Source organism: Bacillus paralicheniformis (assembly GCF_001042485.2).
GTDB lineage: Bacteria > Bacillota > Bacilli > Bacillales > Bacillaceae > Bacillus > Bacillus paralicheniformis.
The window spans coordinates 285,680-342,237 of sequence record NZ_LBMN02000001.1 but is presented as its reverse complement, the minus strand read 5'-3'; the positions used below and the strand labels follow the sequence as shown (position 1 = coordinate 342,237).

Below are 56,558 nucleotides of genomic sequence, written 5' to 3'. Positions count from 1 at the left end.
CGCTTAAATCGACAGGATATTCTTCGGGCTTGCTGATCCGCTTATACTCTTCCCAAAGCAAACTGAGATTTTCTTGAACATACCGCTTAATTTCCTGAATGCTCGGATTCTCATAAACAAGCTCGCCTTTTTCAAAGATCGGCTGGTGAAGGTCTTTCGCATCAAAATTCGTCACAAACTTGCTGATAAACGTATGAACGGGGTGAAACATCTTCAGCCGCTCCTGTTCATTGACCTTTTCATAGTCCAAAGCGATATAATCGCCTTCTGAATGGTGGTTCAGCTGATTGATGATTCTGTACACCTTTTTCAAGCCTGGAGTCGTCACTTTTTCCGGATTCGAAGAAATTTTAATCGTGTCTGCCATCTTTCCGTCTTCTTCGATGGAAACGAGTTTGTAAACCGCGCCGAGAGCCGGCTGATCATAAGCGGTAATCAGCTTTGTGCCGACGCCCCAGACGTCGATTTTTGCGCCCTGGGCTTTCAGGTTCATAATCGTATACTCATCAAGATCGCTTGAGGCGACGACTTTTGTATCTGTAAAACCGGCTTCATCCAGCATGGCTCTCGCTTTCTTGGACAAATAGGCGAGGTCTCCGCTGTCCAGGCGGATTCCCGAAAATTCAATTTGATCACCGAATTCCTTCGCCACTTTGATTGCATTTGGAATGCCGGAACGCACCGTATCATATGTATCGACCAAAAAGACACATTTTTTATGGGTTTCCGCATATTTTTTAAATGCCGTGTATTCGTCGCGGTAGGCTTGAACAAGCGCATGGGCGTGCGTGCCCGATACCGGAATGTCAAAACGCTTGCCGGCGCGGACATTGCTTGTCGCATCGAACCCGCCGATAATCGCGGCCCTTGCTCCCCACATCGCCGCGTCCATTTCATGCGCGCGCCTTGTTCCAAATTCGAGCGCCGTCTCATCTCCGATCACACTTTTGATTCTCGCGGCTTTTGTCGCGATCAATGTTTGGTAATTCACAATGTTGAGCAGAGCCGTTTCAATCAGCTGCGCTTCGGCCAAAGGCGCTTCGATCCTCATGATCGGTTCGTTTCCAAACACGATTTCGCCTTCCTGCATGGAATAAAGCGAACCGGTGAATCTCATATCTTTTAAAAAGCTGAGAAAGTCATCTTTGAAGCCCAGCTCTTCTTTTAAATAAACTAAATCGCTTTCAGTAAATCTGAAATCCCGCAAAAACTCAATCGCTTTTTCAAGACCGGCAAAAACGGCAAAACCGCTGTCAAAAGGGAGCTTTCTGAAAAACAGTTCAAAAACGGCTTTCTTTTGATCAATGCCGTCGCGCCAATACGTTTCCGCCATATTAATTTGATATAGGTCTGTGTGTAGTGCTAGACTGTCGTCTGTAAAACGGTGTTCCAACCTTCATTTCTCCTTCCTCAATCTGACACTGAGGCTCCCAGGGTGTTTGCAAAATGAGAAAGAGCCCAGTCGTGCCCGTCCGGGTTAAAGCTAGCCACTGCGTTTTGATGAATGACAAGATTAAACCCTTTATTATAAGCGTCTACTGCGGTATGGAGCACGCATATATCTGTGCATACGCCAACGAGGTGCAGTTCTTTAATATCCCTTTCACGAAGCTTCAGCTCGAGGTTTGTCCCGGCAAAAGCAGAGTACCTTGTTTTTTCCATGTAATAGACATTCTGATCATGTTCGTGTTTTCGATAAAGCGCTTCAAGCTTTCCGTATAAATCCTGTCCTGATGTACCTTTTATATTATGTGGAGGAAACAAACGGGTTTCCGGATGATGCGAATCGCCGGCCTCGTGTGAATCGACTGCAAATACGACGTAATCGCCGTTTTGAATAAACGTTTCCGCGAGACGCGTCACGGCGTCTTCGATTTCCCGGCCTGGTTCTCCGCACGTCAGCTTTCCGTCAGCTGCGACAAAGTCATTTGTATAATCTATACATATAAGAGCTTTTTTCATTGCCGCCCTCCCCGCCTTTTGTATGATAGGTAACATTATAACTTATCTAAACGGACAAGTGAATGGCGAATCAAGCGGATATGGCTGCAAAGCCGCGCCAGCAGCGGGTTTTTTCTTTTTCAGAAAAAAACAAAAACCGCGGGTTTTCGCACGCCCTGTGGAAGACGCGTGCGAAAACCCGTGCCTCATCTCTTGTTTAAAACCGACTGCTCAAAGATGTCGTCCTGAACATAAATCGATTCTTTCTCTACAGCCTCACGCGCTGCGAGGACAAGTCCAAGGGGAGTATCCGATTGCTGGTCGGACACGATGGAAAAAGGAACACCTTGTTTATTGGACTCCTTGATGTAAGGAGATAAATGAGAGTAGTCGATTTCACCGTTCAGCAATAATGTCCCATCTGCTTTTGAGCCAAGCGCATCGATGACTTCGCGGTATGCCTGCGGACGCAGCACTTGTCCTTTCGTCAATGCGATGATAACCCGTTCCCTCAGCGAGCCTAAAAACAGTCTGCGTTCATCCGGCTTCGTTTCGCGTGGTCCATACATTCCCTGCTGTAAATATTGATCCATTGATTGGTCGCTCACGTCTTAGACCCTCCAGTTTATCTTGCTGGCAGCTTGTTTTAAGCTGCGTTTTTTTATCAGTATGCCCATGAAAACAGCGGGCATGAGCCCGGGCTACATTTCGGTCACCCATTGTACAATCTTTTTGGACAGCTCCTCGGCCGCATCCGCTTCAGCCACTTTCGACAATGACCGGTCAAGCTTTTCGGCGAGCTCTGCTTTTTCTTCCTCATAAGAAATCAGCTTACTCCACTCCAGTTGCGGCACAGCCACAAGCGTATGAAATTCCTTTTTATTTTCATGGAGGTAAACGTCTGTGATCATCTGATCTTTGTTCAAGATGTTTGCCTTCCTGATTTTCATCTTTGTCACCTGCCTTATCTATCTTTTTTCCCATTATACTATAAAAAAGAAACAGCCTCTTTAAAAGAGGCTGTCACAGGTTCAATGACTTGAAACCGTCGATCACATCCGCATCTGTGAAGGATGTTTTATTGCTATTGTTTTGAATCAAACCGTAGTCCCCTGTTAAAAATGTACCCGCTCCTCCTCCGGAAACATCCGTGCACTTCGGGGAAATGGCAAACACATCTCCAAAGAAGGCTGCGCTGTCATCAACGACTTGCCTGATAAAAATCGGTCCGACGATCGCCGGCATCTTCACACCTCCGCCATTCAATTTATTAGCATCATATGTGAAAATGGGCAAAACGTTCAGACTTCAGCATTTTCCGCCGTTTCTTTTTTATACCTCTGCCTTAAACGGACAAGGCGGACGATATTCAATGTAAAAGCCTTGAGCAGGGCATAAGCCGGAACGGCCAGGATCATGCCGAGAATGCCTCCGAAGCTTCCGGCGCCGATTAATAAAAGGATGATCGTCAGCGGATGCGTATTCAGGCGGCGGCCGATAATCAGCGGCGACAGCAGATTTCCGTCAGTCTGCTGAACGGCAACGACGATGATCAGCGCGATGAATGCTTTCGTCGGCGAGTCGAGAAAAGCGATAATGACAGCCGGTGTCGCTCCAAGAAACGGTCCGACATATGGAATAATATTCGTCACGGCAATAATCACGCCGAGAATCAGCGCGTATTTCACACCGGCGATCCAAAAACCGATGAAGCACGCCGTTCCGACAAACATACAAACGATCAACTGTCCTTGAATGTAAGCCGCCAGCGTCTCATACAAATCCTTAAAAATTTTCCGTCCTTCATTTTTGTACTTGTCAGGCAGAATCTTGACAGCCAAATTCGGGAAACGGTTGCCGTCCTTCAGCATATAAAACAGGATGAACGGCACGGTAACAGCCGTGATCGCAATGTTGGTCACAACACCGAATACAGAAGACAGGCTCCCTGTAATATTCTCAGGCAGGCTCGTCAGATATTCGCCGATTGAGCTTTCGATTTTGGCAACCGATACGAAGTCCTGATTCATCATCCAAGTGAACCACTGCGAATTCGACATTTGCTTAATGAAAATCTGGATCTGTTTCACATAGGACGGGATGCTGTTAAACAGATCGGTCACCTGCTTTGTAAACACAGGACCGACAGCTGACAGCACAAACACGATCAATGCCACAAACGCCAAATAGATCAGCAGAATGGACAGCGTTCTCGGCAGCTTTTTCTCAAGAAACCGCACGATCGGATTGAATATAAAATACAAGATTCCCGCAATTAAAATCGGAGTAAATAAAGTCGATGCAAATACAATGATCGGTTCGAAAAGAAAAGACACTTTTGTCGACACATAAATAATAAGAAGAACCAATAAAATTTGCAGCGTCCAAAAATGGGTTTTTGATTTAAACAAGCTTTGTTTCCTCCCGGCTTTTTTCATTAATCTAAAAACTACTATTCCCACTAACGTCTGTCAACTGTTTTCCTTCCATTCATACGAAAAAGCTTTGACAGGGTTTCATTTCAACACCTTTTTGAGCAAAAAAGATTGACAGCTTCATCCGTTGTAAATACAATAATTACAACGGAAGGGTGATTTGATGAAGATCAGCAGCAGATTTACGATAGCCGTACATATGTTATCCTTGATGCAAGTCCGAAGCGACCATTTGACATCAGAGCAAATCGCAGACAGCGTCAATACCAATCCGGTCATCATCCGCCAAATCAGCAGATTGCTGAAAAAAGCGGGCTTGATTGAAGTAAAGCGCGGCACAGGCGGCGCGCACTTATTACGGGATGCCGGCGCCATTTCTTTGTATGATGTCTATAAAGCCGTCGAAGTTGTCGGTGAAGGCGAACTGTTTCACACTCACGAAAATCCCAATCCTGATTGCTGGGTTGGCGCGAATATCCACCAGGTTCTTGAGCTTATTTTATTAAAAGCGCAAACAGCCATGGAGACTATACTCAAAGAAATTTCTATAAAAGAATTGACTGATCTGATTATCCAAAAAAAGAATGCTTCTCAATGAGGCATGATTTTTTCCACCTTGTTGTAACACCCACGCTTACAATGGGCGTCTTGCATTATATTTTTTCGCCTCGTTGTAATATTTTTAATTACAACGGTGGGTACCATGTGATCAACACAGGCGAATTCGGATTTCCAACACATTAAGGGAGGACTTAACATGACGAATCATATAAAAGAAATCAACTGGGAGCAAAACACCAACTCTTACATTCAGCTCATACCGAATATTGAGTACACAAAAGTGAAAGACACTTCTTTGACATTACATTTGCTGGTGCGCCGCAATCCAATGGATGCGTTATTTAACCGGGAAGGCAATCAAGAAACATACCCGCTGATTATTTATCTGCAAGGGTGCGGATGGGGTTGGACAAAACAGGATACATCCGCCTTTATCCCCCAGCTGGTTCCATTTGTCGAGCAAGGCTATGTCGTGGCAAGCGTTCAATACAGAGGCAGCGGAGAGGCGCTGTTTCCGGCTCAGCTTCATGATGTGAAAACAGCTGTCCGCTTTTTAAAAGCAAATGCCGACCGCTATAACATCGATCCTGATAGAGTGGGAGTCTGGGGGGATTCTTCAGGCGGCCATTTGGCTCTTTTGCTTGGATTGACCGAAGGAATTGAAGAATTTGAAGGCCAGGACGAATACCGTCATGTATCGAGCAAAGTCGATGCGGTTGCGGACTGGTTCGGCCCGGTTGATCTTCTGTCCATGAGCAAGTATCCGTCCATCTTCGACCATGATTCACCCAATTCACCGGAATCCAAGCTGATCGGCGGACCTGTTCAAGAAAACAGAGAACAGGCGAAACAAGCGAGTCCGATAAGCTATGTTCACAGGGACGCGCCCCCCATTCTGATCATGCACGGGGATCAGGACGATGTCGTCCCTTATGAACAAAGCGTCCAATTGTTTGAAGCCTTAATAAAAGAGGGCCATGATGCCCTTATGTATAAAATAAACGGGGCCGGACATAACGGTTTTACCCAGGCTCATACCCTTGACATCGTCAAATCGTTCTTCCGCAAACATTTAAAACATGGAAAAGCATGAACATTGAAGGCCGGATATCCGGCCTTTCAGTGTATATTCCTATCTTTTATGAATATTTTCTAAATTTTTTTCAGTATATCGGTATAAAGTTCACCTTCAGAAAATAAGATGAAAACGCTTACAACAAAACCATGAGGTGAACAACGATGAAAAAACTGGTACTGCTCATGCTTGTTTTGCTGCTCGTGTATCCGCATGTATCGAAAGCGGGAGGATTTAAGGGAGGGGGCGGCGATCCGGGCCACTGGTTCGCGGGAGACCCTGTTGAACATCCTGATCCCGCAAAACCGCCGATTGTATTTGTCCATGGATTAAACGGCTCTTCAAGCGCTTGGTTTGACGAAAATGACATGGCGGAGCAGGCGTGGAAAAACGGATATGATGCGGCTTTTATCGATCTCCACCCCGATAAAGACATGCAGGATAACGGAGCGATGCTGGCCGCGAAACTGCGCGAAATCTACCAGCATTTCGGCCGCAAGGTCATTCTCGTTTCCTACAGCAAAGGCGGAATTGACAGTCAGTCGGCGCTGATTCATCACAACGCATACCATTATGTCGAGCGCTTGATTACGCTCGGAACCCCCCATCACGGTTCGCAGCTGGCAGACCTTGCCTACAGCAGCTGGGCAGGATGGCTCGCCGATATTTTAGGCCAGAAAAATGACGCCGTTTACTCTCTCCAAACAGGGTTTATGAAATCGTTCCGCGATCAGACCGACAATCATCCCAATCGATCGAAAACCAAATATTTCACCTTGGCAGGCAATAAAATCGGCGGGTTCGGCAGCGTTTTATTTTTTGGAGGCGTCTATTTAAACATGTTTGGCGAAAATGACGGAGCCGTCACCGAAAAAAATGCGAGACTCCCTTACGCCACAAACCTGAATACAGGGAAGTGGGATCACTTCTCGATTATTAAAGGAAACCTCACATTTCCTGTATTTTTGCCTTTATTGACGGTTCAGGCATATGCAAATGAAACAGCGGCCATCAAGGAAAACCTATCGTACCCTTTCATCAGAGGAGGGGAAAATCATGGATTGAGAGAAGAGGAATTCGCCGTTGAAAAAGGCGTCAAGGAAATAACCGTTCACTGGCTGAGCAATCATTCCTCGGGAAATATCAAATTGACAGATCCGCACGGCAAGCCGCTCAAAGATTTTTCAAAAGCAAAGACGGCGGATGTTTTTGAAGGGGGATTCGTCCATTCCGCTGCCATTAAAAATCCGGCAGCAGGTACATGGAAGATCGCATCATCTGTCAAACAAAAAGAGGCGTTTTTGTTCATTGTGACGTTCGATTCTCCTCTGAACCAGCAAATTAAAAACGCAGTCACCAGAGAATCGGCAAATCTTGCGAATGTTAAGGCGTCCGTTCGTTCTATCCGCTATGAAAACGGAAAACAGGCCGAGAAAAAGTCGCTGAAACCAGCTTCCATCAATGCGCTGCAAAACAGCCTGTCATTCAAAAAAGCGGGCTTGTATTCGGTGACGATCGACCTTTCAGGAAAAACGGCAGACAACTCGCCGTTTAACAGGACGATCATCCGCTCTATTTATGTAAATGACAAAGGGGAGAAGTTTGAAAACAGCCCTTTGTCCGATTAAACCGTTCTTTTCATGGGAGATAAAGATTCATCGACCATGCGGTCAAGTTTTCTGATCTTTTCAAGCGCCAGCTTATGATCGATTTTGCGGTAATGGTGGTTTCCGCCCGGCTCTTCATCCAGCTCATCCGCTTTTTTGACGATTTCCTGCAGCTTGTTTTTATCGAGGTCCCCTTCTGGCAAATAGGAATCCGTATGAAGCAAAATCGCCAAAGCAATCTCTTTTGCCGCTTTCCGATCTTCGCCGAGGCGGATCAGAAGCTTGTGAGCGCGCTCGGCACCCTTTATCGCGTGAATGTCGTTTTGCTTGTATTTTTCATAATCCCATTCCCCGTCGGTATACCATTCATAATGACCGATATCGTGCAGCAAAGCCGCTTTTGTCGCGATATCAGGGTCTACTCCCGCTCGCACCGCCAGGCGGTATGCGTGGTAAGCGCAGGCTACGGCATGAGCTACACCGGAGCGTGTTAAATATTTTTGTGCGATTGGATGGGTGAATACATCCACTAATGTTACGTTTCTCATGTAAACCCCTCCTTTATATATTTTTAGAATCCTAACATATTTTCATGTAAATCTCAATTGATCTGACACATCATATTTAAAATTCCGCTATATGAGCCTGCGCCATAATAAAATAAAAACAAGCACAATCGATTTGATGTGCTTGTTTTTTTATTTTTCACAAAAACTCTTTAATGTCATACACTCTGCCGTTTTCAAAGTCGGTCTCAAGCAGATCGAGCAGAACGCCGGCGACGTAAGGCGTGCTTCTCAGCTTTCCTTCTGTTTGATAGGTTTTGAATCGTTCAATTTCATGAAAGTCTTTTTTCGATGATGAACGTATTACCTCTTGCATGCCGGTATCCATGATCCCCGGTGAGAAAGAAATCATTTTCACCGGATCAGATTGATCTTCCTGTTCAAAGCCGAATGTTTTCGTGAACATATCGAGCCCCGCTTTTGAACTGCAGTAGGCGCTCCATCCTTTATAAGGGTTTTTGGCCGCACCTGATGATATATTGACAATCGATTTTTTGCCTTTGTATGGCTTGAGCCATTTGGTAAACAGCTGGCTGAGAATCACCGGAGCTAACAAATTCAAGTCATAATGCAGCCTCAGCTCTTCCAGTTCAGCTTCACCGGCGCGCTTGATCGGCGTCACCATACCCGCATTGTTGATCAAGGTGATCGAAGTAAAATCGCGGGCTTGGACAGATTCTGTCAATTGCCGAAACCACTTTTCTGTTTCGACGAGCTGTGTCAGATCAGCCTCATGCCGGATCAGCCTCTCATGACTGACTTCAGACTTGGTCCTTGAGACAGCGTGAACAATATGGCCTTTTTGCAAAAGCCCTTCGGCAATCGCGGCGCCAAGCCCTTTTGACGCTCCGGTAACAATGGATAAATGCATACGGCGTCCCTCCTTATCCATTATTGTACTGATTCATCAGCCTGCTTCTCAAGTGCAGCGGTTTTCTGTTCCGGAAGAAACGCGGCGAGCACGTAAAAAACCGCCGTCAGTAAACTGAACCATTCGAACACAATCAGCTGGAGAGCTGCTCCAAAAACAAGCAGACCTTGCGTCCATGAACCGCATTTCCCTTTTAAAATGCGAATCAAAGCAAAGATCATGATGGCGAGTGCCACACCCGAGCCTAGCAAGCCATAACCGTAGTGGACAAAGTCCGCCATTGCCTGATCGTGTCCCTCCCTCATCGATGGGTATATCAGTAAAATGATGCCTAATGTGCAGATGACCACAATGTAATAGAAAATGGATTCTAACATGAGCAGCCCGTGTACTGCCACAAGCATTAATAACCAAATCGACGCCAATGCAAAAGCTAACCATGCAGATAGCACCTTATAGAACCTCGGATTTTTCATTGTTGAGCGCTCCTATTTTTTCTGCTGCCCGCTGACTTTCGGAATCAAAAAGAACAGACCTGCGATGCATAAGAGGATCAGCAGACCGTATAAGATGGGCAGGAAGATGGATTGCCGGCTTTCCGCAGCGTCATCTTCCCGTCCCGATAAGGACGGATTTGCCGAGAATGACAGGTCAAGCTGCTTCAGCTTTGACGCCACGGAATTGCTTTCATTCGTGAAGCTTCCGGACAGGCTTTTCAGCTTTTCGATGGCATCTTCTTTTTTCGAATCTGTAAATGAGAATTCCTTCAGTTCTTCTGGAATTGATATTTCTTCCTTGTATTCCGTCTCTTCTTCCTGAAGATAGTCCGTCTCGATTTTAATATCCTGCTTTTCATACTCGTTTGGCTTTACATCGACTTTATCGGTTTCCTCCGCCTTCACGAACGGAGTGAAAAGAAAGAAGGAGAGCATGACTGCCATGATCCCCTTCTTTCCCCATTTCGCATTAAGCATCATGGTCAGTCTCGCTTTCTTCTGTTCTTGATTTTGCAAAATCGATAATAAAAGGAACAGCAATCGCGATGATCGTGATTAAAATTAATGCACCGATTCCGAGTGCAAACTGGCTTCCAGTTCCGTACTGAATCGACATATATACGGTTGATACCGGATTGTTAAAGCTGAAGTTCGGCATCGCCAAGTCAAGCAGCGGCGCTACATAGAACAGCACCATAGCGGCTGTTGCGATTCCGCCTGCGATCGATCCCAGCATAAACGCCGTCCGGATGATGGCTGAACTTGCGACCAGCAGCAAGATCGTAAAGACCGACCACATGACGGCCTGATCGTCTGCGAGTGAGTAAATGTTCAAACCGAACAGACTGATCATCAGTCCGACAATAATATTCAAAATGCCAAACAGCGCGCCTCTGACTAAGAGCGGAGCATTTTGATAATGGTGGCTGAAATATCCGATCAGCAAGCTGGAAAGCATCACAATCACGAGAATGACGACCGGCGGTACGTTTTGCGCTTTCGACTCTGGAACATCCCCGCTGATTTTCACCGGACTTGCCAGATGATCGTATACATATCCGTCGTTTCCTCCGAACGCATTGCCGAGAATGCCGTACACGTCTCCGCGGATCAGCTTTGTCGTCGCGACATTTTGGCCCCAGTTTGAATTCAGGGTATCCGCTTTTTTCTGAACATCGTTCACACTTTCCTGAATATTGCCCGTGTACTCGATGACGCCTGATTGCGTTTCCGACAAGGAACCGAGCATGTTAGACAGCTGCAAAATGTCATTTCCGAGCGTATCCTGCATGCTGATGACCATCGTTCCATCTGTCGCGTCTCCCTGCATGACCGCCGTTCCGGCGCCTTCCGGATTGCGCAGCTGTTCAGATACGGCATTTGCTCGTTCTGAAATCGTGCTGAGTTCATTCAGCGTTTCTGTTTGCTTTTCATCAATGAATGCGCCGTAGCTGTCAACAAAATCAGTCATGCCAGTGGTATATGATTCTATATCTTCGTTTGTCGCCAGCATGTTGTTCTTGAGGTTTTCCCATTTTGTGGTTTCGTTTATACCGACTCTGATTACTGTGTCGACATTGTCTTTTTGGGTAGAAATTGCGCTTTGTTTTACTGAATCCACTGGATATTTTGAACCCAAAAGCGTATGTTCATAAACAGAGAGAGAACCATAATATGTTAAAAGCTCCCTGACATTTGTCGTATTTATTTTAGAATCAAAGGCCTCTTTTAATTTATCTTGTCTCGGATCCCCATCCAAAAACTTCAATATTTTATTTTCTTCATTATCTATCCGTTCATAAATCGTATCAAATTTACTTTCAAACTCTGTGATTCTATTGTTTAACGTTTCTATGTCACCTTTTAATCCGTCAATTGTTTCATTTAAATCGTTAATTTTTTCTCCAAACTTATCAAGCTGTTTTTGAACCTCATCGTTGTGAGTTTCCTGTTTTGCACGAAGATCTTCTTCCACCTTCTCAATACGAGCGGCAGCATTGTTTAACTGTTCTTTTAATTTAGTAATTTCATCATCTTGCTGATCTGCAGGAGTTTCGCCTCCAGGTTGCTCGGATTGTCCATTTTCGGATGGTTCCGAAGGTGTCTGATTTTCATCCGTTGTTTGATTAGCATCTTGATCCTCAGTTTGACCGTTATCTGGATCGGCGCCCTGATTCTGGGTTGGATCAGGTTCGTTCGAAGAATTATCATCCCCTGGATTTTCACTTCCGCTATCCGGAGATTCTTTAAGACCTTCTGATATTTCTTTCAGGTCAGCCGCGACGCTTTTTAATTCGTCTTGTTGTTCTTGAAGGTCAATCTTTAAATCCTTCGGCTGTTCTTCATCATCGTTATTCTTATCATCATCGTTATTCTTATTATCATCGCTATTGTCTTCACTTGGATCGTTGCCCGGAGAATCTTCTACAGTCAAGGCCGACCGAGCAGCAATCAAATTACGTTGAGCCTCATCCAAATCAAATTCTCTCTTTTGCTCATGATAGACCTTAATTAGCTCATTTTCTAACGTGCTGATTCCATCAAACTGCTTCTTGGGTACCTGTGTATACCTATAATCTTGCAAATCCTTATTTGAAGTTACGGCCCTACTAAATTGATTTTGTAAATTTCCAAACGACGTTGCCATGCCGTTCATTTGTTCGCTGAAGCGGCTTTGGGCGCTGGCTTGCTTTTCTTTGATAGATGTTAGGCCGTCTTGAATTTGCTTTTCACTGTCCGCTTGTGCAGCTTGAAGCAGTTCCGACTGCTTTTCTTGATATTGTTTGTACTGATTGACGTTGTCGACGAAGCTGTCCAATTGTTTTTTGGATTCTTCTACGCCTGCGTTGCGCTCTTTTGATGTGCCTTCTGTTTCATTGATCGATTCTTTTAGCCTGTCGATCATCTCTTTTTGTCTTTCTACTTCGCCCGCTAAATTGTTGGAGCTCGGCTTGTAAAAATTGTACATCGCGTTTTGGAACTCTGATTCTTTGTTTACGATGCTGTCAAACTCTTTTCTGACCTTTTTGACTCCCTGTTTGACAAAGCGCCAATACAGGGAAGACATTTTTTTGCTCACCGTTTTTTGCGCGTCTTGAAGTTCGCGCTGGACTTTTTCCTTGTTGACGGCGTCAAGCTGGTCCTGAATTTTAAATTCCAGCTCCGCTTTTTGTGGACGCTCATGGTTGTAGCTTAAAATGTTTTGCGAAAAGTCCGACGGAATGTAGACAATCGCATCGTATTGCTTCTCCGAAAGTCCGCTTTCTGCTGCGCTCCGGTTGACGACCGTCCATTTATAGTCCGGACGGTCAACCAGGGAAGCCGAGATTTCGTTCCCCAGCAGCGCATCTTCATCAACGGTTCCGTCATCTTTCAAAATGCCGGTATCTTCATTGACGACAGCGATTTCCCTTGTCGCGTTCGATACCTTTTTCGTCGGGTTCTCACCGATGAAATGAAAGAACAAGACGGGCAGCAAGATGATCGTGACGAAGGCGCTGATAATTTTCAGCGTGCTTTTTTGTTGTTCCGTCATTTCGTTTTCTTCCTTTCTACGGCACATAAAGGAATTTGAATTTTCCTCTCTTTGCCGTTTTCAACGATATAGCCAAAGCCCGGGAGAATTTCCGGCTCCTGGCGTTCATATGGGAGCTGAATCAAATTCTGCTCGGATTTTTTCATCAATAGCATGGCGTGTCTGACCTGCTTGACTTCGCTTGTCAGCGAATCATAGCCTTTTGTGAACTCGCTGTGATTTCCGGCAGGTATAAAGTGGAAGCCTAAATGGGCGTATGACTTCATAAACATCGCCATTTTATCCTGAATAGATGCGTCGATCGTCTGCTGGAACCGTGAAAGTCCGTCGACGATAAAGACCATCGGTGAAAAATCAAGGTTGGCGATTTCGCCTTGTTTAACGGCTTCCAAATACATCGCTTCTCTTGTCCGGCAAATTTCTTCCGTCTCAGCCAGCCAGAGCATAATGTCGTCTTTTGTTTCAAGATAGCTGATTTGATCCTCTGTCGCATATTGAGAAAGCCCTCTGTCTATCGAATCAAACACGGCAATTTTTTTCGTGTCATGGTCAAGCAGGTGCTCGAGCATGATCTTGATGACGTTTGTTTTTCCGCGCTGCGTCTGACCCATGATGAGGCAGTGCTTATTTTTCTCAAGGTTAAAGTATACCGGTTCGACAGATTCTTCATCGAGTCCCATTGGAATAAGGCCTCTTTCAGGCTGAAGCGGATAATCTCTCACAAACTGCGTAACGGAAAGCTCCAGCGGCAGCATCGGCACAGGCGCCGGCTTTCTCATGCCTTCCGACCGTTCTGCGATCGCCTGAATGTCGGATTTGATCCGTTCAAACAGCTCGATATCATTGTCCGCTTCCACAGGCATAAACATTTGTGCGAAGTATTGGTTTTCTTTATTGATAATGACGCGTCCAGGGATCGGTTCAAGGCTGAATTCCGGCCTTCCGATGATCGAATATGCTTCAGTCTGATCCATCAGGTAGTGGACAACCCTCGTTTTCAGGTTGTTCAAGAGCGACTGTCTGATCGCATTGACCCTTGTCGCGGTCAGGATTAAATAAATTCCAAGCGACTGGCCGTCGCGTGAAAACTGGATAAATTCGCTTTCAAGTTCATGCATTTCGTCTTTAATGATGTCAAAGTTGTCGACCGTTATGAAAATAAACGGCAGCTTTTCCTCATTCAGCGCATTGTACATCTTGATATGGCTGATTTCTTTTGCGCGGAAAAGATTTTTCCGGTGCTCGATTTCCGCCTTGATCCGGATCATGAATTTCTCGATTTTTCTCGTTTGGTCCATCAAGAAATAATCCGCGGTATGCGGAAGCCTTGCAAGCGGAAGCAGCGTTCCGTTGCCAAAGTCGAAAATGTAGTAATGCAATTCTTCCGGTGTATATTGTTCGGCAAAGCTCATCATGAACGTCGTAGCGGTCAGGGATTTTCCGTAGCCTGACGATCCGACGATGCCGATATTGCCGTCATCCATCATGCGATAGCTGATCGGCTCCTGGCTTTGCTTTTCAGGTTCATCGATATAAGCAAAGTTAAAGGCATCCGCTTCCTCAGACGGGTAGCGTGTTTTAGGTATGCGCTCTTCAAGAGGCGGCAACCAAGGGCTCGGAAGCTTCTCGATTCCCATTTCCTCTTGAATCCGTTCAATTTGTTCGACGACTGCGGAAATTTCCGTTACGGCCTCTTTTTTCGCAGTATGATCGGCGTCAACGTCTGACAAAGGAATTAAACCGGTGTCTGTGACGATCGCCACTTCATCCTCTGTACCGTAGCCGTCCTCCATGTAAGGGGCGCCGCTCCATGCAGACTGGAACAGTTCATACACCTCATTGTTGCCGACTTGCAAATAACCGCGGCCCGTTACCGTGATGGTAGCCGCATCTCCGTTTTTAAGGATTTCTTTACTATCATTCGCATCCTGAACCTTCAAGGCGACCTTGAATCTGGAGTTGCTCCAAATCTGGTCGTCGATGATGCCGCCCGGTTTTTGCGTCGCCAAGATTAAGTGCACCCCGAGACTTCGGCCGATCCTTGCCGCGCTGACAAGCTCGCGGATAAATTCCGGTTCTTCGCTTTTCAGCTCGGCAAATTCGTCTGAAATTAAGAAAAGGTGCGGCATCGCCGTTTTCGCTTTTTTCTGTTTGTAAAGCTTTGTATAGTCATTGATATGGTTGACTTTATACTGATCAAAGAGCCGCTGCCTTTTCTTCAGCTCACTCTTAATGGACGCCAGCGCCCGGTTGCTGAAGTTCTTGCTGCCTTCAATGTTAGTAATCGTTCCGAGCAAATGCGGGATGTTCCGGAACGGCTGCGCCATTCCGCCCCCTTTGTAGTCGATTAACAAAAATGCGACTTCATGCGGGTGGAAGTGAACGGCCAAAGACAAAATATAAGTCTGCAAAAATTCACTTTTACCCGAACCGGTCGTTCCGGCAAGCAGCCCGTGGGGGCCGTGGGCTTTTTCGTGAAGATTTAAATGAACAATGTCGTCTTTTCCTTTATAGCCGATCGGCACGGCCAAAGATTTGGCCGATTCGCTTGTCAACCATTTTTGGCCAATACCGATGTCATCGACTTCCTTCACTTGGAACAGTTCGAGAAACGATACGGTATCAGGAATCGAATTCGTCATGCCCGTCTGGTGGTCAAGCGTTCTCAGCGTCCGGGAAAACAGTTCGTTGTCTTCCCTGTTGTGGTGATCCAGCTGAAACGGGATCTGGACGGCTTTCTTTTGCTTGATCAAAATGTCGCCTTCCTGTTCAGTAATATAACGAACAAGGGTATGAATGTTTTCGGACAGGCTTTCTTTCGTCTCTGCCGCCACGATTGTCGACACTCCGAGGTTTTTCTGCTTGCCTTCCAAATATTCTAAAATGACGTGTTCCGCGATGAGCTGCTGATTTGTGATGATAAACACAAAGTGCGGCTTATACAAAGTATTCTTTTTGTTTTCATCTAAATCCCGTTCTCTCAAAATTTCATATATGCTTGAAAGGAGCTGATCTCTTGTCTGTTCGTTGTAAATAAACCCTTTCGCATAAATATGAGGCATCTGAAAATGCGGAAGCCACTTCATCCATTCCCATTCTTGATACTCGGCTTCGTCAAAAATAAAGACAAAGCGCAAATCATGATAGCTGTGGAAAAATGCGAGCTGGCCGACAAGCTGATGAATTTCATTTTTGACGACAGACAATTTTCCGACGACGCCCATCGGGCCTTCAGCAAGATTCACGGTGATCGGTGCATTTTTCAGTTCTCTGTAGACCTCTTCCATTTTTTGCGATTGTTCAAGGAGATGGTCTGTATCGCGATTGGCCAAATCTCCGCCGTTCAAATTGATTTGGTATGAAGATGCAACATTTCCCGTTCCAAGGCGGATTTGCAGAAAATCGGCGCTTTCAATCGATTTTTCCCAAATCCGTCCGCTGATCTCCTTTGTTAAATATTTCATTCTCTCAAATGTAGGAAAATGGAAATCAAGGACGAACTTTTGCCTTTCTGCAAGTTCGTGCAGCTCTTTCTTTTTGTTTTCAAGGTAAAGGGTGTAGACCCGCTCTCTTTTTTCTTCTCTTTTTTTACGCTGATTTTTGTCGCGGAAGTACTGCACGGTTGACGTAATCAGCGTCATCATAAACATCGCAAGGGAGACGATGATAAAAATTCCCCGCGGCTGAATGAGCGCCACGATCCCCATGACGAGCAACATGACGATCGGAGGCAAAATCATCAGCCATAAGCCTCTGTTGTCTCCGTCGCTTTCCTGTGCCGGGAAGCTGAAGGATATCTTTTCATCCGGCAGATCGTAAATCATTCTCGGCGGCCTGCGGTATTGCGGATATTTATTTTTTGTCTCGGAGCTCGGCTTGAGAATGTTCTCCAAAGACGTATCATATTGCCCGAACCCCTCGATTTCCAAGAGGTCATCTTCAATGATGCGAAGAATATTCAGTCCAAATGCGATTTCGTCTCCATTTTGCACGGAGACCGAAGCGGACACTTCTTCTCCGTTCAAATAAATTTTGGCGCCATTCGGCAGGACATTCCATCGCCCGTCGAGGCGGATGAAGGAGAATGTACCTTTTTCTCCAAAGAATGAATCCGTTTCATTGAAATAAACATCCGCTTCTTGATCGAGGGAAGAAATGACGACTTCCTGTCTCCCTCCTAAATAGTAGGCGGGAACGCTGTCGGATTCTTCGGCTAAAAAAAGTGTCAGCTGTTCAGCGCCGCTTTGGACGGACGCCTTTCCGCCAAGCTTTAAAGAAGAAACAGTCTCCCCTCCCAGCTGCACGTTGAAAGCGTCTGAGTCCTTCTGCTTTTCCAGTACCACCGGGCCTTTTTCAAACGAAAAATGCTTGATCGTGACAGAATGTTTCAAATCCGGCCCGATGGTGAGCGTACGGCTGTTCTGATCATCCAGTTTTATTTTTTGATAGTTTTTATGATAAAAAATCCATAACAGACTCATTTCCCCGCCTCCTGCCAACAACAGGTGTTTTCGCTTTTATTTATCATCTTTTTTCTTTTTGTCTTCCTTTTCTTTATTTTCTTTTTTCGCCTGCTCTTGCTCGGCTTTCTCCTTTTCAGCCTTTGCGGCTTCTACGTCCGCCTGGCTTTGCTCGGTGTTTGCCTGCTGGTTTTCATCAGTATTCTTCTGCTCTTTTTTATTTTGTTCCAATGTCTTATATAATTCGTCAAATTCCTTTTGCAGCGGCTCCAGGAGCTTTTCTCTCTCATCGCTCGACATTTGGTCATCCGCTTTTATTTCACTCATATATTTTGTAATTGCGTAGATAATTTGAAGGTCGTTTTCCAGTTTCCGGCCTGTCTCAAGAGCCCCCTTATTATCCCCCCGTCCGATCTGAATCCAGTAAAGGAAATTATTCGGATCGACTTGGAGCGTCAGGCTTTTTAAAGCATCTTCCTGCCAGTCCAATTCCTTCAATGCGCTCTCAACAAGCACATACGAATAAGCCAGCTGATATTGAACAGAATCAGGCATCTCGCCGGCATCATATTTATCAAGCGTACTGATGACTTTGCTGTACTGTTTATTTAAGAAGTAGCGGTTGCTTTCGATAAACGCCTGCTGTTTCGGTTGTGCAAAGAATAATGAGTAGAAGGAAAATAAAACAGCCGGTATTAAGCATAAAATAAGTCCTAACCCTATGTACCTTTGAATCTTCCATTTCTTCTTCGGAAGATGGACAAGCGTTTTTTCTTCGGCATCCAGTTCATCGATCCTCTTTTGAATGACGGCTTTCAAATCGCCGTACGTCCCGCTTGTGATGATGTCTTTTACCTGGTCTGAAAACTTGATGGTTTCGCTGTATTTTAAATACTCTTCAAAGGTAAACTGCCCGTCGACAGCAAGCGCAGCGGCGGCTTTCACTTCATTGAAAAGTCTTTCTTCGTCGTGTTCATATGGCGGAATGCTTTCTTTCACTCCATAATGTAAAAATTTAGGTGTTAATCCTTTGTCAAAAACAATGTTTTCAGGCGCAGCGATCAGGTGCAGCCTTTTAATTGAATGTTCTTCGACGGCTTTCACGAGCTGGTACGCAAAAAGCCATTTGCTTTTTTTATTTTTTCCTTTTATATAACGAAATTCTTTATATTCGGAAGGAGGCTGAATCAAAATTTGGACTTCATCATCGGTCATGACGGTTTCTTTATTAAAGGAAGGATCGACTTCTTTGATGACGTTTGCTTCCAAGCCGTTCACAAGATTGATCTTTTCTCTTTGAAAACGAAAGATATATGAACCGTCTTCTTTCGTCATGACGGCCTCTAATTGGTCTTCGAGATACGTTTTCTTTTTCTCTGCCATTCACCCAGATCCTTTCATAAAATTTCCAGGCGGTCACCTGTCGTAATTCCGCATTGCGATAATGTATATTCGCCTGAAAAAACGGCATCTTTATTTGTCACCCTTACCCAGTAGCCTTCCCGGGGAGGTACCGGTATGCTTTTGGCTTGCCACGCGATGTCGATTACCTTTTTAACAGAATGGTAATCTGACAGTCTGAGGTCAAAGGCGCTGCCGTCGTAATGTTTTAAATCGATGGTAATGTCAACATACACCAGTTCATCACCTCTCAATAGAAAAAGCGCCGTCATCTTCTTTTGAATTAGGCGCTTCTCTCATTCTTCTAATCTGTAAATTAGCCGCGGATTTGGCTAGCGATGTCTTGGTCAGTGCTTTCAAGAGTGTTAGCAGTCTGATGAAGTTGTTTAGAAACGTCGCTTAGAAGTTCAGCCATTTTAATAAAAGAAGGTCTTAGCTCTTGATATTGCTCTGAGAACGCACGGCTTGATTCACCTTCCCACATATCTTGAAGCTGGTTGATCATTTGATCAAGGCGCTGATTGACCTGTTCAGTCACATCTCCGCTTTCTTTTTGATATCTGTCAGCCATTTGCCGCAATTCAGCCGGCGTAACACGAATGATTCCTGACATATTCCTTATACCTCCTGCGCTATTCGCCCTAGATATGGGCTAAATAACTTATTTTTTTGAACGCTTTTATTATAAAAACAAGATTGAGGCACAGTCAAACAAATCTGTTGTTATTTTACAAAATGAGTCTAAAGGTTTATCATTCCTCTATTTCCACCCAGCAAAAATTATAGAAATCTAGTAAAATTATCTCAATTTTCTTCTCTCGTAACATTTGAATCAAATGGCATGGTTCTGTGTACCCACATGAGTCTGAACCGTTTCCATAGGATAAAGGAAGGATTGCATAAGCGCAAAAAAAGCCCGCCTCTAAGAGAGGCAGGCTTGTCTCGATCAGCCCGCTTTCAAGCCGGCTGATTTTTGTTTTTCCTTATTATAATGGTGCAAAAAGAAATCGTCAGTTTCCGCCCGAATGACTTTCCATAAGAGCACAAGGGCGATTAAGTTCGGGATCATCATTAATGCGTTCGCCATGTCGGCAAAAGCCCATACAGTATTGAGGCTTGCGACTGCACCGTAATATGCAGCGATGACATAAACGACACGGTAAACCGGCACCCATTTTAAACCAACTAAATATTCCAGACATTTTTCTCCATATACATACCAACCGACAATGGTTGAATAGCCGAAGAAAATAACTGAAAACGTCACAATGTATTTACCCGCGGCTCCGAGCGAAGAAGCAAACGCGGCGTTTGTCAGCGCACCGGCGTCAAGCGATGTATCGTGGGCAACACCAGAAAGCAGACCGCCTGAAGGATCCCAAAATCCCGTAATAATGAGGACGAGCCCGGTCATTGTACATACGATCAATGTGACGATGAATGTTCCCGTCATCGCAACCAAAGCAGCCTTGACGGGGTGATCGGATTTCGCGTTTCCTGCGATCAAAGCAGCGGTACCAAGACCCGCTTCATTTGAAAAGATTCCTTTCGACATGCCGTTTCTGATCGCCTCAGACACGACTACACCTGTAAAGCCCCCAGCGGCTGACACCGGATTGAAGGCGTGATAAAAAATCAGCTGGAACGCCGGAATGATTTGATCATAATGAAGGAAAATAATGATCAGTGAGCCGCCGATATAAAGTATCGCCATGACCGGCACAAAAATGCTCGCAACCGTGCTGACACGCTGAAAACCGCCGAAGATGATCGCAGCCGTCAATACTGCGAGCACAAGGCCGATGATCCAGCCGGGAATCCCGAAGCTGTGTGTAACGACTTCCGAAATCGTGTTGGACTGGACGGAATCCCCGATTCCAAAAGAGGCAAGCACACCTGACAAGGCAAATAAAACGGCAAGCGGCTTCCACTTCTTCCCGAGCCCTTTTTCGACATAGTACATCGGCCCGCCCGAATATTCGCCCCGCTCATTTTTGACGCGGTATTTCGTGGCGAGCAATGCTTCGCTGTATTTCGTAGCCATCCCTAAAAGACCGACGAGCCACATCCAAAACAAAGCCCCCGGACCTCCAACCGTAATCGCCGTGGCTACACCGGCAATATTCCCGTTTCCGATCGTTCCGGCAAGCGTCGTCATCAGCGCCTTGAAATTGCTGACATCACCGTCTGCTCCGGCTGATTCTTTCTCTTTCCCGAATGCAAGCTTGAATGCATATATCAATCTTTTAAATTGAAGCCCCCGCAGGATGAACGTCAGAAATAAACCGGTTCCCACAAGCAGTATGATGCCCGGGACTCCCCATAAAAAGCCGTTGATTTTCTCTAGAATCGCCAATGTTCCTACTCCTCTTATTTCAGAATAATTAAATTTGGTTTAATACATCGCCGTGTTTATGAAAAATAATAAATCATCAGCGACTTTTTTGTTGATTTTAACAAACAACTATATTCATAATAAAAGTAAGATGGGTATATGTCAAAATTTTTTCATGCAAACATAAAAAGTAGGGGTTTTTTATGAACAATCGAAACAATCCTTTTAAATATCAATATGACCGTTTAGAAGATGTGGCAGATCATATCAGCGAGGTGCTGGACTGTCCGATTACGATAGAAGACATCAACCACCGCCTCCTTGCTTACAGCACCCACAGCGACTATACGGACCCGGCGAGAACGTCAACAATCATCGGAAGGCGCGTGCCGGAAAAAGTCATCAACAAGCTTTGGAAGGATGGAACGATTCCCGCCTTGATGAAAACCGACGAACCGATCAGGGTCGAACAAATCGATGAAGTCGGCCTGTCGAGCCGCGTGGCGATTTCAATCTGGAAAAACAGCGAGGTTATCGGTTTTATCTGGGCGCTGGAAAGCCAAAAAACGCTGTCGGAAGACGAGCTTCACCTTTTGAAGCTGGCCGCGGATTCCGTAAAGAACAAGCTGCTGCCTTATCAAGTCCGAAAAAGAAAAAATGAACAGCGCAGCCAGGAATTTTTCTGGAAGCTTTTGACCGGGCACATTTCGGAAGATCAGGAGATCTCCGACGGCTTTCACCAGCTTGGTATCGGAGTTCCTTCAACTTATTCGGTCATCATCATCCGGCTGAAAGACGAAATCGAAGAAAAAACCGAAAAGCAGCTCCATTACTTGCTGGAAACGACGCAGCAGGTGCAAATCCTTCTGGCTACTATCGACTATAATGAGCTGATTGTCCTCGCTTCGCCAAAAACGGGGCAAAAAGGGCAGCCGTTCAATGATTTAAAGCAATTTGCCGCAAATATACAAAAGCAGCTTGAAGAGCGCTATAAACTGAATAACTGCACGATCGCGATCGGCGGAATGTACAGCTTGATCACCCTTGTGCACCAGTCTTATCAGGAAGCGCTCTCGGCGCTGAAGGTCAAGGAGCGTTTTCCCGATGAGACAAGGCAGCTCGTCAGCTTTTCAGAGCTCGGCATCTATCAGTATCTCGACGTGCTCAGCGAAAAACGGAAACATGCAAGCTATCCAAACTATTCTTTAATGCAGCTTGAAGCATATGATAAAGAGCACCACTCCAATCTTGTCGAGACGCTTGAACAGTTCATCGAATGCGACAGCAACGTCAACACCGCCGCAAAAAAGCTGAACATTCACGTCAACACGCTGAATTACAGGCTGAAACGCATCAGCAAAATCGCCGAAATCGATTTAAAGAATATCAATGAAAAATTTACGATTTATCTTGAAATCAAGCTTCGCAACATGCATTTGTGAAATTCCACAAATGCATGTTTTTTTATTTTTCGATTCAAACAAAGAAAATTCCAAAAAGTCAGTATAAACTAAAGCAACAGCATTTTTACAGAAAAAGGAGGAATGATGGAATGATTATCGGCGTACCGAAAGAAATCAAAAATAATGAAAACCGTGTTGCCTTGACTCCCGGTGCTGCTTCTCAACTGATCGCGGCCGGACACCGCGTCATCATGGAAAAAGACGCGGGGACTGGAAGCGGGTTTGAAAATGAGGATTACGTCTCAGTCGGAGCGGAGATCTCCGAACAGGCGAAAGCCGTCTGGGAAGCGGCTGATATGGTGATGAAAGTCAAAGAGCCGCTCCCTGAAGAATACCCGTATTTTAGAGAAGGTCTCATCTTGTTCACCTATCTGCATCTGGCCGCAGAGCCTTCCCTGGCTGAAGCATTAAAGCAAAAAGGCGTGACAGCCATTGCCTATGAAACGGTCAGCGACGGCCGCTCCCTTCCTTTGCTGACGCCGATGTCAGAGGTAGCCGGGCGGATGGCCGCCCAAATCGGCGCGCAGTTCCTCGAAAAGCCGAAAGGCGGAAAAGGCATACTACTGGCCGGTGTACCCGGAGTCGCGCGCGGGAAAGTGACGATCATCGGCGGAGGCGTTGTCGGCACAAATGCGGCAAAAATCGCGGCGGGCCTCGGAGCCGACGTGACGATGATCGATTTAAGCGCGGAACGTCTGCGCCAGCTTGATGATCAATTCGGCAACCAAATCAAAACATTGATGTCCAATCCGGTCAACATCGCCGATGCCGTAGCGGAAGCCGACCTCCTCATCTGCGCGGTTCTGATCCCGGGTGCCAAAGCGCCGACTTTAGTGACGGAAGAGATGGTCAAACAGATGAAACCGGGCTCTGTGATCGTTGACGTCGCAATCGATCAAGGCGGCATCGTCGAGACGGTGGATCACATCACAACCCACGACAATCCGACCTATGTCAAACACGGAATCGTCCATTACGCCGTTGCCAACATGCCGGGCGCCGTTCCGCGGACATCCACAGTCGCACTGACGAATGTAACGGTTCCGTACGCGCTTGAAATCGCAAATAAGGGCGCGGAAAAAGCGATACTTGAAAACCGAGCGCTAAAAGCCGGCGTAAACACAGCAAACGGCCATATCACTTATGAAGCCGTAGCCAGGGACTTAAACTATGATTACGTTCCGGCAGAGCTTGCGATCGAAAATTCGTCGTCAGCTGCCGGCGCCTAGCATCAAAAAGACAGAGCCTCAGGAAATATCTCCGAGACTCTGTCTTTTCCTATTATTCCGTTTTCCGCCGATCCTGAAACAACTTTGCCGCGATTGCAGAAACAGGGATCGCCGCAAACAGAACGATTCCCCACAGCGTCCTGTCTGAGGCATCGCCGGCTGCGGCAAACAGCGGCAAAACCGCCGCAGCTGTCAGCGCTAATAAAACAGCAAAAGCCTTTTTCTTGAATGATGCGATAAAAAGCCAAAAACAGACGGTCAGCATGAAAAATATGAGCAGCTGTACGAAAAACATTTCATTCTCCCCCGCTAATCAAAGCTGTACCTTTCTTCTTTCCAAGGATTTCCCCTCATATGGTAGCCGTTTTTCTCCCAAAAGCCCGGATGGTTTTCCTTTGTAAACTGAATGCCCCTCAGCCATTTGGCGCTTTTCCAAAAATACAGATGCGGCATGACCGCTCTGAGCGGAAAACCGTGCTCCGGCGTGAGCGGGGCGCCGTTGTGGGAATGGGCCAAAAGAGACGAGTCCTTTAAGAAGTCTTCGAGCGGAACATTCGTCGTCCAGCCTTCCTCTGCATGCAAGATGACAAATTTGGCTTCCGGAAGCGGCTTTACTCTTTCAGCGATCTCCCTTGTTTTGATCCCTTCCCAGACATTATCGAGCCTGGACCAGCCTGTTACACAATGAATGTCATTGGACACTTCGCTTTGCGGCATGTCATGCAGATCATTCAAAGTCAGCAGGAGCGGCTGTTCGACAAGTCCGTAAACTTGCAAATTCCATTTTGACAGGTCTTCGTATTCCGGAACATCGCCTGCATGAAGAACAGGAAAAGATGTCGTGACATTTTGGTTTGGAGGCACCCTGTCGGACTTGTGCGCTTTTGTTTTTCCAAAAAACACGAAAGAACCTCCTTTGTTAACTTTGGTTAAAAAGTGGTTGACAAACTATTTTACGATCTCTTACGATAAGGTTGTGGTGAATCACTGAGGAGGAACAAATCTCATGAATAAAAAGAAACTTCGCGCCGCTGATATGGCGCTTGTCGGAATGTTTGCCGCCCTGATGGGGATCGGCGCTAATATCACTTCGTTTGCCCCGTTTCTGCAAATCGGCGGTATTCCGCTTACGATGCAGCCTTTCTTTTGTCTGCTTGCCGGGCTTCTGCTCGGCCGCAAATTAGGTGCGCTGTCCATGATCGTCTATGCGTTAGTCGGCTTTGCAGGCGCTCCTGTATTCGCTTCTTTTTCAGGCGGTATTTCCGTTCTTTTCAAAGGAAGCGCCGGATTTATTCTATCCTACATTCCTGCCGCATATGCCGCGGGCTGGATCACGGACAAAGTATCACAACCGAAAACAGGCCATTTTTTCACAGCTTCATTGATCGGTACACTGATCATTTATCTGATTGGTGTCAATTATACGTATCTCGCGTTTTCAACTTGGCTCAATACACCGTTGTCTTATTCAGCCGTTTGGAAGATGATGGCCTGGTTCTTCGTGAAAGACTTGGCATTCTCCGTTCTGCTCGCCGCGCTCGCCTCAAAGGTTTTCCGGGCCGTTCAAAAAGGCGCAGGCTTCAGAAGAAACCCGACTTATTAATAAAGAGCCGGCGGTGCGGTTCTCTTTTTATTTTAACAAACATAGAAAAAAATTCCCCTCAAAGCGAGGGGAATTTTTTTAAAGAACAATCGCCGCGATCCAGCCAAACAAAATCAGCGGAATATTATAAAAGATGAATGTCGGAACACAAGTGTCCCAAATGTGGTGGTGCTGTCCGTCTGCATTTAAGCCTGATGTCGGGCCAAGCGTGCTGTCGCTCGCAGGTGAACCGGCGTCTCCGAGAGCCGCCGCCGTTCCGATAATGGCGATGGTCGCCATCGGACTGAAGCCAAGCTGCATGCAAAGCGGCACAAATATCGTTGCGATAATCGGAATCGTCGCAAATGATGAACCGATCCCCATTGTAATCAATAAACCGACAATCAGCATCAGCAATGCGCCGATCAATTGATTATTGCTGATGAAACCGGTTGACGCTTCAACAAGAGCTTTGACATCGCCCGTTTTCTCAAGCACATTGGCAAAACCGGCTGCAGCCAGCATCACAAATCCAATAAACGCCATCATGTTCATGCCGTTTGTGATCAATTCGTCCGCTTCGCCGCGCTTCATCGCTCCGCTTAAAAACAAGACTGTCAAACCGCTGAGCGCGCCGAAGATCATTCCGTCGACGTCTAAACTCTGAGACAAATAAAGCTGTACGCTTAGTGATACAGCGATGGCCAAACCGGCAATCGAAAGGCTTTTTTTCGTATAGACCGCCGATTTTTGACCGGCGATTTCCTTCATTTCGTATGTGCGCGGTTTGCGGTACACAAAAACAGCGGCAGCCAAACCGGCAATCATCCCGGCGATCGGGATGATCATGGCGATCGGAATATCAGCCAATGTGACCGAAAGACCGGCGTCTTTCATATTGTCTTTCAAAATCCCCTGGAAAATCTGGCCGAAGCCGACGGGAAGCAAAATATACGGAGCTGTCAGTCCGAATGTCATCGCACATGCAATCAGGCGGCGGTCCACTTGCAGCTCATTCAAAATTTTCAATAACGGCGGAATTAAAACAGGGATAAATGCGATATGAACTGGAACGATATTTTGAGACATACAAGAAATGATTAAAATCACGAAGACGATCAGCGCTTTTGAAAGGGTTTTGCGCCTTGCATCGCCTTCTTTGCCGATCAGCTTGAGAGCAGCTTCAACCATGGCATCAGGAAGACCCGTTTTCGTCAAAGCGACCGCAAATGCGCCGAGAAGCGCGTAACTGACAGCGACGGTTGCGTTCCCTCCGAGTCCTTCCGTGAATACGCTGACCGTCTGGCCGAGGCCGAGACCGCCCGTCAGACCTCCGGCAAGTGCGCCCACAATCAAGGCAAGAACAACATTGACCCGCAGCAGGCTTAATATAAGCATGACAATAACAGCAATCACAACTGCATTCATATTTGAAACCTCCGAACAAACGCTTTAGTTTGCTAATGTAGTAGATAATTAAAGTAATGAACGTATAGTACCACATATTTTATGAATGCGTCAATGAGGCTCCTCTGTATTTTCCATAAAAAAAATCCCCTTCTGTCAAAGGGGATAAAAGCCTACAATTGATCTGAAAACCGCTCGACAAACGTGACAAGCGTCCTTACCATCACGCCTGTTCCGCCTTTCGGTCCAAAGCATGAGCTTTGAGCTGTCGTTGCCGTTCCGGCGATGTCAAGGTGAACCCATGGCGTCCGCTCGGCGAATTCGCCGAGGAACGTTCCGGCCATAATCGCATGGCCTTCCCTGCCCGGTGAATTGTTAAGATCGGCCATTTGGCTGTTTTTCACTCTTTTTTTGTCTTTTTCTGTAATCGGAAGCTGCCAAATCGCTTCTCCCGCTTCTTCAGCCGCCTGTCTCACCTGCTGATAAAGCGGATCATGATTTGTCATCGCGCCCGTCGTTTCCGTTCCCAGAGCTACGACGACACCTCCGGTCAGTGTCGCGACATCGATCAACACGGAAGCTCCGTGGTGCTTCGCATATGTCAGTCCGTCAGCGAGCGCCAGCCTTCCTTCGGCGTCCGTATTCAAGATCTCAATCGTCTTGCCGCTCAAGGAAACGATGACATCGTCCGGCTTCATTGCGCTTCCCGAAATCATGTTATCAGTCGACGGGATCACGGCAAGCACGTTTTGTTCCGGCCTTAATTCTCCGATGGCTTCCATCGCTCCCAAAACGCTGGCGGCTCCGCCCATATCTGACTTCATGCCGACAATGTCGCTCTTCGTCTTAATCGAATAGCCGCCGGTATCAAACGTGATCCCTTTGCCGACTAACCCGATGACATCATCCCATGTTTCTTTTCCCTGATATTTTAAGACGATCATTTTCGGCGGCTCTTCTGATCCTTGGTTGACCGCGAGGAGACCGCCCATCCCGAGCTCTTCCATTTCAGCCTTTTCGAGAATTTCACATTCAAATTCGTATTTTGCTGCCAATTCAGCGGCGTATGACGCGAGATCCGCCGCTGTCAGCATGTTCCCCGGCATGTTCACGAGGGTTCTCGCCGAATTCGTCGCATTTCCGTACACCTGCCCGACGTGCAAACTCGCCTGAATTTCTTTCAGGTCATGGTCTGTCAAAACATAGACGCTTTGCAGGCATTGATCAGGCACATTTGCTCTGTGCTTGTAATCCTGCACTTCATAGCATGACAGCATGCACGATTCAGCCAATGCATGCGCGGCGTCAGCGGCTGGGACCTCTTCAGATACGAAGCTGTCGAGCATGACGGTTAACTCCTGCTTTCGATCTTTGTGAATCTGCTGAACAGCTTCGGCAAAGCACTGCTTCGCATCCTCGAAGGTAAATTCCGCTTCACGGCCCAATCCGACGATATAGATGCGTTTGACTCCCTGAAGGGAAGGGGTAAATATTTTAGACACTTTCGTTTTTTTGGAAGATACATCCCCGTCTTTCAGCAGCTGAGAAAGCTGGCCGTCCAAAAGGCGGTCGATTTCTTCCGCCTTCCCGTACAGCCGGCTTTTTTTAAACAGTCCGATTAAAAGTGTTTCTTTTTTTTCGAAGTCTTTAAAGGCATAAAACATGCGTTCACAGCTCCTTATCAGCAAAGTGAGTAAAATTGAAACAACAATGTTATAATAGGAAAAACATTTTTCCCCGTTGGGGTTTCATATTATATATTTTAGCAAATAACTGCGTGCTTTTTTGAATTCATCTCTATTTTCTTTATAGAAAGGATGTTCTGCAAAATGGAAATCCTCACAAACTTTCCTTTACTGGCGAGCTTTGCCGCGATCTTTTTCGCTCAGTTTATCAAGGTTCCCATTTACTTTGTCGTCTCGAAAAAATGGGATTGGCGGCTCGTCACAAGCACTGGCGGAATGCCGAGCTCACACTCAGCAGCCGTTACGGCGCTTTCAACCGGCGTGGCTCTTGATCACGGGATGAATTCTTCTTTGTTCGCCGTTTCCGCAATATTCGCCGTTATTACGATGTTTGATGCAACCGGAGTGAGAAGACATGCCGGAGAACAAGCAACAGTGATCAACCGGCTTGTCCGCGATTTCAACCGCTTTGTCAACGAAGCGAAAGATTTCCCTAAAAGTCATCAGGAAGAAAAACAGAAGAAGCTGAAGGAACTGCTCGGCCATCAGCCGATTGAAGTGTTTTTCGGCGGTTTGACCGGCATTGCCCTGACGCTGCTTCTCGATTATTTATTGATGTAGAGCAAAAAAACGTTTAAGACGCACAGGTCTTAAACGTTTTTTCTTATTCTTTCGCCATTTTATATTTTTGTCTGAATACTTGCATCGATTTATTTTCATTCAGCTTCAAGAGATCCTCTTCGGTAATGGTGCCGTTTCCTTTTTTAATGACATACACATCAAGTGTTTTTTTGCCCCACTCTTTATAAACATCTTCAACCGTCTCATAGTACAAATCAAGCCGGTTCCCTTTGATGGCTGATCCGGTGTCCGCAACAACGCCATAGCCGTAGTCCGGTATGAACAATATCGTGCCGATCGGAAAGACCGACGGGTCGGCAGCAACGGTTGAATATAAATCTCTTTTAACTTTGACTCCCGAATATGTAATCCCGTAATCTGGATGATGAGGCTGTTTTCCCGTCGATTCCGCCCCTGCTGTATATCCGGTCGCGGTGACTTTTTGCTTCGGATACTTGGTCCAGTCAAAGGCATCTTCAAGCGATTTCGGTTTGTTTTTAATTTGTTCTGCGGCAGACAGAGACGTTTTTTCCGCTTTTTCTTTCGGAAGTGATTTAAAGGTGAGCATCAGCTGTTTCAAGGACAGATCGCGTTCTTTCGCCCAGCTGGATATGTCCTGTGCTTCCACGCCTGAAACGGCAAAGAAGGTCGTCATAAAAGCAAGGACAAACAAAACTGTCATCAAGAAACGCCGGAACATTGTCATCACTTTTCTCAAATCTTCCACTCCTCTCACCATCTAGTTGTTTCCAAGCGGAAACAGAAATATTCAGATGGCGGAAAAGTTTTGAGAAAAGTGAAAAAATTAAATCCAAAAAACCCTCTCCCTTGAAGAAGAAGGCTTAAAACATTTGATATCCCCTTTTTCGCAGCGCTTTAATCGTAACGCCCGACAACAGGGCCCCGGCCATTCCGCTGGCTAAAATGATGATATCGGCAGCAGCCAATGAAGCCACTCTGTCAAAAAGGCCGGAAAATGCCTCTCCCGGCGCCTCTACATAGCGAATAAGCTTTTCTTTATTCACAATGAAAAGGCATACAATTGGATAAATGACAGCCATGATCCATGACATCCTGAGCAGCATATTCAGCAGAAAACCGATACCGAAAAACAGGACGAAAAATAAGACAACTGAAATGATGACAACTGGTAAACTAATCAAAGCCTCCACCCCCAATTCACCTCTTTTAGTGTACATTGGGGAAGGAACTTGAGTCAATCATTGGAAAGCGGCGATCAGCGGTCTTTTCCCGTTCCCTTGCAGTTGCTGCACGTTTCCGAACCGCCAAGCAGAAGCTGAAAATAGCCTTTTCCCGAACAGAAAGTACAGGTTGATTCAAGGCGATGGGTTGACGTCGTCTTCATTAGATACACACCTTTTTTCTTAATTTTCTGATAATATATCATGAACATTGTCAATAATAAAGTCAGAAAATATAACAGATCATTTGATGTAAGCGCTTAAAAACTAAGCTTTCTTCCTTTTTCTTTCGTTTTTGAAGTTTTTAACCCCGAATAAAAAGCCCGCAGCTTCCGCTGCAGGCTTTGATTCTGATTAGAAAAATTTAAACTTTCCTTTTTTCAGAACAAGCCCCGGCCCGCCGATCAGGAACAGCGAGCGGTTGTCGATGATTTTTTTCATCATGGACGCCGTCGTTCCCGTCATCTTTCTCCCGAATGCGACGCCGATTGCATCATGTTCGCCGAGAGAAGCGACAGAGCCTTTATTATCGAATGAGAACGTTTCCGTTTCTTTGCCGTGAATCAGTGCGGCCAGATTGTTTGCGCACGTTTCGCCCTGCTGCATGGAAATCTGCGCAGTCGGCGGATAAGGCCTTTCGGTTTCTTCATTTATGATCAGCGAGCAGTCTCCGATAACAAATATATCATCATGGCCTTCAACACGCAGATCAGGTTTTACCTTCACACGGCCGCGCATGTTTTCAAAGCCTGATTCTTCTATGATCGGGTTGCCGCGGACACCTGCGGCCCATACGACAGTGCCTGCTTTGATTTCTTCGGTCTGATCGTCTTTTCCGCAAATGATTCCGTCAGGCGTGCATTCTTTCACAGCCGTGCCGATTTTGAATTCAACGCCCTTTCCTTCAAGGTAGTTGACCGCATAATCGACAAGCTCCGGATCAAAGCCCGGGAGAACGGACGGCGCGGCTTCCACGCATATTAAACGAACCTGCTGGCGGTCGATATCGTATTCGCAGCACAGCTCAGGAATGCGGTTGCCCAATTCGCCCAAAAATTCAATGCCGGTAAAACCCGCTCCTCCGACAACGATCGTCAGGCGTTCCGGGCGCTTCTCGGCTTCTGTATTATACGTTGCAAACTGATATTCAATGTGCTCGCGAAGCTGCCGGGACGAATTGATGTTTGAAATGGAGAAAGCATACTCTTTCAATCCAGAAATTCCGAAAGTTTCAGGGACGGCCCCCAGCGCCACGACAAGATAGTCGTAACTAAGCTCGCCGGTTTCAAGGACGACTTTCTTTCCTTCTTTATCGATTTTCTTTACCGTATCCTGAACGAAATTGACACGGGATGTATTGATGACATCTTTAATTTGGTAGCGGCATCTGTCATGATGAAGCGTACCTGCGCTCGCTTCGTGCATCCAGGTTGTCTCATAATGATAATTGTGCTTGTTGACAAGCGTAACATCCGCTTCATTGACGCCGATTTTTTTAACAAGTCTCGTCACGGTCATTAATCCACCATAACCTGCACCTAATACTACTACTTTTGGCTTATTCAACGGAATCACATCCACCTTTTCTGTATTTTACTGCTAAGCCGGATTAAAAATAGCCTTTGGGTTATCTTCTGCCGGCTTCAGGCTTTTTATGAAAAAAAGTTTGTGAAACCCTTCACTTTAGTTTGCCGAACAACGGAATGTTTTTCGGCTGTGCGTCGAAAAATATTCACGAATCTTTAACAAATTGTTCACAACTACATCATAGCCGCTCGCTTTTGCTTTTTCAAGGTTAAATATGCTCGGGCGGCAGACTTTAGATCAGACGGTAATATTTTCCGCGCCTAAAAAAACAGACGCGCTCGTATTTATTTTATGTGATATGATATCATTAAGAACAATTTTCATTTAGGGGGCATTATTTTCATGCGTGAAGACTCAAAAGTATATGACATTACAATTATCGGGGGCGGCCCTGTCGGCTTGTTTACCGCATTTTACGGCGGAATGCGGCAAGCGAGCGTCAAAATAATCGAAAGCCTGCCGCAGCTCGGCGGTCAGCTGTCCGCTTTGTATCCCGAAAAATACATATACGATGTAGCCGGGTTCCCTAAAATCCGCGCTCAGGAGCTGGTCGACAATTTAAAAGAGCAAATGGCGAAATTTGATCAGACCGTTTGTCTGGAACAAGCCGTCGAAAGCGTTGAAAAACAAGCAGACGGAATTTTCAAGCTCATCACCAACAAAGAAATCCACTATTCTAAAACGGTGATTATTACAGCCGGAAACGGAGCATTCCAGCCGAGAAAGCTCGAGCTTGAATCTGCGGCTCAATACGAGAATGCAAACCTTCATTACTTTATAGATGATCTGAATCAATTTGCGGGCAAACGCGTTGCGGTGTTGGGCGGCGGCGACTCCGCCGTCGACTGGGCGCTCATGCTGGAACCGATCGCAAAAGAGGTGTCAATTATTCATCGCCGCGATAAATTCCGCGCACATGAACACAGCGTCGAAAACCTGCACAATTCAAAAGTCAATGTGTTGACACCGTTTGTTCCGACCGAACTGATCGGCGCCGAGCGGATTGAACAGATCGTCATCGAGGAAGTGAAAGGCGAGAGAAAAGAAATCATCGATGTCGACGATGTGATCGTCAACTTCGGATTTGTTTCATCTCTCGGACCAATCAAAAACTGGGGGCTTGAAATCGAGAAAAATTCGATCGTCGTCAAGTCCACAATGGAAACGAACATCGAGGGATTCTATGCAGCCGGCGACATCTGCACATACGAAGGAAAAGTCAAGCTGATTGCCAGCGGATTTGGAGAAGCGCCGACCGCTGTCAACAATGCGAAAGCTTACATGGATCCTAAAGCGCGCGTGCAGCCGCTGCACTCTACAAGCATGTTTGAAAACAAATAAAAATGAAAAGGAGCCTGACACCGGCTCCTTTTCATTATATGATATTCAAATATGAGAAGATCGTTCCCAAAATCAGCACAATCGTTAAGATGCCGACCGCTCCCGCCGCAGTCAAGACAATCCGGTCCGTAATTTTCTGTGCTTTTGGAAGCGGTTTTTCGCAGCCGCATGCCTCACAGACTTTTGAATCGTAAGGCGTAAGCCCGCCGCAGTTTCTGCAGTTGATTTTTTCCATGGTTGAACCCCTTTTCTTTACTGGGCTTGGACTTTAAATAAACCTGTCCAGTATAGAATAACAAATTGACGAATAGAATGTCTTAAGATTCACAAAATATTCTTAAATGAACTCCAAAAAACCCTTGTTAGGAAGTGACGATATGTCTTACTACAACAATCGCAATCAAGAGCCTTTGCCAAAGGAAGATATCAGTACGTGGGAATGTACGGCTGAGGACTGCAACGGATGGATGAGAAAAAATTTCACGAGCAGCGATCGCCCTCTATGCCCTCTGTGCAACAAGGAAATGGTAAGCGGAAGCCGCTATATCACCTCAATCACCAACAACACGAGCAATCTCAACCGAATCTTTAACCAGAAATAAACACGATTGTTCCGGAAGCCCCGTTGCAAAAACCTTGCTCAGCACTTGAGCGGGGTGGCTGCATTGCTTCCTTCCGGCATTTCCCGAGCGAAGCGGAAAACAGATTATGTTAAATCTTTTACCAAAAGAATCTCATCCCGAATCGGAATGCCGTTATCAGCGGCAAAGGGAATTTCAGGCTTTACTTTTCTTGCTTCTTCAACTGCGTTTACATACAGCTCGGCCATTGTATAGCCTCTCTTTTGATAAAACATAAACGCCCGCATATTATCGTTCGTCGTGATCAGTTTAATCGATTGACACTGTTTTCGCTTTGCAGCACGTTCCACTTCGTTTAAAAGGAGTGAGCCGATCCCTTTGTTTTCGGCAATACTGTCCAAGGAGACGACTTCACATTCGTTTCCGGCGATGAAGTACGTAATCAGGCCTTTTATATCGCCTTTTTCATCTGTCACAGCGAATCCTTCCAATTCATCGCAGCGGAATGTTCCGTGTGAATTGACCATGTCCGGACTTCCCCAATGCTTATGAAAAAACGCGGTAACGTCCGCTTTTGACAAGCCGAGCGTTGATACGAGTTTCATTTCTTTCCCCCCAGATCATAATAAAACGCCTTTTCGTCACGATGATGCATCGCAATGAAAGGCGTTTTTCTCATTCCATATCGTTGACCTGATGCCAATATGTCAGCACTCTTCAGGCTTCCCTGCATTCACTGCGGTTCTGAATGATGATCCGCAGCCGCATGAAGCGATGGCATTTGGATTATCGATGGTGAAGCCTCCGCCCATCATCGATTGTTTAAAATCAATGACCGTACCGTTCATAATATCCAGGCTTTCTTGATCTACAAGCACTGTGATTCCATGCTGGACGAATTCATTGTCGTCTTCGTTTTTTTCGTGTTCAAAACCCATGCCGTATGACAGACCGCTGCATCCGCCGCCTTTTACTCCGATTCTCAAGAATGCGTTCTCCTCTTCATGCTCTTTCATCATATCCTTGATATGAAGAGCAGCCGCTTCCGTGACCGTAACTGTTTTTTCGCTCATAACATCACACCTCCTAAAAGCTCATGTGTACTTTATTATAAAGTCGCACGTCCGATTTCTCAAACGGACCGACTCATGATATAAAAAACTCGCCTTCACATACCGTTTCAGCGGGTCCTGTCATCATGACACGACCGTCATTTTTCCAATTAATGATCAGATCGCCGCCGGCGAGATGGACGATAATGTCCGTGTCTCGTTTGGAATAGCCGTTGAGTATCGAACTCACTGCGGCTGCGCAGGCGCCCGTTCCGCATGCCTGGGTAATTCCTGAACCCCTTTCCCATACACGGAAATGGAGTTCTTTGTCGTTTTCGACTTCAACAAATTCTACGTTAACCCCTTCCGGAAACCTTTCATCTTTTTCAATGAGCGGTCCCATCGACGTAAGCGGCGCTTTTTCAATATCGTCTAAATAAAAGACGATGTGGGGATTGCCCATGGATACAGCGGTACCTTTCATTTCCCGGCCGCCGAATATCATCTTTTCATTGATCGTCTCCGACCCCTGTTCACCGCGCATTGGCATATCTGATTTGAGAAGACGCGGTTCACCCATATCGACTGTAGCCGATACAACTTTTCCTTCCTTCACTTCAATCTCAGCCTTTACCAAGCCTGAAAGAGTTTCAATTAAAAAGGATGTTTCCTTCACCAGTTTATGTTCATACGCGTATTTTGCAACGCAGCGCAAACCGTTTCCGCAGTTTTTGCCTTCAGATCCGTCGCTGTTGAAAATCCTCATTTTAACCGGCGCTTGATCTGAAGGACAGATGAGTATCATTCCGTCTGAACCGATTCCGGTGTAAACGGAAGACACTTTGACGGCCAAATCTGACAACAGCTCCTCAGGGAGATGTTCTTCAAAGTGATTGACGTATATATAGCTGTTTCCTAAGCCGTGCATTTTAGTAAAACGAAAAGAATTCATAGCCGCCTCCACATTTTTTTACTTTCTTCTAGTATAAAAGCTGAAAGGGATGGATACAATATGGCTATCCCCCGTTTTTCATACATAAAAGCTCCCTGCGTTCATATGCAGGGAGCTTTTATCATGTTATCCGATAAACATACCGGCGATCGCCGCGCTTGTAAGGTTGGCCAATGTTCCGGCAGCAACGGCTTTCAAGCCGAGACGGGCGATATCGGAACGGCGGTTCGGCGCCATTCCTCCCAATCCTCCGAGCAAAATCGCCACAGAAGACAGGTTTGCGAAACCGCACAGCGCAAAGCTGATAATCGAAGCGGTTTTGACGGAAAGCTGATCAAACATCGGAGCAAAATTGGAATAAGCGACAAATTCATTCAGCACGAGCTTTTGACCGATAAAGCTTCCGGCCTGAACTGCTTCATCCCAAGGGACGCCGATGACAAAGGCGAGAGGTGCAAATACATAGCCGAGAATGAATTCAAGCGAAAGGTCTTTAAAACCGAACCATCCACCGATTCCTCCAAGAATTCCGTTTAAAACGGCAATCAAAGCAACAAATGCAAGCAGCATCGCGCCGACATTCAAAGCAAGAGAAAGACCTGTTGATGCCCCTTTTGCAGCGGCATCGATGACATTTGCTGCGTCTTCATCTTCAGCCATTTGAATATCTTTTTCTTCAATTTTCGATTTTTCAGTTTCGGGAATAAGCATTTTTGCCATAATCAAGCCCGCAGGTGCAGCCATAAAGCTCGCTGCAAGCAAATATTCGAGAGGAACCCCAAGAAGGGCGTAACCGAACAAAACAGAACCGGCCACTGATGCGAGTCCGCCTGTCATAACGGCAAACAGCTCCGACTTTGTTAAGTTTGCAATAAACGGCTTAATCACAAGCGGCGCCTCAGTTTGTCCGACAAAGATATTGGCAGCTGCAGAAAGAGATTCCGTTTTGCTTGTTCCGAGCAGTTTTGCCAATCCGCCGCCGATAAAGCGGATGATGACTTGCATGATCCGTAAGTGGTAAAGAACCGCAATCAGCGATGAAAAGAAGATGATAACAGGAAGAACGCTTAAAGCGAAGGCAGCGCTGTCGCCTACTTGCAAGAGAGGCCCGAAGAGAAAGCTGATTCCTTCATTCGCATAATTGACGAGATGCTGAACGGCTTTCGTAAACGAAAGAAACACTTCCCGCCCCATTTCCCATTTGAGAACGATGAATCCGAACAGGAGCTGCATCGCCAAACCGATTAAAATCGTTCTTATGTTAATTTTACTCTTGTGCTCAGAAAGCAGAAAAGCAATCGCGAAAATCGCCAGAATACCAAGAAGTCCCCATAAAATGTTCATGACCACACCTCTTATTATTTTTTAAACTTTTATTAAGATAACAATTAATGATTGGCCTGTCCACAAAAATTTTTAAGAATTTTTTCTCTTTTTATGTAAACCCTTTCAAACAAAGGCTTTGCATGAAAAAACGAGATCACCAAGATGACCCCGTTTTTAAATAAGTTCATTTTCATCAATGAACTTGTATATATTTTCGACCAATTCAGCCGGATTATTCGCTGTCACCATTTCTCCGTTTACAAGAGCATACATGGTCTGCATGCATTGTCCGCAGTAACTCAGGCAGCCGTATTCGACGACGTCCAGATTCGGATCTTTCTCCAATATTTCTTTTGCTTCCTGAGAACCTTGGGCAAGATTGCTGACGCAAAACTCAACGATTGGAAACACTTTATTTCACCTCACATCGCTTTTTTATCGTACCCTATTTACGTTTCAATAGTCAAAGTTTTAGGCTGAGGAATAAAGCTTTTGTAACATATTAATACCTTAAAGGGTTTTACTAATTATCGATTCAAGGCGGATATGTAGGTTATTTTCCCGAGAAATATTGTGATTTTACATCAAATTAGATATAATTCTAGAGGGTATTTACATAGTTTTTTAATTTTGCAATGAAAAAGGTTAGTTTCTTAATCTGAGGGGAAAAGGGGAATTACCAATGAGAAATTTAGTCTTGCTCGGCGGCGGGTACGGAAATATGCGGATCATTCATCGTTTACTGCCTAACCAGCTGCCAGATGATGTGATGATCACTTTAATCGACAGAAACCCTTACCATTGTTTGAAAACGGAGTACTACGCACTGGCTGCGGGGACGATTTCCGATCATCATATCAGAGTGTCCTTCCCGGATCACCCGAAGTTAAAGATTGAATACGGGACGATTTCGTCTGTTGATTTGGAAGGAAAAAAAGTTTTGTTTCATGACAGGGAGCCGATATCTTATGATGACACCGTCATCGGGCTGGGCTGTGAAGATAAATATCACAACGTTCCCGGCGCGCCTGAACATACCTACAGCATTCAGACAATTGATCAATCACGCAGCACTTATCAGGCGCTCAACAACTTAAATGCGGAAGCCACCGTTGCGATCGTCGGGGCAGGACTGAGCGGCGTTGAGCTTGCGAGCGAGCTGAGGGAAAGCCGAAAAGATTTGAACATCGTCCTTTTTGACCGGGGAGAATTAATTTTGTCGAGCTTCCCGAAGCGTTTGAGCAAATATGTTCAAAGCTGGTTTGAAGAGCACGGCGTCAAGATTATTAATTGCGCCAACATCACAAAGGTGGAAGAAGGCATCGTCTACAATCATGACGATCCGATACAAGCTGACGCCATCGTCTGGACAGCGGGGATACAGCCGAACCAAATCGTTCGGGATCTCGATGTGGAAAAAGATCCGCAAGGGCGCGTCGTCCTGACGCCGCACCATAACCTGCCGGGAGACGAACACGTGTATGTTGTCGGCGACTGCGCAAGCCTGCCTCACGCGCCGAGCGCACAGCTGGCCGAAGCTCAGGCGGAACAAATCGTCCAAGTGCTTGAACTGCGCTGGAAAGGCGAACCTCTTCCTGAAGCGATGCCGAAATTCAAGCTGAAAGGCGTGCTCGGTTCACTCGGCAAAAAAGCCGGCTTCGGTTTAGTTGCCGAACGGCCGTTGATCGGCAGAGTGCCTCGCCTGCTGAAATCCGGCTTGCTTTGGATGTATAAGCATCATAACGGATAAGATTACTCGAAACTTTAGCGTTTTTTAATTAGGGCGCTCTCTCGCCTTCAATGAGAGTACGCCCTTATTTTTGCGTTTTTTTATTTCCGCCAAAAAGTTGAACAGTCCGCCTTATCCGCAAGATTAAACTCGATCATTTTTTTAAGTAATGAGAAATCAAGCGGACGATCCCACGGGAAACGGACAAGCTGCTTCGTATGATCATAGCCGGCCTGCACGATTTCTTCAGAAAAACGATCAATTCCCGCGCTTTCAGGGGCAACAGCCAGGTGATGTTTCGCTGTGCTGAAACCGATAATAAAAGTGCCGTGATCGGTAAACATAGGCTGATTCCAGGCGATTTTCGGCGTTAAATTTGGAAATGTCTCCGCTGTCCAATTCAACACTTCCTCCATCCGGGCTCGATGTTCCGGGTGATCAATTCCTTCTAAATATTCTGCAAAAGCTTCCATGTTGCTCCCTTCTAAAATTAAAATGATGCTAGAACTTTGTTTCGCAAATGAACCCTTTGTAATAAGTCTATCCTTGGAACAGCTTCATTCGAATTCCCCCAGATAAGATTCTACTCAAAAAAGCCCCCTTGTCATCGGCGAGCTTTCTTGAATTGAGCGTCATACCTATTATAGCGTTTCCATGCCTGTCCGCTTTTTATAAAGCTATTAAAAACTCCATCATCGTTTCATAAGCAATTTGCGAGGACTGCCGGTTGTATTTTACGGAATACGGGTCGCTAAATCCATGCTCACCCTTCAGCTTCACCGTTTTGACATTCTTTGATTCCAATTGGGATATACACGCGGCAACGTCAAAGGACTGCTCTTTTTCCGGGAAAAAAAGCAGTGCCGGACATGAAGGCGATATGTTCAGATAGTCTCTTATCCGGGAGCCGTAGTATCCGGCGATCCCATTGACACGCTCATCTTCGCTGCAAAGCCAGGCAGCGGTTGCTCCGACGCTGAACCCGAGTAAGATGATCTTGCGATATTGACGATCCAGCTTGGATATGATTGTATTTATTTTGCGCAAAACACCGGGGAAACCGACGTTTTCCATAAAAAAAAGATAAGCCGCTTTTTCTTCAGCGTATTCAAACGGTTGATCCCGATTTAACAAATTGGGGCAAATAACATCAAAGCCCTGCTCAGCTATCAATTGGCAAACATCGTGCATGTGCCGGTTAATCCCGTATATTTCGTGCAGCACGATAACCGCTGTATCGGATTTATTTTGAATATGTATCATGTTCTGACTCCTTGTCTCTCATTGCTGCATAAAAAAAGGGCGCCGCCTTCGGCGCCAGTTTAACAGCTTGTACGGCAACAAATCAGGTTATGCAGTCTTTTGCAAAGCTGCAGGCGCTTTACCATCAAAGCTGTCGAGAAAAATCGCTCTGCCCGCCATCAGCTGGGCCGGCTTATCGTCAAGAAAAATGGCGCGACCGGCAAACTCGGCATTTCCCTTCGGCTGAGACGAAAAACTTAAAACGACAAGGCTGGCAAAGACGGCAGTCAACGCAACGGCAATCATCTTTTTCACTTTAGCTCCTCCGTTCTTTTAAGAATTTGGTCTCTTGCATGATGAGATTCTTCAAAATATTCGGCAGCTTTGTCTGCATCTCCGTTTTCTTTATAGTAAAGTGCGATATCAAATGTTAATTCCGCTACATCCGTCCAGAGATTGATCGTTTTAAGATATTCTAAAGCATGTTCAACCGTAAGTGGATCCTGTTCATCATACAGAGCATGAATAAGTTTAAATTTCGACAAATATTCCCTTTCTCCTGCTTTTTCCGCTCGGAAAAATCCTTTTTCATACAATTTGCGGGCTTCTTTGACAACATTTGATTTGTATAGCACATGTGTCAGTTCAAACATGGAGTGGATGCCGTAAACCGATTCTTCATGCTCTTTGATAAGCAGCGCTTCTTTGAAATGATGTTCGGCCAAGGTGAGGAGATTGCGATTGACATAGCTCAATCCTAAGTTGTGGTGAGCCATGCCGAGGAGAACGTGGTGCTTGATCAGTGCCGCGTCTTTTAGGGCTTGCTTGTAATGCTGTTCGGCTTCATCAAAACGAAATAAATCGAGTTTATTTGCTCCGATCAGCATATCGTTGCTGATCGCTTTTTGAATATAGTCATCATGTGTTTTGAAGGTTTTTAGAGCTGTTTTTGCATGGTTTAAGGAGAGGAAATTCTGTTTGATTTGATAGTAGGCGATAGCCAGTTTGTAATGGAATTCGGCGATTTCGATTTGATCGGGGATTGTTCTGAGCTTTTCTTCGGCTAGTTTATAATAATTGATGGCATTTGTATAATCCTTTTTATGAAATTCGTACATGCCTGCGAAAAAGAAATAATAATATTCGATCATGTCATCTGTGCTTTGCATATCTGCTTTTTGCTCCTGAATATCTTCGAACAATTTGGTGGAAGCAGCAAACTCTTCTGTCAGCAGTTTGTGCCGATAGTCTAAAAGATTAAAATAAAGAAGCAGATCTTGATTTTCTTCCATATTCGGCAGCCGGTGCTCAATGTCGTATTTAATCGAGACCGCTTGTGCCACTTCATGGCGCTTGATCATGACATACCATTGATTAAGCATTCCCGCGACTTCCTCATAAGCAATTTTTGTCTTCAATCGTTTATCCTTCCTTTCCTCCCATGTCTCTTCCTTTTTATGGGTTGTTTTTCATTTTACAGAATCGCTTATTTTTTGACAATCACTTTTCTAAATATTGGCTTAATTTCCTAAAATAACTCAAAATTCTGACATCAATCGTAACCATTTTCTGTATTGTTGCAAATCTCTCAGAAAGTATTTTCGTTTGACATTGTTTTTGATGACATTTTATAATTATATATGTAAATATCAACATGTTCGATTTTACAATAAACAAATAAGGAGCGGTTCATATGAATCAAGATGTCAAAGAGTTTGTCGGAAGCCATATGATCTATACGTATGAAAACGGATGGGAATATGAAATCTACATTAAAAATGACCATACCATTGATTACCGCATTCACAGCGGAATGGTCGGGGGACGCTGGGTTCGCGATCAAAAAGCCGATATCGTCAAGCTGACTGAAGGCGTCTATAAAGTATCATGGACAGAACCGACAGGGACTGACGTTTCCTTGAATTTCATGCCCAATGAAAAGCGGATGCACGGCATCATCTTCTTCCCTAAATGGGTTCATGAACGCCCTGATATCACAGTCTGCTATCAAAATGACCACATCGACTTAATGGAAGAATCGCGCGAAAAATATGAGACGTATCCAAAATATGTCGTACCGGAATTCGCCGATATCACATTCATTGAAAATGCCGGAATCGATAATGAAGATCTGATTTCAAAAGCCCCTTATCCCGGAATGACGGATGACATCAGAGCCGGAAAACGAGTATAAATGGGAAAAGGGCTTTTCATTAATGATATAATGACTGGACTTTTGTTAAGTCATGCAGCAAGGCTTTAATATCATCTTGCGATAAAGGGACAAGCATTTGATCGTAGAGGGTGATGATCTGTCCTCCCTCGTCATGCTCATGCTGCCTTAAATACTGCTGCAAAGCCCTGAGCTGGTTTTCTTTCAAGCTGGTCTGCGTTTGAAACTGCTTGATTTTCTTTAACGAAAAAACATTCATTTCGTCATCAAAATCGCCTGACATGATTTGACCTTCAATGCTGGACATGCTGGCTATCCCTCCTTATTGACGATTCGGCTGGTAGTTAGTCTGTCCGCTTTAAGAAAAGTACAATCATAAAAAATAAAACAGCAAGGGACATATCTGTCCCTTGCTGTTTATCATGCAGGCTTATAACCTTGCTTTTCCATTTCTTTATACACGTCTTTCAGCTTCGGATTTCCTTCGCCGACCACTTGATCACCGACCATGACGAGCGGATAAAAATATTCGTCGTTCAGGATTTTTTCGGAGATTTCCTGTTTTTCAGGATCGTTTTCCGGCGGCTGATGGATATCAATGTACGTGATCGAGAAAGGCTGATCGGGATATTTTCTTTTCAGGGCGGCTTCGAGCCACTCATACGTTTCTTTTGATGACGGAAGGTTGACACAGCTTGGACAAAGAACGTCGGCACCGTAAACAAAAAGCTCGGCTTGTTTTTTCATCAGCGGCAGCTCCTTTCTCTTTGTCTTTTATTTTATTCTATTTTGTCCTTTCGCTCCATATTGAAATGAAAATCGCTTTTTGTCTTTGCCGGCAAATATGATATAATATGTGGGAAAACGATTGAAACCAAACAATAGCTTTTTATTGTTCGACTGAATATAATGGTTGTATGATTTGAAAGGAGCGATACGAATGACGACAGAGGTCGAAATGAAAGAACAAGTACAGGAAGTGCTGGACAAACTTCGTCCATTTCTACTCCGCGACGGCGGTGACTGTGAACTCGTCGATGTTGAAGACGGCATCGTCAAGCTTCGCCTGCTCGGCGCATGCGGAAGCTGCCCAAGTTCTACGATCACCCTTAAAGCTGGAATTGAGCGCGCCCTTTTAGAAGAAGTTCCGGGCGTCATTGAAGTTGAACAAGTATTTTAATTTGAGGCGGCTGCCGTTCATTACGGTCAGCCGCCGATTGTTGACAAAATCCCAAAACGACTTTTAGTTTTGGGATTTTGTCATCCTTTCAGCGTGATTGAAAACCCTTGCAGTCTAGGAAGGCCGAGCATCGGAGCAGACTTTCACAGGAGGTGATGACGGCGGCGTTCAGGCAGGACGCCTGGGCGGTTAGCCGCCGATCCTTCCTCTATTCGTGAGCACCGACGCGCAGGCCTGACAACGAATGCGAGGGTTTGTCGACACGCTGAGGCTGCCGTTCATTACGGCAGCCTTTTCTTTTTTTATAGATAATCTTCAAACCAGCCGGCAATATACTCAAGCCGTCTGATCCGCTGCTTCGGATGCCCGCTTCTTGATAAATCGTGCGACGCATTCGGGAATCTGACGAATTTCACTTCTTTCCCCATTTTTTTCAATGCCGTAAACAGCTGCTCCGCCTGTTCAATCGGGCACCTGTCGTCCCGTTCGCCATGGAGGATGAGAAGAGGAGTCTCCACCTTGTCCGCATATTTGAGCGGCGAATGCTCCCACAGTTTGCCGGGATTTTCAAAAAGGTCCGCTCCGATCTGCCAGTCTGTGAAAAAATAGCCGATGTCGCTTACCCCGTAAAAACTGATCCAATTGGAAATGGACCTCTGCGTCACCGCGGCCTTAAAGCGATTCGTGTGGCCGACAGCCCAGTTTGTCATAAAGCCGCCGTAGCTTCCTCCTGTGATTCCGAGCCTTTCTTGATCGATGAAATCATATTGTCCCAGCGCGTGGTCAACAGCTGCCATTACATCTTTAAAATCTCCCCCGCCGTAGTCGCCTCTCACCCGGTTGACAAAATCCTGTCCGTAGCCGTGGCTTCCCCGCGGATTGACATATACAACGGCGCTTCCCTTTGCGGCCAGCACTTGAAATTCGTGAAAATAAGCATTCGCATACATGGCGTGAGGACCGCCGTGCACTTCCAGAATGAGCGGATACGTGTTTCCTTTTTCATATTGAGCAGGCTTTATCAGCCAACCGTGAATTGTCAAACCGTCCGCTGTCTGAAATTGAAGCTCCTCCGGTTCCGATATGATATGCTCTTCCGTAAACGCTTGGTTGGCATCTGTTAATCGCTCCGCTGTTTCTTCACCCAATGGGAGATGGTAAAGTTCGCTCGGCCGGACAGGCAGGGCTATCGATGCCGCAAAACTTTTTTCATCCGGATGCAGGCTGAATCCGTTCAGATGCTCTTTTTCCAACCGGACCGGATAAGCAAGACCTTCGATTGATATGTAGTAAATGCCTGTCGAACCTTGGTCAGATCCAATGACATAAAAGCCGTTTCCGTCTTTGGTCCAGACCGGTTTCGGAAGAACGCCTCCGACAAGGCTGTCCCCTGCTACTGCATCGCTGAGATGGACATCAAGCATTTCCGTCAGACACGTTAGTTTTCCTGTTTCGATATTATACAGCCATGCTTTATCAAGCGTGGCGTTTTGAAATTCCTTTTCGTTTCCGATGAATGCAAGGTGTTTGCCGTCAGGAGAAAACGATAGTGAAGAAAAAACGCCGTTTTGACCTGTCAGGCGCTTCAAATCACCTGTCGAAAGGTTCATCAAATAGACATCGTTCACACGCATATCCGTCTGATTGGCACAAAATGCAATCCTGCCTCCGCACGGTGAAAATGCGTAGCTGAAATGGTCGCGTTCTAGATCGGTCAGCTGTTTTATCTCCCCGGTTTCCACTTGAACGAGGACAAGCTGCGTATACTTTCCCCTTTTAAACCCTTGGCCGTCTAATTTATAAGACAAAGAATCGACTTCCAGCGGTTCGTGATCTTCAATCTCCGTTTTTTTCTCATCGTCGACGCTTTCCTCTTTCGTCAGCCTCACTGAACAAAGCAATGACTTGCCGTCAGGCGACCATTCAGGCTGTGATACATCATAAGGAATATCGGTCACTTTTCTCGCTTCTCCTCCGGCGGCGCTTATCACGTAAAGTTGTGTGGTTTCCTCGCGATTAGACGTAAATGCAAGGGATTTGCCGTCGGGCGACCAGCGCGGATGCTGGTTTCTTCCTTTTCCAAACGTCCATTGTACTGACGCTTGTTGTTTGCGGTCGTAGACCATGATATGCGAATCATAAGAGTCCTGTTTTTCGTTTACTTTTGTTTGTACGTAGGCGATTTTTGCACCGTCAGGCGAGTACTGCGGGTCGGTAATGGATACAAGCTTGATGAGGTCTTTTTCGGTTATCAGCTGCTTCATGTTCGTTTCTCCTCCTCTATATGTTTGTCATACTATTTCGACTTTCTAAATAAAAATCCTTGTTTTGAAGGCAAACAAAAAAAGAGCCGAAAAAGCTCTTTTTTCGTTAAACACTGTTTACTGATTTTCTTTCAACGATAATGCCTGTATCCGGGACATGAAGGCAGTCCACTTCACAATGCGGAAACTTAGAAGCAAGCTGATCTCTCAGCGCGTCTCCCTTTCCTTTTTCAATAAAGGAAAGGATCGTCGGTCCTGCTCCGCTTAAAGCGGTCCCAAACGCGCCGTTTTTGCCTGCTTCATGCTCCACTTTAGAAAGCTCAGGGACGAGCGCCCTTCGGTAAGGCTGATGAAAGAGGTCTTTTTGCATCATGCGGCCGACAAGCTTCCAATCTTTCGCCATCAGTCCGGCGACGAGCATATTGCTGACCGCGCTTGCTTCCACCGCTTTCGGATAAGAGAGGCTTTCGGGAAGAACATCCCGCGCATCTTTTGTCAGCACTTCATAAAAAGGAATGACGACAACGACATCCAAATCGATGTCTTTCATCGAAACCATCTCTGTTTCATCTTCTTCATGAAGTCCGATGACAAGCCCGCCGAAAAGCGATGCTCCGGCATTGTCAGGATGGCCTTCTTCAAGGCTTGCAAAATGGAGTTTCTCGCGGTCAGAGAGCTTTAAATCGGCAAGTTCGTTCGCCAGCTCAATCGCAGCGGCAATTGCGGCTGCGCTGCTGCCGAGACCGCGCGCCAGCGGAATATCGCTCCACACTTTGACGAGGCTTGGCGGAAGGTCTTTTCCGAAGTGAGCGGCGGTCCGTTTGGCCACCTGGTAAATTAAATTATCCGTCCCTTCAGGAATTCCCGCTACGACTTCTGTTTCAGCCTCAAAACGCCACTCATCATGAGGAAAAACAGACAGTCTCAAATAACGGGACAGCGCCATGCCGACTGAATCAAAGCCCGGGCCCAGATTGGCCGTGCTTCCGGGAACCGTAACGGAAAACAGCATGTCAGCCTCAGTCATACACGAGCGGCTCCTTTTAAGTGTTCGAGAATGGCTTCTTCATCTGTCGGCAGTGTGACAGGTTTGATCTGCGACACATCAACGGCTGTGTTCGGATCTTTCAAGCCGTTTCCGGTTAAGACAGCGACAACTTTCGCCCCCGGCTGAATCTCTTTCGTTTCCAGCTGTTTCAGTACGCCGGCAATAGATGCGCACGATCCCGGTTCTGCAAATACGCCTTCTTCTCTTGCCAGGAGCTGATAAGCGTGCAGGATCTCTTCGTCTGACACTTCATCGATTTTTCCGTTCGATTCTTTTGCAGCATTGACCGCTTTGTCCCAGCTTGCCGGATTTCCGATTCTGATCGCTGTCGCAATGGTTTCCGGCTTTTCAATTACTCTGTTTTTGACAATCGGGGCCGCGCCTTCCGCCTGAAAACCCCTCATGACCGGCAGGCCTGTGCCGTTTTTCTCATGATATTCTTTAAAGCCTTTCCAGTAAGCCGTAATATTTCCGGCATTCCCGACAGGAATTGCAAGGATGTCAGGCGCTTCGCCCAGCTGTTCACAGATTTCAAAGGAAGCGGTTTTCTGTCCTTCAATCCGGTAAGGATTCACAGAGTTGACGAGTGCAATCGGCTCTTTCTCGCAAATGCTGCGCACCATTTTCAGGGCATCGTCGAAGTTTCCGTCGATCGCAATGATTTTAGCGCCGTACATGACGGCTTGGGCCAACTTTCCGAAGGCGATTTTGCCGTCTGGAATAATGACGATGCACTTCATGTTGGCGCGAGCCGCATAAGCCGCAGCAGCAGCTGACGTATTGCCGGTCGAAGCGCACATGATCGTGTCATTGCCTTCTTCTTTCGCCTTGGCGACCGCCATGACCATCCCGCGGTCTTTAAAGGAGCCTGTAGGATTGACACCCTCTGTTTTGACATAAAGCTCGATTCCGAGCTTTTTCGAAAGATTTTGCAGATAAATGAGTGGGGTATTTCCTTCGTTCAGCGTCAATTCCGGTGTTTTGTCCGTTACTGGCAAATATTCTTTATATTGATGGATGAGTCCTTTCCACATTAGCTCCAACCGTTCCCTTCTACTCGATAAGTGCTTTTCACCTGATCAACAACCTCAAGATCATTCAGCTTTTGCAAGATATCCGTAAAATCCTCTTCTGACGTATGATGTGTCACAATGACAATCTCAGCCAGGTCATCATGGCCTTTAATCGGAAGCTGCAGAATTTTTTCAAAACTGACGCCTCTTTCCGAAAAAATCGATGTGATTTTTGAAAACGAACCGACCTGATCTTTAACATGAATTCTTAAAAACTGCTGGGCGAAGATTTCAGAAGGTGCCTTGATCTTCTTTTCAAATTGCGGATCGACAAAGCTGCTGCCGTTCACGCCGAGACGCATGTTTTTCATGACGGAAACCAAATCTGATACGACGGCGGTCGCAGTCGGCATGCTTCCTGCGCCAGGCCCGTAAAACATCGTTTCCCCGACGGCCTCGCCATACACGTAAACCGCATTGAATTCATTATGGACGGAAGACAGCGGATGATGCTCCGGCAACAATGTCGGCTGGACGCTCACTTCGACTTTTTGTCCGTCGCGCTGGGCGATGCCGATCAGCTTCATCGTATAGCCGAGCCGTTTGCTGAAATTGATGTCTTCATCAGACACTTGGGAAATGCCCTTCACTTTGACATCGTCAAGATCGACATTCATTGAGAAACCGAGCCTGGCCAAAATCGCCATCTTTCTCGCCGCATCAAGACCTTCAACATCAGCTGTCGGGTCCGCTTCGGCGAAGCCGAGCTCCTGCGCTTCTTTCAGCACATCAGCATAAGGCGCGTTTTCTTTATTCATCTTCGTTAAAATGAAGTTGGTCGTTCCATTGACGATTCCCATCATTTTCGTAATCCGGTCTGAAGCCAGCCCGTCTTCCAGGCTTCGCAAAATCGGAATTCCGCCGGCGACGCTCGCTTCAAAATAAAGGTCGCAGCCGTTTTCTTTCGCGGCAGCCGTCAGTTCCGATCCATAGAGGGCGATCAAATCTTTATTCGCTGTCACGACATGTTTTTTCGCCTGAAGCGCGTCAAGCAAATAGCGTCTTGTCTCCTCGATTCCCCCGATGACCTCAATGATGACATCCACTTCCGGATCTTGAATGACATCATAAGCTTCCGTCGTCAGAACATCTTTGGAAAGGTCGACATCCCTCTTCTTATCTTTATCTTTTACAAGAACTTTTTGAATCGTAACAGGGCATCCGACTTGGTGTGTCAGCTTATCCTGGTGATCCTGAATAATCTTCACCACACCGCTCCCGACTGTTCCTAATCCTAGCAGCCCCACTCGTATCGCCTTCAATGAAATTCCACCTTTCTCTCTCTTATCGTCCTCTCTCTAAGGACATTTGTAAACACAACGCAGACATTTAAGTTACAAACATTATAATGGGGGATTCTTTTTTTGACAAGATGACATTTGCTGAAAAACAAATCATGAAAACGCTTTATACATTGATATAATAAGATTCTATATATTCAGAAATATTTTTGTGAGAAAATCTTCCGACCCGTCAGGCCGGCCGGAAGAAACATCAAATCTCGGTCTTTGCCGGCTTCCCTCCCAGGACAAGCGCAATATTTTCCGCACAAAGCCTCATCATGGCTTCTCTCGTTTCGACAGTGGCGCTGCCGATGTGTGGCAGCGCGGTCACTTGCGGCAGATTGGCGAGCGGGTGATCCTGCTGCACGGGTTCTTCCGCAAAGACGTCGAGTCCTGCGCCGGCAATATCTTTTTCGATCAGGGCTTCATATAAATCGTCTTCATTCACAACCTGTCCTCTTGAGACGTTGATAAAAATAGCGGAGCGCTTCATCCTTTTGAATGCGCTGCGGTTAAACAGATGCTTCGTTTCCTCAGTCAGAGGCGTCAGGCATACCACAAAATCCGCCTGTTCGAGCAGTTCGCCAAAGGATAGATAAGTTGCCCCCAGTTCGGCTTCCGCCTCGGGATTGCGGGTACGGTTATGATATAAAATCTCCATGCCAAAGCCTTTCGCCCGCCGGGCGACGGCTTGTCCAATGCTCCCCATCCCGACGATGCCAATCGTTTTATGATGGATATCCGCTCCGGCCAAAAGCAGCGGCCCCCAGCCCGTCCAGTTACCTTGTCTAATCCAGTCGCTTGCCTCGACGATTCTGCGCGCGGATGCCATCAGCAGAGCAAACGTCAAATCTGCCGTTGACTCTGTCAGCACGCCGGGCGTGTTGCAGCAGATGACGCCATGCTTTTTCGCAGCCTCCACATCGAGGTTGTCATAGCCCACCGCCAAATTGGCCACCACTTTTAAATGCGGCGCACCTTTTAAAAGCTCCTCATCAACTGTGTCGGAAAGCATCGTCAACAGTCCGTGCGCCTTTTTTGCTTTTTCCGCCAGAACGGCGCGCGGGCACGGTTCTTCTTCCTTTTCCCACATCTCAATACGGGCTTCTTCTTTTAACGCAGAAAGCTGTTCTTCCGGTAATTTTCTCGTTACATATACAAACGGTTTGTCCATGCTGCCTCGTTCCTTTCTAAGAGTAGCTCCCAATCTAAGCATATCGAAAAAATCCGGAAATGTTAACATGAAGAAAAGAACACCGCGGCGTCTATGGTGTCCTTTTCAGCCAATTGATAGGCGGCATGCTCATAAATCCTGCGGCTCTCATGCCTGCCATTTCTTGAAAGCCATTTAGAAATTGCTCATAAGCCGGCGCTTGAGACAATAAATGGTCGAGTCTGCTTTCAAAATAATGGTGCTCTGATTCAGGAGAAATATAATACCCTTCAACCGTCTCAAAATAGTGGAGCGGAAACAGAAGCCTGCTGTACACCAGCCGTTTAGAAAATGAGGAAAGCGGCGCGGCTTGTTCGTATTGCTGAAAAAACAATGCGATGTCATTGAAGTTTTTCCTTTCGTGAAACAAGCTTCTGGCATATTCCGCAAGATCCCTGGCCGCATGATCAAACACCCATTCCATCGGGATTTTAATAAGCGGCTCGCGCCTTAAAGCCTCGCAGGTGAGCCGCTGCTGGCAAATCGTCCCGGAGTCGGCGGCCTGCGGCTGATCATCCAATTCGGTATCGGCCAAATATTGAATCGCATTTTCGGTTAAACCGAGATAATAAGGAAACGATTCGATAAAATGTTTTTCAAAAGGCTGCAACTGTCTTGCCTGCGTTTTTTGGATCCAGAATTGTTCCAGCTGGTCGAGCCGTTTCCCCCAAAGGTCTTTCCACTGCCCGATCCGCGAGGTTTCTTTTACCTCATAAGGGTATCCTCTTCCCTTCTGATGAAATTCAGCCAGCTCCGCCCCAAATGAAACGGACCTGTTTGTCATGCGGGGAGCAGCTTGAAGCAGCACATATGAGACGCCATTGTCCTCAAATGTCATCTCCCCGTCCTTTGTCAATATAAAAGATGAAACGTATGGGTCGCGCTGTTCTTGCAAATACTGACTCATACTAAACAATTCCGCCAGCTCATCCTGACTCAAGTGGGATACCGGGACGATCAAAAACATCGAATTCGGGGTATGAAAAGCCTGATAAGACAAGTATGAAGTAAGATCGCGAATATGGATTCCGAATTTTTCTTTGATCAGCTCCTTCACGGACATCACTTCCTGATAAATTTTTCTCCTTCTACACATCGTAATCATGAAGGGATTCGATTATGAATCGATTCGGAAAAAGAGTTCTAAAATCGTTACATTTTTAAGGTTGTTTGTATACACTAAGTAAAAAAAGATTGGGTGAAAATGATGCCGGAAAACAACAGCATGCATCAAATCGAAACAGCAGCAAAAGAATGGCTTGAGAAACGGGGCGTCAAGATTTCGGATATTGCTGATCTTGTCTACGTACTACAAAAGAAATATCATCCAAACTTGACAAAAGAAGAATGTGAAGAGAATGTCAACCGGGTCATGAAAAAACGCGAAGTTCAAAACGCCGTGATCACAGGGATTCAATTGGATATGCTGGGTGAGCAAAGAAAGCTCATGGAACCGCTCCAAACCTTAATCGAGACAGATGAAAGCCTGTACGGCGTCGATGAAATCTTATCCTTCTCCATTGTGAATTTGTATGGATCAATCGGTTATACAAACTATGGATATATCGATAAAATCAAACCGGGAGTGCTCGCACGTTTAAACGATAAATCAACAGGCGAATGCCACACGTTTTTGGATGATATCGTCGGAGCGATTGCGGCAGCCGCATCCAGCAGACTGGCGCATCGAGCAAAAGATGCGGAATAAGCCATTAAAAAACACTTGTCCTTAAAAGACAAGTGTTTTTTTGCGGTTTAGATGCGATCCATCCAGTCTGTTAAAGAATCAATGACATATGTCGGCTTTTCCTGGTAGGCTTCAAGGTGTTCTTTTTTGGTCACGCCCGTATGAACGAGAAGCGTGTCCATCCCGGAATTCATTCCCGCCATAATATCCGTATCATAATTGTCACCGACCATCAGCGTTTCACTGATATTTGTGCCGAGCACCTTCATCGCCTGCTCCATGATGATCGGCTCCGGCTTGCCGATAAAAATAGGCTCTGTCTGCGTAGAAACGGTTAATACTGATGTGAGAGAACCATTGCCCGGCAATAGTCCTCTTTCTGTAGGAATAGCGATATCGCCGTTAGTCGAGATGAATGTAGCGCCGTTGCGGATGGCAAGGCAACCGACGGCTAGCTTTTCGTATGTAATGCCGCGGTCGATACCGACGACGACGAAGTCGGCGTCTTCTTCGCCGAATGCCAGTCCTTTTTCCTCAATGGCCTGGCGGATGCCTTCCTCACCGATCACATATACGGAAGCATCCGGTTTTTGTTCGGCGATAAAATTGGCGGTCGCCATGCTGGTTGTGAATACCTGGCTCTCTTCGGCCGGAATATCAAATGAAACAAGCTTGTCCGCCACTTGCTTCGGCGTGCGCGACGAATTGTTTGTGACGAACAGATACGGGATGCTCCGTTCTTTCAGCTTCCTTACGAATTCGCATGCTTCTTCGATTTTTTCCGTCCCTTTGTACATTGTTCCATCCAGATCAATTAAGTATCCTTTGTATGTTTTCATGTTGTACACTCCAGTTTTGTTTAGTGCGGTTTGAATGCGGATACCGGACCGAGCTCATGGTTTAAATAATCGCGGATCCGCGCCGGAAATTTCTCAAGCGTTTCCGCATGCCTGCTGAGCAGCATGTCCAATTCTTCATGGTTGACATTCAAGTAGTCTTGAACCAATGTCTTCCGATAGGCGATCAAATGTTTCAGACTGTCGCCTTCCGCTTGGCTGACAACCTTTTCATCGGTCAGTATATCCATAATGTCGTCATAGCTTCCAGGATCTCTCATAATAAAGCCGTCAATCATATCGTTCCCTATATCCAATATACATTCGATCAGCGTGTGGCCGATTCGTTCGAGCGCTTTTTTTTCGACGTCGGAAGTCCATTCCTCCTGTGTTTGATAAAGCCGCAGCTCCTCTTCCAGGAAGTTCAGCGTGTTTTCGATTTTGTGTCGATCGACAAAATACATCATCAGAGCATCCCCTTTTATGATCGCTTATTTTCGCAGACGTTTTAAAACAAAGTAGGCACATCCGAAATTACAGTACTCGTAAATATATTCATCAAGCGTGCTGATCTTCGTATCAAATGTGGCCTTTTGATTTTGATCGTCAAAAAAGCCTTTCAGCCTCAGCTGGCTGTATCCCCAATCCCCGACGATGTAGTCATATTTATTTAAAATGTCGGAGTATCTGGCTTTAAACGCTTCTTCGTTAAAACCGTTTTTCACATCTTTGACGACTTCAAATGCAGCGTTCTGAACGACAATCATTCTTTTCACCTCTTTTATATGATAATTCAAACCCGTGCCGCCATCAATTGCTAAGAATAAATCCTCCCCGTTGGAAAAGCTATAAAAGAGGAGGAAAAGCAGAATGAATAAAAAAATTCTTTTAGCAGGGCTGCTGGCGGTGCCTTTAGCAGGATGCCAGACAGCCTTAAATGATACCGAACACAATATATATGACGAAGACGGAAATACCGTTCACGTTGCAGACAAGAACCCTCAATATCATGAAAAGTTCAGAAATGACAACCGGAAAGGCAGATTCGGATATGCGCGCCATCAGGCAACTCCAGTCGCAAACAAGGAAGAAATGCAGGCGCCTCAAATTGATCGGGAAGAAATGGCGCATATTATATCTAGTTTAACGGTTCAGCTTCCCAATATTCAAGATGCCTCAGCACTTGTGACAGACGAAGAAGCGCTTGTCGTGTACAAAACGGACTCTGGGCAGCGCGAACAGACGGCTGACCAAGTTAAAAAGACGGCGGCATCCGTCATTCCGAGGTATTACCACATCTATATTTCCGATGATCCGGATATGATGCAATCCGTCGCCAACTTCAGCCGGCTTGGAGCCAATTCAAGAAACGTTGATCAGCTGATGGCCGATACGATTAAGGAAATGCAAAAATCACCGCAAGGCAAAACAACGACAGGTACAGATGAAAACGGCCTTGACGGAAAAGGAAAAGCGACCGAATCCTGACCTGAAAATAAGAAAAACGCCAGCGCATATGGCTGGCGTTTTTTCATCCAATGTTATGCCTGCGCCTGGCGTTTTTTAGACGCTTCATTCACCTGTTCATCGGCATGGTATGAAGAACGGACGAGCGGTCCTGCTTCACAGTGGCTGAAGCCTTTTTCCATGGCGATTTCTTTCAGTTCGGCAAACTCGTCAGGATGGTAATATTTCTGTACTTTAATGTGTTTTTTGGACGGCTGCAGATACTGGCCGATTGCCATGATGTCGACGTTGTTCGCAAGAAGGTCGTCCATTGTTTCGATGATTTCTTCTTTTGTTTCGCCAAGACCGATCATAATGCTGGATTTCGTCGGGATGTCCGGCTGCATCTCTTTGGCGCGGCGCAAAAATTCCAATGATCTTTCATATGTAGCTCTCGCACGGACTCTCGGCGTCAGGCGGCGGACCGTTTCAATATTATGGTTTAAAATGTCCGGACGCGTATCCATCAGCGTTTTCAAATTATTATAGTCTCCGCCCATATCAGACGGCAGAACTTCAATTGTTGTAAACGGGCTTTTTCTCCGGACGGCGCGTACGGTTTCAGCGAATACCCCCGCTCCTCCGTCTTTTAAATCGTCGCGGGCAACGGCTGTAATGACCGCGTGTTTCAGGTTCATGATGCTCACAGAATCTGCGACTCTTTCCGGCTCATTCAAGTCAAGCTCTGTCGGCAGCCCCGTCTTCACCGCACAGAAGCGGCAGGCTCTCGTACAGACAGATCCGAGAATCATAAAGGTCGCGGTACGTCTGACGGCCCAGCATTCGTGGATGTTCGGGCATTTCGCCTCTTCGCAGACCGTATGGAGGTTGTTTTCCCGCATTAATTTTTTTAAGCCCGTATAGTTTTCATTTGTGTTCAGCTTGATCTTAAGCCATTCGGGCTTTCTTAGGTGCTCGTCTTTCTTTGCCAATTCCATCATCTCCATTGTGGATTGTAGTCAAGTTCAATACGAAAACATAGCGCCGGATGTGTCCCCCTGCTTTGGAACCGCTTAAATTAAAAATGCTAAATCTTCATCTTTAGTCACTTTAACATAGTACAGATTTGTGAACAAGAGCTTGATTAGTCAAGATGGAATTTCTAACATTTTCTTATTATCGATTTCTGCAGATGTCACAAACTAACCGTATTCAAACTGAAAGGAGCTAAGGACACTGTGAAAGCTGTATTATCCGTTCTCATCCTCCTTTTGCTCATATCGCAGCCGTGCGCTCTTGCAAAGGAGAAAAAAGAGCCCGATCTGCAAAAGAGAATGGCCCTTTATCATAAAACAGAAGCTGCAACCCATATTCCTTGGTATGTTTTCGCGGCTGTCGACCAATACGAAATCAATATCCGCAAAAACCGTAAGGACTTGCCGAAGCAAAAAGGGCACACCGGGATTTATATTCCGCAAAGCGTGTGGAGCGGACCTGAAAACCCCAACCCGAAAGATACATCACCGCTCAGCATCAAGGTTTTTGACGGAATTGGAATGGACGGAAACGGAGACGGACTGGCGGAACCGGATCAGGATGAAGACGTCCTTTATACGTTTGGACAATACTTGTTGACATACGGAAGAGACATAGAAAATATCCGCATCGGCCTGTGGGAGTTTTACGAAAGGGATCAGACGGTCGGCATCATATCAGGCTTTATCAGGCTTTTTCAAAAATACGGCCACATTGATTTGGGCAAGCACGCCTTTCCTCTTCCCGTAAGATCAGATTACAGCTATAGAAGCACATGGGGAGATGCCCGCGGATTCGGGGGCAGGCGGATTCACGAAGGGACGGATTTGTTCGCCCATTATGGCCTCCCCGTCCGGTCGACATGCTACGGTATTGTTGAAATGAAAGGCTGGAATCGTTTCGGCGGATGGCGGATCGGAATCAGAGACATCAACAATACGTACCATTATTTCGCCCATTTAAACGGATTCACAAAAGGCTTGAAAGTGGGAGAAATCGTCGAGCCCGGCCAAGTGATCGGCTCGGTCGGAGCAACG

At 46.1% G+C, this 56,558-nt stretch carries 60 protein-coding genes and 1 pseudogene (2 of these 61 running past the window's edge); 15 read left to right on the top strand and 46 right to left on the bottom strand.

The genetic code is table 11. The features are described from left to right. The 6 genes from ACH97_RS01730 to ACH97_RS01705 all read right to left on the bottom strand — a co-directional run. On the bottom strand, window positions 1-1,393 hold the 5' portion of the coding sequence (locus ACH97_RS01730) for a nicotinate phosphoribosyltransferase (RefSeq protein ID WP_020452794.1). The gene continues 77 nt to the left of window position 1, outside the view; the window shows 1,393 of its 1,470 coding nt (coding positions 1-1,393); it begins with the start codon at window positions 1,391-1,393; its stop codon lies off the left edge, out of view. A 17-nt stretch (window positions 1,394-1,410) separates the two neighbouring features. After that, a complete protein-coding gene (locus ACH97_RS01725; protein WP_020452795.1) occupies window positions 1,411-1,962 on the bottom strand; it encodes a cysteine hydrolase family protein in 552 nt (183 codons plus the stop codon). A 185-nt stretch (window positions 1,963-2,147) separates the two neighbouring features. After that, window positions 2,148-2,549, bottom strand: coding sequence for a YueI family protein (locus ACH97_RS01720; protein ID WP_039072963.1), 402 nt, complete (start codon window positions 2,547-2,549; stop codon window positions 2,148-2,150). Window positions 2,550-2,642: 93 nt separating this feature from the next. Continuing rightward, a complete protein-coding gene (locus tag ACH97_RS01715) occupies window positions 2,643-2,891 on the bottom strand; it encodes a YueH family protein (protein ID WP_020452797.1) in 249 nt (82 codons plus the stop codon). A gap of 73 nt (window positions 2,892-2,964) precedes the next feature. Continuing rightward, a complete protein-coding gene (locus ACH97_RS01710; RefSeq protein ID WP_020452798.1) occupies window positions 2,965-3,186 on the bottom strand; it encodes a spore germination protein in 222 nt (73 codons plus the stop codon). A 56-nt stretch (window positions 3,187-3,242) separates the two neighbouring features. Beyond that, entirely contained in the window at window positions 3,243-4,352 is a 1,110-nt protein-coding gene (locus tag ACH97_RS01705) for an AI-2E family transporter (protein ID WP_020452799.1), read from the bottom strand. A gap of 187 nt (window positions 4,353-4,539) precedes the next feature. Between ACH97_RS01705 and ACH97_RS01700 the strand changes: the two genes are divergently transcribed. The 3 genes from ACH97_RS01700 (at window position 4,540) to ACH97_RS01690 (ending at window position 7,640) form a co-directional block, all read left to right on the top strand. Then, on the top strand, window positions 4,540-4,974 hold the full coding sequence (locus ACH97_RS01700; RefSeq protein WP_020452800.1) for an Rrf2 family transcriptional regulator: 435 nt from the start codon (window positions 4,540-4,542) through the stop codon (window positions 4,972-4,974). A gap of 159 nt (window positions 4,975-5,133) precedes the next feature. Continuing rightward, window positions 5,134-6,030, top strand: a complete 897-nt coding sequence (locus ACH97_RS01695) for an alpha/beta hydrolase (protein ID WP_020452801.1) — start codon at window positions 5,134-5,136, stop codon at window positions 6,028-6,030. Between the two features lie 146 nt (window positions 6,031-6,176). Further along, on the top strand, window positions 6,177-7,640 hold the full coding sequence (locus tag ACH97_RS01690) for an esterase/lipase family protein (protein WP_048350240.1): 1,464 nt from the start codon (window positions 6,177-6,179) through the stop codon (window positions 7,638-7,640). Here ACH97_RS01690 and ACH97_RS01685 read toward each other — a convergent pair. The 10 genes from ACH97_RS01685 to ACH97_RS01640 form a co-directional block, all read right to left on the bottom strand. Next, complete coding sequence (locus ACH97_RS01685) at window positions 7,637-8,167, bottom strand: HD domain-containing protein (RefSeq protein WP_020452803.1); 531 nt, start codon at window positions 8,165-8,167, stop codon at window positions 7,637-7,639. The two genes, ACH97_RS01690 and ACH97_RS01685, sit on opposite strands and share 4 nt — an antisense overlap. 157 nt (window positions 8,168-8,324) lie before the next feature. Further along, entirely contained in the window at window positions 8,325-9,056 is a 732-nt protein-coding gene (locus ACH97_RS01680) for a (S)-benzoin forming benzil reductase (protein ID WP_020452804.1), read from the bottom strand. Window positions 9,057-9,076: 20 nt separating this feature from the next. Next, window positions 9,077-9,532: a hypothetical protein gene (locus tag ACH97_RS01675; RefSeq protein WP_020452805.1), complete on the bottom strand. Its 456-nt coding sequence runs from the start codon at window positions 9,530-9,532 to the stop codon at window positions 9,077-9,079. Window positions 9,533-9,544: 12 nt separating this feature from the next. After that, on the bottom strand, window positions 9,545-10,033 hold the full coding sequence (gene essA, locus ACH97_RS01670; protein ID WP_025809752.1) for a type VII secretion protein EssA: 489 nt from the start codon (window positions 10,031-10,033) through the stop codon (window positions 9,545-9,547). Further along, entirely contained in the window at window positions 10,023-13,088 is a 3,066-nt protein-coding gene (gene esaA, locus ACH97_RS01665) for a type VII secretion protein EsaA (protein WP_020452807.1), read from the bottom strand. The genes essA and esaA overlap by 11 nt, the downstream gene beginning before the upstream one ends. Next, window positions 13,085-17,569 (bottom strand): type VII secretion protein EssC, encoded by a 4,485-nt coding sequence (essC, locus tag ACH97_RS01660; protein WP_048350241.1) that lies wholly within the window; start codon window positions 17,567-17,569, stop codon window positions 13,085-13,087. Before essC ends, esaA begins: the two co-directional genes overlap by 4 nt. Window positions 17,570-17,605: 36 nt before the next feature. Then, window positions 17,606-18,931 (bottom strand): type VII secretion protein EssB, encoded by a 1,326-nt coding sequence (gene essB / locus ACH97_RS01655; RefSeq protein WP_048350242.1) that lies wholly within the window; start codon window positions 18,929-18,931, stop codon window positions 17,606-17,608. Between the two features lie 14 nt (window positions 18,932-18,945). Further along, complete coding sequence (gene yukD, locus ACH97_RS01650) at window positions 18,946-19,185, bottom strand: ESX secretion system protein YukD (RefSeq protein ID WP_020452810.1); 240 nt, start codon at window positions 19,183-19,185, stop codon at window positions 18,946-18,948. 80 nt (window positions 19,186-19,265) lie between these two features. Further along, window positions 19,266-19,562, bottom strand: coding sequence for a WXG100 family type VII secretion target (locus ACH97_RS01645; protein ID WP_003184900.1), 297 nt, complete (start codon window positions 19,560-19,562; stop codon window positions 19,266-19,268). Between the two features lie 333 nt (window positions 19,563-19,895). After that, window positions 19,896-21,305 carry an alanine/glycine:cation symporter family protein gene (locus tag ACH97_RS01640; protein WP_048350243.1) on the bottom strand — a complete coding sequence of 470 codons (1,410 nt, stop codon included), beginning with the start codon at window positions 21,303-21,305 and terminating at the stop codon, window positions 19,896-19,898. A gap of 182 nt (window positions 21,306-21,487) precedes the next feature. On the opposite strand from ACH97_RS01640, the gene ACH97_RS01635 reads away from it, so the two are divergent. Both ACH97_RS01635 and ald read left to right on the top strand, forming a co-directional pair. Then, complete coding sequence (locus ACH97_RS01635; protein ID WP_048350244.1) at window positions 21,488-22,726, top strand: PucR family transcriptional regulator; 1,239 nt, start codon at window positions 21,488-21,490, stop codon at window positions 22,724-22,726. Window positions 22,727-22,836: 110 nt separating this feature from the next. Beyond that, window positions 22,837-23,976 (top strand): alanine dehydrogenase, encoded by a 1,140-nt coding sequence (ald, locus tag ACH97_RS01630; protein ID WP_050820796.1) that lies wholly within the window; start codon window positions 22,837-22,839, stop codon window positions 23,974-23,976. Window positions 23,977-24,028: 52 nt separating this feature from the next. Here the strand turns inward: ald and ACH97_RS01625 are convergent, their stop codons facing one another. After that, the gene (locus tag ACH97_RS01625) at window positions 24,029-24,271 is read right to left on the bottom strand and encodes a hypothetical protein (RefSeq protein WP_057957804.1); all 243 of its coding nucleotides are present in this window, start codon (window positions 24,269-24,271) and stop codon (window positions 24,029-24,031) included. Window positions 24,272-24,285: 14 nt separating this feature from the next. Beyond that, complete coding sequence (locus tag ACH97_RS01620; RefSeq protein WP_048350245.1) at window positions 24,286-24,879, bottom strand: sulfite oxidase-like oxidoreductase; 594 nt, start codon at window positions 24,877-24,879, stop codon at window positions 24,286-24,288. 103 nt (window positions 24,880-24,982) lie between these two features. On the opposite strand from ACH97_RS01620, the gene ACH97_RS01615 reads away from it, so the two are divergent. Beyond that, entirely contained in the window at window positions 24,983-25,579 is a 597-nt protein-coding gene (locus ACH97_RS01615) for a biotin transporter BioY (RefSeq protein ID WP_048350246.1), read from the top strand. A gap of 78 nt (window positions 25,580-25,657) precedes the next feature. Here the strand turns inward: ACH97_RS01615 and ACH97_RS01610 are convergent, their stop codons facing one another. Together ACH97_RS01610 and ACH97_RS01605 are read right to left on the bottom strand one after the other, a co-directional pair. Next, window positions 25,658-26,986, bottom strand: a complete 1,329-nt coding sequence (locus tag ACH97_RS01610; RefSeq protein WP_048350247.1) for a Na+/H+ antiporter family protein — start codon at window positions 26,984-26,986, stop codon at window positions 25,658-25,660. A gap of 152 nt (window positions 26,987-27,138) precedes the next feature. Next, complete coding sequence (locus ACH97_RS01605) at window positions 27,139-28,629, bottom strand: leucyl aminopeptidase (protein WP_048350248.1); 1,491 nt, start codon at window positions 28,627-28,629, stop codon at window positions 27,139-27,141. Between the two features lie 165 nt (window positions 28,630-28,794). On the opposite strand from ACH97_RS01605, the gene ACH97_RS01600 reads away from it, so the two are divergent. Further along, window positions 28,795-29,271, top strand: a complete 477-nt coding sequence (locus tag ACH97_RS01600; RefSeq protein ID WP_048350249.1) for a divergent PAP2 family protein — start codon at window positions 28,795-28,797, stop codon at window positions 29,269-29,271. 43 nt (window positions 29,272-29,314) lie between these two features. On the opposite strand, the gene ACH97_RS01595 is transcribed toward ACH97_RS01600, so the two are convergent. The 4 genes from ACH97_RS01595 to ACH97_RS01580 all read right to left on the bottom strand — a co-directional run bounded on the left by ACH97_RS01595 (window position 29,315) and on the right by ACH97_RS01580 (window position 32,045). Continuing rightward, on the bottom strand, window positions 29,315-29,980 hold the full coding sequence (locus ACH97_RS01595; RefSeq protein WP_277619867.1) for a 3D domain-containing protein: 666 nt from the start codon (window positions 29,978-29,980) through the stop codon (window positions 29,315-29,317). Window positions 29,981-30,113: 133 nt separating this feature from the next. Beyond that, the gene (locus ACH97_RS01590; protein ID WP_011198260.1) at window positions 30,114-30,434 is read right to left on the bottom strand and encodes a YuiB family protein; all 321 of its coding nucleotides are present in this window, start codon (window positions 30,432-30,434) and stop codon (window positions 30,114-30,116) included. A 74-nt stretch (window positions 30,435-30,508) separates the two neighbouring features. Then, on the bottom strand, window positions 30,509-30,637 hold the full coding sequence (locus ACH97_RS23580) for a YuiA family protein (protein WP_003184925.1): 129 nt from the start codon (window positions 30,635-30,637) through the stop codon (window positions 30,509-30,511). 190 nt (window positions 30,638-30,827) lie between these two features. Beyond that, window positions 30,828-32,045 carry an NAD(P)/FAD-dependent oxidoreductase gene (locus tag ACH97_RS01580; RefSeq protein WP_162264439.1) on the bottom strand — a complete coding sequence of 406 codons (1,218 nt, stop codon included), beginning with the start codon at window positions 32,043-32,045 and terminating at the stop codon, window positions 30,828-30,830. A 357-nt stretch (window positions 32,046-32,402) separates the two neighbouring features. On the opposite strand from ACH97_RS01580, the gene yumC reads away from it, so the two are divergent. Further along, window positions 32,403-33,401, top strand: a complete 999-nt coding sequence (yumC, locus tag ACH97_RS01575) for a ferredoxin--NADP reductase 2 (RefSeq protein ID WP_050820794.1) — start codon at window positions 32,403-32,405, stop codon at window positions 33,399-33,401. A gap of 34 nt (window positions 33,402-33,435) precedes the next feature. Here the strand turns inward: yumC and ACH97_RS01570 are convergent, their stop codons facing one another. Next, window positions 33,436-33,636: a hypothetical protein gene (locus ACH97_RS01570; protein WP_048350251.1), complete on the bottom strand. Its 201-nt coding sequence runs from the start codon at window positions 33,634-33,636 to the stop codon at window positions 33,436-33,438. Window positions 33,637-33,778: 142 nt separating this feature from the next. On the opposite strand from ACH97_RS01570, the gene ACH97_RS22640 reads away from it, so the two are divergent. After that, window positions 33,779-34,003, top strand: coding sequence for a cold-shock protein (locus ACH97_RS22640; RefSeq protein WP_020452823.1), 225 nt, complete (start codon window positions 33,779-33,781; stop codon window positions 34,001-34,003). A 104-nt stretch (window positions 34,004-34,107) separates the two neighbouring features. On the opposite strand, the gene ACH97_RS01565 is transcribed toward ACH97_RS22640, so the two are convergent. The 5 genes from ACH97_RS01565 to ACH97_RS01545 form a co-directional block, all read right to left on the bottom strand. Next, the gene (locus ACH97_RS01565; RefSeq protein WP_020452824.1) at window positions 34,108-34,587 is read right to left on the bottom strand and encodes a GNAT family N-acetyltransferase; all 480 of its coding nucleotides are present in this window, start codon (window positions 34,585-34,587) and stop codon (window positions 34,108-34,110) included. A gap of 102 nt (window positions 34,588-34,689) precedes the next feature. Beyond that, window positions 34,690-35,055: a HesB/IscA family protein gene (locus ACH97_RS01560; protein WP_020452825.1), complete on the bottom strand. Its 366-nt coding sequence runs from the start codon at window positions 35,053-35,055 to the stop codon at window positions 34,690-34,692. Window positions 35,056-35,128: 73 nt separating this feature from the next. Next, window positions 35,129-35,986 carry a diaminopimelate epimerase gene (gene dapF, locus ACH97_RS01555; RefSeq protein ID WP_048350252.1) on the bottom strand — a complete coding sequence of 286 codons (858 nt, stop codon included), beginning with the start codon at window positions 35,984-35,986 and terminating at the stop codon, window positions 35,129-35,131. 126 nt (window positions 35,987-36,112) lie between these two features. Continuing rightward, window positions 36,113-37,330: a NupC/NupG family nucleoside CNT transporter gene (locus ACH97_RS01550; protein WP_020452827.1), complete on the bottom strand. Its 1,218-nt coding sequence runs from the start codon at window positions 37,328-37,330 to the stop codon at window positions 36,113-36,115. A gap of 156 nt (window positions 37,331-37,486) precedes the next feature. Further along, a complete protein-coding gene (locus ACH97_RS01545) occupies window positions 37,487-37,723 on the bottom strand; it encodes a YuzB family protein (RefSeq protein WP_003184941.1) in 237 nt (78 codons plus the stop codon). Window positions 37,724-37,994: 271 nt separating this feature from the next. Between ACH97_RS01545 and ACH97_RS01540 the strand changes: the two genes are divergently transcribed. Next, complete coding sequence (locus ACH97_RS01540) at window positions 37,995-39,062, top strand: NAD(P)/FAD-dependent oxidoreductase (protein ID WP_048350785.1); 1,068 nt, start codon at window positions 37,995-37,997, stop codon at window positions 39,060-39,062. 80 nt (window positions 39,063-39,142) lie between these two features. Here ACH97_RS01540 and ACH97_RS01535 read toward each other — a convergent pair whose 3' ends face one another. The 4 genes from ACH97_RS01535 to ACH97_RS01520 form a co-directional block, all read right to left on the bottom strand. Further along, window positions 39,143-39,514 (bottom strand): iron chaperone, encoded by a 372-nt coding sequence (locus ACH97_RS01535; RefSeq protein ID WP_048350786.1) that lies wholly within the window; start codon window positions 39,512-39,514, stop codon window positions 39,143-39,145. 196 nt (window positions 39,515-39,710) lie between these two features. Continuing rightward, window positions 39,711-40,304 (bottom strand): dienelactone hydrolase family protein, encoded by a 594-nt coding sequence (locus ACH97_RS01530; protein ID WP_020452832.1) that lies wholly within the window; start codon window positions 40,302-40,304, stop codon window positions 39,711-39,713. 87 nt (window positions 40,305-40,391) lie between these two features. Continuing rightward, entirely contained in the window at window positions 40,392-40,589 is a 198-nt protein-coding gene (locus ACH97_RS01525; protein WP_154495611.1) for a hypothetical protein, read from the bottom strand. 5 nt (window positions 40,590-40,594) lie between these two features. Then, entirely contained in the window at window positions 40,595-41,701 is a 1,107-nt protein-coding gene (locus tag ACH97_RS01520; protein WP_020452833.1) for a Rap family tetratricopeptide repeat protein, read from the bottom strand. Between the two features lie 275 nt (window positions 41,702-41,976). Here ACH97_RS01520 and ACH97_RS01515 point away from each other — a divergent pair, with 275 nt between their 5' ends. Further along, window positions 41,977-42,477: a phenolic acid decarboxylase gene (locus ACH97_RS01515; protein ID WP_009329528.1), complete on the top strand. Its 501-nt coding sequence runs from the start codon at window positions 41,977-41,979 to the stop codon at window positions 42,475-42,477. Between the two features lie 19 nt (window positions 42,478-42,496). Here ACH97_RS01515 and ACH97_RS01510 read toward each other — a convergent pair whose 3' ends face one another. Then, a complete protein-coding gene (locus ACH97_RS01510; protein ID WP_023856183.1) occupies window positions 42,497-42,763 on the bottom strand; it encodes a hypothetical protein in 267 nt (88 codons plus the stop codon). Window positions 42,764-42,876: 113 nt separating this feature from the next. Continuing rightward, window positions 42,877-43,203, bottom strand: a complete 327-nt coding sequence (locus ACH97_RS01505) for a YuzD family protein (RefSeq protein ID WP_003184955.1) — start codon at window positions 43,201-43,203, stop codon at window positions 42,877-42,879. A gap of 134 nt (window positions 43,204-43,337) precedes the next feature. Between ACH97_RS01505 and ACH97_RS01500 the strand changes: the two are divergent. Beyond that, window positions 43,338-43,636, top strand: a pseudogene (locus tag ACH97_RS01500) (NifU family protein). A 302-nt stretch (window positions 43,637-43,938) separates the two neighbouring features. On the opposite strand, the gene ACH97_RS01495 reads toward ACH97_RS01500, so the two are convergent. From ACH97_RS01495 to yutH, 6 genes are all read right to left on the bottom strand, one after another. After that, window positions 43,939-45,900, bottom strand: coding sequence for a S9 family peptidase (locus ACH97_RS01495; protein WP_050820793.1), 1,962 nt, complete (start codon window positions 45,898-45,900; stop codon window positions 43,939-43,941). Between the two features lie 106 nt (window positions 45,901-46,006). Continuing rightward, a complete protein-coding gene (gene thrB, locus ACH97_RS01490; protein ID WP_020452837.1) occupies window positions 46,007-46,927 on the bottom strand; it encodes a homoserine kinase in 921 nt (306 codons plus the stop codon). Next, complete coding sequence (gene thrC / locus ACH97_RS01485; RefSeq protein WP_026580069.1) at window positions 46,924-47,982, bottom strand: threonine synthase; 1,059 nt, start codon at window positions 47,980-47,982, stop codon at window positions 46,924-46,926. The genes thrB and thrC overlap by 4 nt, the downstream gene beginning before the upstream one ends. Further along, window positions 47,982-49,283 carry a homoserine dehydrogenase gene (locus ACH97_RS01480; RefSeq protein ID WP_020452839.1) on the bottom strand — a complete coding sequence of 434 codons (1,302 nt, stop codon included), beginning with the start codon at window positions 49,281-49,283 and terminating at the stop codon, window positions 47,982-47,984. Before ACH97_RS01480 ends, thrC begins: the two co-directional genes overlap by 1 nt. Before the next feature lie 232 nt (window positions 49,284-49,515). Further along, the gene (locus ACH97_RS01475) at window positions 49,516-50,478 is read right to left on the bottom strand and encodes a 2-hydroxyacid dehydrogenase (protein ID WP_020452840.1); all 963 of its coding nucleotides are present in this window, start codon (window positions 50,476-50,478) and stop codon (window positions 49,516-49,518) included. 91 nt (window positions 50,479-50,569) lie between these two features. Continuing rightward, entirely contained in the window at window positions 50,570-51,580 is a 1,011-nt protein-coding gene (gene yutH, locus ACH97_RS01470; protein WP_020452841.1) for a spore coat putative kinase YutH, read from the bottom strand. Window positions 51,581-51,724: 144 nt separating this feature from the next. Here yutH and ACH97_RS01465 point away from each other — a divergent pair, with 144 nt between their 5' ends. After that, a complete protein-coding gene (locus ACH97_RS01465; protein WP_020452842.1) occupies window positions 51,725-52,225 on the top strand; it encodes a phosphatidylglycerophosphatase A family protein in 501 nt (166 codons plus the stop codon). Between the two features lie 47 nt (window positions 52,226-52,272). Here the strand turns inward: ACH97_RS01465 and ACH97_RS01460 are convergent, their stop codons facing one another. Genes ACH97_RS01460 through ACH97_RS01450 form a run of 3 tightly spaced genes read right to left on the bottom strand, consistent with a single transcriptional unit; the run spans window position 52,273 to window position 53,807 of the window. After that, on the bottom strand, window positions 52,273-53,043 hold the full coding sequence (locus tag ACH97_RS01460) for a TIGR01457 family HAD-type hydrolase (protein ID WP_020452843.1): 771 nt from the start codon (window positions 53,041-53,043) through the stop codon (window positions 52,273-52,275). Window positions 53,044-53,063: 20 nt separating this feature from the next. Further along, window positions 53,064-53,504, bottom strand: a complete 441-nt coding sequence (locus ACH97_RS01455; RefSeq protein WP_023856189.1) for a DUF86 domain-containing protein — start codon at window positions 53,502-53,504, stop codon at window positions 53,064-53,066. A gap of 27 nt (window positions 53,505-53,531) precedes the next feature. Further along, the gene (locus ACH97_RS01450) at window positions 53,532-53,807 is read right to left on the bottom strand and encodes a YutD family protein (RefSeq protein ID WP_003184977.1); all 276 of its coding nucleotides are present in this window, start codon (window positions 53,805-53,807) and stop codon (window positions 53,532-53,534) included. Window positions 53,808-53,910: 103 nt separating this feature from the next. Here ACH97_RS01450 and ACH97_RS01445 point away from each other — a divergent pair, with 103 nt between their 5' ends. Beyond that, window positions 53,911-54,528, top strand: a complete 618-nt coding sequence (locus ACH97_RS01445; RefSeq protein ID WP_020452845.1) for a YhcN/YlaJ family sporulation lipoprotein — start codon at window positions 53,911-53,913, stop codon at window positions 54,526-54,528. A 53-nt stretch (window positions 54,529-54,581) separates the two neighbouring features. On the opposite strand, the gene lipA is transcribed toward ACH97_RS01445, so the two are convergent. Beyond that, the gene (gene lipA / locus ACH97_RS01440) at window positions 54,582-55,493 is read right to left on the bottom strand and encodes a lipoyl synthase (RefSeq protein ID WP_009329538.1); all 912 of its coding nucleotides are present in this window, start codon (window positions 55,491-55,493) and stop codon (window positions 54,582-54,584) included. A gap of 231 nt (window positions 55,494-55,724) precedes the next feature. On the opposite strand from lipA, the gene ACH97_RS01435 reads away from it, so the two are divergent. After that, window positions 55,725-56,558, top strand: the 5' portion of a protein-coding gene (locus ACH97_RS01435) for a M23 family metallopeptidase (RefSeq protein ID WP_020452846.1). The gene runs 147 nt beyond the window's last position; 834 of the gene's 981 nt are visible here — the first part of the coding sequence; the start codon lies at window positions 55,725-55,727; its stop codon lies off the right edge, out of view.

What these genes read in the sequence shown, in the direction of transcription:
- ACH97_RS01725 (WP_020452795.1), bottom strand. Translation starts at nt 1,962, where the DNA reads ATGAAAAAAGCTCTTATATGTATAGATTATACAAATGACTTTGTCGCA.
- ACH97_RS01715 (WP_020452797.1), bottom strand. Translation starts at nt 2,891, where the DNA reads ATGAAAATCAGGAAGGCAAACATCTTGAACAAAGATCAGATGATCACA.
- ACH97_RS01710 (WP_020452798.1), bottom strand. Translation starts at nt 3,186, where the DNA reads ATGCCGGCGATCGTCGGACCGATTTTTATCAGGCAAGTCGTTGATGAC.
- ACH97_RS01700 (WP_020452800.1), top strand. Translation starts at nt 4,540, where the DNA reads ATGAAGATCAGCAGCAGATTTACGATAGCCGTACATATGTTATCCTTG.
- ACH97_RS01695 (WP_020452801.1), top strand. Translation starts at nt 5,134, where the DNA reads ATGACGAATCATATAAAAGAAATCAACTGGGAGCAAAACACCAACTCT.
- ACH97_RS01690 (WP_048350240.1), top strand. Translation starts at nt 6,177, where the DNA reads ATGAAAAAACTGGTACTGCTCATGCTTGTTTTGCTGCTCGTGTATCCG.
- ACH97_RS01685 (WP_020452803.1), bottom strand. Translation starts at nt 8,167, where the DNA reads ATGAGAAACGTAACATTAGTGGATGTATTCACCCATCCAATCGCACAA.
- ACH97_RS01680 (WP_020452804.1), bottom strand. Translation starts at nt 9,056, where the DNA reads ATGCATTTATCCATTGTTACCGGAGCGTCAAAAGGGCTTGGCGCCGCG.
- ACH97_RS01675 (WP_020452805.1), bottom strand. Translation starts at nt 9,532, where the DNA reads ATGAAAAATCCGAGGTTCTATAAGGTGCTATCTGCATGGTTAGCTTTT.
- essA (WP_025809752.1), bottom strand. Translation starts at nt 10,033, where the DNA reads ATGATGCTTAATGCGAAATGGGGAAAGAAGGGGATCATGGCAGTCATG.
- esaA (WP_020452807.1), bottom strand. Translation starts at nt 13,088, where the DNA reads ATGACGGAACAACAAAAAAGCACGCTGAAAATTATCAGCGCCTTCGTC.
- essC (WP_048350241.1), bottom strand. Translation starts at nt 17,569, where the DNA reads ATGAGTCTGTTATGGATTTTTTATCATAAAAACTATCAAAAAATAAAA.
- essB (WP_048350242.1), bottom strand. Translation starts at nt 18,931, where the DNA reads ATGGCAGAGAAAAAGAAAACGTATCTCGAAGACCAATTAGAGGCCGTC.
- ACH97_RS01645 (WP_003184900.1), bottom strand. Translation starts at nt 19,562, where the DNA reads ATGTCAGGAATCATTCGTGTTACGCCGGCTGAATTGCGGCAAATGGCT.
- ACH97_RS01635 (WP_048350244.1), top strand. Translation starts at nt 21,488, where the DNA reads ATGAACAATCGAAACAATCCTTTTAAATATCAATATGACCGTTTAGAA.
- ald (WP_050820796.1), top strand. Translation starts at nt 22,837, where the DNA reads ATGATTATCGGCGTACCGAAAGAAATCAAAAATAATGAAAACCGTGTT.
- ACH97_RS01625 (WP_057957804.1), bottom strand. Translation starts at nt 24,271, where the DNA reads ATGTTTTTCGTACAGCTGCTCATATTTTTCATGCTGACCGTCTGTTTT.
- ACH97_RS01615 (WP_048350246.1), top strand. Translation starts at nt 24,983, where the DNA reads ATGAATAAAAAGAAACTTCGCGCCGCTGATATGGCGCTTGTCGGAATG.
- ACH97_RS01610 (WP_048350247.1), bottom strand. Translation starts at nt 26,986, where the DNA reads ATGAATGCAGTTGTGATTGCTGTTATTGTCATGCTTATATTAAGCCTG.
- ACH97_RS01605 (WP_048350248.1), bottom strand. Translation starts at nt 28,629, where the DNA reads ATGTTTTATGCCTTTAAAGACTTCGAAAAAAAAGAAACACTTTTAATC.
- ACH97_RS01600 (WP_048350249.1), top strand. Translation starts at nt 28,795, where the DNA reads ATGGAAATCCTCACAAACTTTCCTTTACTGGCGAGCTTTGCCGCGATC.
- ACH97_RS23580 (WP_003184925.1), bottom strand. Translation starts at nt 30,637, where the DNA reads ATGAAGACGACGTCAACCCATCGCCTTGAATCAACCTGTACTTTCTGT.
- yumC (WP_050820794.1), top strand. Translation starts at nt 32,403, where the DNA reads ATGCGTGAAGACTCAAAAGTATATGACATTACAATTATCGGGGGCGGC.
- ACH97_RS01570 (WP_048350251.1), bottom strand. Translation starts at nt 33,636, where the DNA reads ATGGAAAAAATCAACTGCAGAAACTGCGGCGGGCTTACGCCTTACGAT.
- ACH97_RS22640 (WP_020452823.1), top strand. Translation starts at nt 33,779, where the DNA reads ATGTCTTACTACAACAATCGCAATCAAGAGCCTTTGCCAAAGGAAGAT.
- ACH97_RS01565 (WP_020452824.1), bottom strand. Translation starts at nt 34,587, where the DNA reads ATGAAACTCGTATCAACGCTCGGCTTGTCAAAAGCGGACGTTACCGCG.
- ACH97_RS01560 (WP_020452825.1), bottom strand. Translation starts at nt 35,055, where the DNA reads ATGAGCGAAAAAACAGTTACGGTCACGGAAGCGGCTGCTCTTCATATC.
- dapF (WP_048350252.1), bottom strand. Translation starts at nt 35,986, where the DNA reads ATGAATTCTTTTCGTTTTACTAAAATGCACGGCTTAGGAAACAGCTAT.
- ACH97_RS01550 (WP_020452827.1), bottom strand. Translation starts at nt 37,330, where the DNA reads ATGAACATTTTATGGGGACTTCTTGGTATTCTGGCGATTTTCGCGATT.
- ACH97_RS01540 (WP_048350785.1), top strand. Translation starts at nt 37,995, where the DNA reads ATGAGAAATTTAGTCTTGCTCGGCGGCGGGTACGGAAATATGCGGATC.
- ACH97_RS01535 (WP_048350786.1), bottom strand. Translation starts at nt 39,514, where the DNA reads ATGGAAGCTTTTGCAGAATATTTAGAAGGAATTGATCACCCGGAACAT.
- ACH97_RS01530 (WP_020452832.1), bottom strand. Translation starts at nt 40,304, where the DNA reads ATGATACATATTCAAAATAAATCCGATACAGCGGTTATCGTGCTGCAC.
- ACH97_RS01525 (WP_154495611.1), bottom strand. Translation starts at nt 40,589, where the DNA reads ATGATTGCCGTTGCGTTGACTGCCGTCTTTGCCAGCCTTGTCGTTTTA.
- ACH97_RS01515 (WP_009329528.1), top strand. Translation starts at nt 41,977, where the DNA reads ATGAATCAAGATGTCAAAGAGTTTGTCGGAAGCCATATGATCTATACG.
- ACH97_RS01510 (WP_023856183.1), bottom strand. Translation starts at nt 42,763, where the DNA reads ATGTCCAGCATTGAAGGTCAAATCATGTCAGGCGATTTTGATGACGAA.
- ACH97_RS01505 (WP_003184955.1), bottom strand. Translation starts at nt 43,203, where the DNA reads ATGAAAAAACAAGCCGAGCTTTTTGTTTACGGTGCCGACGTTCTTTGT.
- ACH97_RS01495 (WP_050820793.1), bottom strand. Translation starts at nt 45,900, where the DNA reads ATGAAGCAGCTGATAACCGAAAAAGACCTCATCAAGCTTGTATCCATT.
- thrB (WP_020452837.1), bottom strand. Translation starts at nt 46,927, where the DNA reads ATGACTGAGGCTGACATGCTGTTTTCCGTTACGGTTCCCGGAAGCACG.
- thrC (WP_026580069.1), bottom strand. Translation starts at nt 47,982, where the DNA reads ATGTGGAAAGGACTCATCCATCAATATAAAGAATATTTGCCAGTAACG.
- ACH97_RS01475 (WP_020452840.1), bottom strand. Translation starts at nt 50,478, where the DNA reads ATGGACAAACCGTTTGTATATGTAACGAGAAAATTACCGGAAGAACAG.
- yutH (WP_020452841.1), bottom strand. Translation starts at nt 51,580, where the DNA reads ATGTCCGTGAAGGAGCTGATCAAAGAAAAATTCGGAATCCATATTCGC.
- ACH97_RS01465 (WP_020452842.1), top strand. Translation starts at nt 51,725, where the DNA reads ATGCCGGAAAACAACAGCATGCATCAAATCGAAACAGCAGCAAAAGAA.
- ACH97_RS01460 (WP_020452843.1), bottom strand. Translation starts at nt 53,043, where the DNA reads ATGAAAACATACAAAGGATACTTAATTGATCTGGATGGAACAATGTAC.
- ACH97_RS01455 (WP_023856189.1), bottom strand. Translation starts at nt 53,504, where the DNA reads ATGTATTTTGTCGATCGACACAAAATCGAAAACACGCTGAACTTCCTG.
- ACH97_RS01450 (WP_003184977.1), bottom strand. Translation starts at nt 53,807, where the DNA reads ATGATTGTCGTTCAGAACGCTGCATTTGAAGTCGTCAAAGATGTGAAA.
- ACH97_RS01445 (WP_020452845.1), top strand. Translation starts at nt 53,911, where the DNA reads ATGAATAAAAAAATTCTTTTAGCAGGGCTGCTGGCGGTGCCTTTAGCA.
- lipA (WP_009329538.1), bottom strand. Translation starts at nt 55,493, where the DNA reads ATGGAGATGATGGAATTGGCAAAGAAAGACGAGCACCTAAGAAAGCCC.